The organism is Staphylococcus sp. 231237_7MaSpsaltlick (assembly GCF_043107035.1).
Window position 1 is genome coordinate 459,809 of sequence record NZ_JBICNX010000001.1, and the last position, 57,671, is coordinate 517,479.

Genomic DNA, 57,671 nt, shown 5'->3' on the forward strand with positions numbered 1-57,671 from the left:
GTGTAATAGATTGAAAGTCTGGTGAAACATAGTAAACACCGCCTTTAGTATTTGTAGAATAACCTCTAAAATCCGTAAAATAAAACCCACCTTTACTATCAAATACTAAATCGTCCACACAATATTCTGTTTCAATATCTGATACAATTTCTTGAATCTTATTGCCATTTGCATCAACAGCATAAATACCACCTGAACTATCGAAATCTCCTAAATAACACACAAACAATCGTCCGTCTTTATGTATTTTAACGGCTGCTGGATTTTCTTTATGTGAATTTAATATTCGAGTAATTTTTTTATCAGGCAGGGCTACATGAAAAATAGTTCCCCCAAAAACTTCGCAAAGGATCAAGTCTCCATTTCTATCAAAGCAGAGTCCTTCGAGTTGTAATCCCTTATCAGAAATTTCTAACCATGGTTCTGCCGTAATGGTTTGTATCCCTTGTTCATGAGCAAGGATAGGCACCTCACTTTTAGCGTTTCCCGTATATAATAATGAAGGCACTTTATTATTGTCCATTAATCATTTCCCCTTTCTTTAATTTCTTCATATTTTAATTATATGGTATACAAAGTTTCAAATAAATCAATTACTTTAAAATTCACTATCTAATTTACTTATATGCTAAAAGCCCCTAAATGCATTAGAAAATCATTTAGGGGTTAGTTTATATTATTGTTTTTTGAATCTTAATTCTTCTAACAATTGTTGTGCAACGGCTGTATTTGCACGATCTTGTGTTTTTAAGCGTTCTGCTACTTGAGCAATTTCTTCACCTTGCGCACCTACTACAATTGCTAAAGATTTATATTGTAAACTCATATGACCTTGTTGAATACCTTCAGAAACCAATGCTCGACATGCCGCAAAATTTTGTGCTAATCCCACGGCAGCTACAACATGACCTAATTCTTGCGCAGAATCAACCTTCATTAATTCTAAAGACGCTTTTGCGATTGGCAATACTTTAGTACCACCACCTACAGTAGCCAATGTCATAGGCACTTCAATTGTACCTACAAGCACTTGTTTTTCTTCATTATAATGCCACGTAGCTAGGCCACGATATTGACCATCTTTACTTGCATATGCATGTGCTGTGGCTTCAGCCCCACGAGTATCATTACCTGTCGCCAACACGACAGCGTGAATACCATTCATCACACCTTTATTATGTGTGGCTGCACGGTGAATATCAACTTGAGCCAATACAGATGCACGCTCCATTCTTTTGGCTACATCTTGACCATCACGACCACCTTTTGACAATGCATCAACTGTAATCTCTCCTTGTACTTTAACGACAGATGCAGTTGCATGATTAGATAAAATGCTCATCAATATATCAACATGTTCTAATTCATTTTTTAAATAAGCTGTTATACCTTCTAAGATGGTATTTAACATATTTGCACCCATTGCATCTTTAGTATCTACGTAGACTTTTAATGACAATAAGCCTTCCTCGGGGAATGTATCTATTTCAATTTTACGAAAACCACCGCCACGCTCAATTATTGAAGGATACACTTCATCCGCAATACGTTTCATTTGTGGTTCAAGTTGTTGAAGACGGTGTTCTAAAACTGCAGTATCTAACACACCATCAAATACAATTTGCCCAATCATTAAACTCTCACTAGAAACAACTTTAAAGCCTCCAGTTTGATTTACAAGCTTTGCGCCATAACTTGCTGCTGCAACTACTGAAGGTTCTTCGACCATCATTGGCACAACATATGATTTATCGTCTACTTTGATTTCAGGTAATAAACCTACAGGTAATGTCCCTTGTCCAATGACGTTTTCTATAAGACTATTCGCAATCTCTTCTGAAATTAAAGGGTTATTGAGTAACACATTTTTATTTTCTTCAGATAACCGTCCTTTAATTACTAATTCCTCTAACTTTTCTGTTCTGGACAAATGACGAAATGTCTTACCTAATGGTTCCATTAGTTATTCTCCTTTTCAATTTGAATTGCAATTCCTAAACCGCCACCGATACAAGCAGTTGCTATGCCTGATTGTTTCTCTTCTTGAGCTAAAATATTAACTAAAGTTGTAACTAAGCGCGTACCACTGGCACCAATAGGATGGCCTAACGCAATCGCACCGCCATATAGATTCAACTTATCTTCAGATATACTTAAATTATCTCTCACAGGAATACTTTGCGATGCGAAAGCTTCTGTCATTTCTACTACATCAAAGTCATCAATGACTTTATCTGTCTTATCTAATAATCTTGTCACTGCATGATATGGTGCATAACCCATATACTCAGGATCACAACCAATTTCGGCATGCTCTCCTACTATAGCTAAAATTTCGTAGCCTTCTTGCTTCGCATATTCAGCATCCATTAAAATGATAGTTGATGCACCATCGTTTATACTAGACGCATTACCACCTGTTACTGTGCCATCTTCTTTAAATATTGTTTTTAGTGTGCTTAATTTCTCAACGCTACTATTTCCGCGAATACCTTCATCCGTAGTCATCATTTCCCCATTTATATCTTCTAACGGAACGATTTCATTATTAAATTTACCTGCTTCTGTTGCTTGTTGTGCTTTTTGTTGAGATTCGTTAGCAAAATAGTCCTGTGCTTCACGTGATACGTTGTACTTTTCAGCAATTTTTTCGGCTGTAATGCCCATAGGTACGTTTAAAAATGCGTCAGTAAGACCATCGTGCATAAAACTATCTACAGGGGCTTCATCTTCATTAAGCACTAACTTAGGTGCGTTTGTCATGCTTTCTACGCCACCTACAGCTACTACTTTAGCTTCACCTAATTGGATTAATTGCTTTCCTAAAATAATAGACTTCAAACCAGAGCCACATACTTCATTGATTGTCATAGCTGGAGCTGTATTTGGCACACCAGAATGAATTGCTATTTGACGAGCAGGGTTTTGACCACTGCCGCTTTGTAATACATTACCATAGATAACTTGTTCCACTTTCTGTGGATCTATATGTATTGCCTTCATCGCAGCTTCTAATGTCTTTGTTCCAAGCTCAACTGCTGAGTAATTGCTTAATTTCCCTCTGAATCTTCCTATTGGTGTACGTTTTGCACTTACAATTGCTACTTTATTCATAATTAGTCTCCTTTATAACTCTTTTCAAATAATTGTATTTTATGCGTTTGATTTGGTATGATACAGTTGCTTATTTATATATAGAAAGGTGTCGATACGCTTTATGACAGTTGGTATTGATCAAATTAATTTTTATGTTCCAAGATTTTATGTAGATATGGCTAAACTTGCCGAATCACGTCAAGTGGATCCAAACAAGTTTTTATTAGGCATTGGCCAAACTGAGATGTCAGTAAGTCCGATGAGTCAGGATATTGTGTCGATGGGTGCTAATGCTGCAAAAGCCATCGTTACAGAAGAAGATAAAAAACAAATCAGTATGGTTATTGTTGCAACTGAATCTGCGATAGATTCAGCAAAAGCTTCAGCAGTGCAAATACATAATTTGTTAGGTATTCAACCTTTTGCACGTTGTATTGAAATGAAAGAAGCTTGCTATGCTGCAACACCAGCTATCCAATTAGCTAAAGACTATTTAGCGCAACGCCCAGATGAAAAAGTGCTGGTCATTGCAAGTGATACTGCACGTTATGGTTTGAATTCTGGTGGCGAACCTACACAAGGTGCAGGCGCAGTCGCTATGATGATATCACAAAACCCACGTATTCTTGAACTAAATGACGACGCAGTTGCTTTCACTGAAGACGTATATGATTTTTGGCGTCCAAGCGGCCAACCTTATCCACTTGTAGATGGGGCGTTATCAAAAGATGCGTATATTCGTTCATTCCAAGAAAGTTGGCAAGAATATGCACGTCGTTACAATAAATCACTAGCTGATTTCAGTTCTTTATGCTTCCATGTACCATTTACTAAAATGGGCAAAAAAGCACTTGATTCAATTTTAACAGATGACGTAGATGAAGAAACTAAAACGCGTCTAACTTCTGGTTATGATGCAGCTACTTATTATAATCGTTATGTAGGTAACATCTATACAGGTTCTCTATACTTGAGTTTAATCTCATTATTAGAAACACATGATTTAGCTGCAAATGATACAATTGGTTTATTCAGTTATGGTTCTGGGTCTGTTGGCGAATTCTTTAGTGGTAAAGTTGTTGAAGGTTACCAAGATGCACTTGATATCCAAGGACATAAAGATTTACTAAACAACCGTACAGAAATTTCAGTTGAAACATATGAAACTTTCTTCAACCGTTTTGATAATTTAGAATTTGATCACGAAACTGAGCTAGAAAATGAAGAAAATGCAATTTTCTATCTTGAAAGCATTAACGATCATATCCGTAATTATAATACCTTAAATTAAGTTTTAAATCACTTATTCTTATCTCTTTATAATTTAATGTGAGGCTGGGGCAAAATTTTATTTGTCCTAGCCTTAATCATTTGTTATATCTGTATAAAATAAATACATAAATAATCATAGTGTCGAATTCAACTTTTATTAAAGTAAGGTACATTATGTTGCTCTTAAACTGATATCATTCAAAGTATTAAAAGTGAATCTGCTTTTACATTCACAGGTGGTATAGTAATGGAGTCGCCTATCTCTCATGCGTCAATTTGACGTAGAGAAGAGGCGTATAAAGTGATGATTATTTTCGTTCACATCATAGCGCCAGTCATCAGTGGCTGTGCTTTTGCATATTTTACTTATTGGCTAAATAAATGCAATAAAAATAGGCGACATTAAGCCACACCAACAAAAATCCCCTCACTACTCGCAATAGTGAGGGGATTGGTGTATAAGTGAGTACTTATTTTCGTTACACGTATTATAGCATCATAGTGGGTAGGGATGCAAAATAAGAAGAATTTTGAAATATAATAAAGAGAAATGCCGATGTATACTAATTTTCATAAAATTTTCAAAATGCTAAAAAAACAGAGAACTAATCAGGGCAGAACATAGTTATAATAATTTATTTAATAAAGTTACGAACAATATTTAAACACTGGCAAAAGAGAAACCATTACAATTAACAAACAATTGAATTCAGCAATGAATATCAAATCATATACCAATAGTACGTGGGACATTTTTCGAATTATTCACAAAAACAGATATATATATACTATGGTAATGATGCATTTAGCGTAATGTGCTGAAATAGCTTCGCTTATAACTTAAGAGAGATAAGTATATAAACCTATATTTTTATAAGAAACTTTTGATTTCTTTCAAAAATAAATTGGCTAAATTAAATTCCCATTCTTTCTTTTTTGTTAAAGCAAAAGAATAAAACACAGGTAAATCACTACATGTTTCAATGATTTTCAAATTATTTTCTCTTATTTCCTCTCTAACAGTTTTTAAGGGTAAGACACTGAACCCCATATTATCTAAAATGAAAGTTTTTATAGTGTTTATGCTCCATAACTCTGTTTTTTTCTCTATTTTTAGATTATTTACATCTACAAATTCTTCAAACATCTTACGATAAGTACTATCTTTTTCATTAATAACAAAATGGTTATATCGCTTATTATTTAATAGCTCTTCGAGTGAATTAGGAGCATCTTTATGCGCTACCACGACTATTTCTTCAGGACTTAGTATATGTTTATTTATATATTTATTTTGTATTTCTTTGTTAATAACAAAAGCTATATCTACTTCTCCATTCATTAATAAAGTTTGATTATAATTACAAGAGTTGTTATATAAATCAATATCAGTATCTGGGTACTTTTCTAAAAAGTGCTTTATAGCATCACTTAAACCAGTTGTAACTAAAGATTCAGGAGCAGCAATTTTTAGTTTTTTATTATTATTTTCATTTTTAGAAACGTTCAATATTTGATCATGTGTAGAAATATAGTCATTTACTAAAGGCATAATTTGAAGTAAAAATTTTGTTTGAATCAGTTGCTTATTTGAGTGTAAAAATAATTCGTTCTTTAATTCTATTTCCAATTGGCGAATTTGTTGTGAGATGTTGGACTGTGTATAATTTAATAATTTTGCTGTTTTTGTGTAACTCCCTGTATCTATGAGTGCTTTTAAAATTTTCAATTGCTTAATATTCATTACATCACCTATTAATATTATTAATGTATTAACAATAACATTAATTTTACTTATAGACATTATCACATTAAAATTTTAATGAGGTGATTAATATGACAGGATTTTTGATTTATGTTTTTGTAACTTCAATTACTCCCGGGCCGAGTAACCTATTTATTTTAAATTCTTCTAAAGAATATGGATTATCTGGGGCAAAGAAATTTATATGTGGCGTATTAGCAGGTTTTTTATTTTTAGCCATAATTTCTATAATTTTTTTATTTACACTAGAAGAATTAATTATGAAAATCGAAATGTTTTTAAAGATTTTCGGTTTTTTATACTTGATATATTTAGCATGTAAAACATACGCTTCCACTAAAACCAGTATAAATAATGAAACATATTTATCATTCAAATCAGGGTTTTTACTTCAAATTTTAAATATGAAATCTTTACTATTTTTCGTTACTTTATTAGGAGCTTTTATATTACCAATCTCTAATATGAAAATAACAGTATACATATACATGGCTATAACAGTTATTATAGGTTGGGCTTGTTTACTAATTTGGGGCATTTTAGGGAATTATCTAAAAGAATTTCTTAATAGACACAATTATATATTTAAAGTAATTATGTCATTGTTGCTTTTGTATTCAGCTTTAAACATATTTTTATAAAGAAGATAATAATAACACGGTATAACTTTATTAGGTAAATTAAAAACAACTTACAATACTACATGTAAGTTGTTTTCTATTATATCTATCTATGCATATTAAAAAAGTGTCTAACCATTGGATTAGTTTAAAACGCCCCAATGATTAAAACACCTAATTATTTTTATAATTTATTTCTTATCATTTTCTTCTACTTGTTTTTTATAAAATTCAAATTGCTTTTCGTTTGGTTTTAATGACAAACCTAGTTGTTTTCTTTCCTCGTTACCATCTTTATATAATGAAATCATCATTAATATCACAACAAAACTAAACGGTAACGCGGAGATGATTGCTGCTGATTGCAAAGCATCTAATCCCGTATCTCCACCAGCAAGTAATAATACATAAGCAATCGCAGCTAATGCTAACCCCCATATAATTTTGACGAAACCTGAAGGATTTAATGTACCATAAGCTGTTTGCATTCCTAATACAAATGTTGCTGAATCCGCTGAAGTAATAAAGAATGAAGAAATCAATGCCAATGCTATAATTGATAATATAAAGCCAAATGGTAGTTCATTAAATATACCAAATAGTTGCGTCTCAGGGGGCATTTTGAAAATTTCACTATGTGTTTGCCCTATATCTATACCTGTAGCACCAAAAGCACTAAACCATATAATACTAATCACTACAGGTACACCTAATACTGCGATAACAAATTCACGTATACTACGTCCCTTTGAAATCCTAGCTATGAAAATACCTACAAATGGACTCCAGCTCATCCACCATCCCCAATAGTAGATTGTCCAACTTTGTAGCCATTCAGCTTTTTGTTCGTTCAGCGGCGCTACATCTAAACTATTAAAGATTAATGTATTTAAATAGTCCCCAGTACCACTTGTCATCATATTAACAATTAACATCGTAGGGCCCACTATAAAAATAACGACCAATAATAAACCTGCTAAAATCATATTTAAATTACTTAAATATTGAATCCCTTTACTCAAACCACTCCAGGCACTATATAAAAATAAGACGGTAACCACTGCAATAATTATGCCTTGAATAAGCGCGTTGTTAGGAACACCAAATAAGTAATTCAAACCACCGTTAATTTGAATGGCACCGACACCAAGTGATACTGCCACACCAATAATTGTTGCAAATACACTTAATACATCTACTATGACGCCAACTGGACCGTCTACTCTATCACCTAATACAGGTCTTAATGTTCTAGAAATTAGGCCATTTTCACCTTTACGAAATTGCGAGTATGCCAACCCTAATGCCACTACACCATATACAGCCCATGGATGAAATCCATAGTCAAGAAATGCTGATTTAAATGCTTCTGACATTGCTGCTTTCGTTTCTGCATCAGCAGTGGGTGGAGCTAAATAATGTGATATAGGTTCCGAAGACCCATAGAATACGAGACCAATCCCCATGCCTGCACTAAATAACATTGCTAACCATGATACCGTATGAAACTCTGGTTTATCAGACGGTTTGCCTAATTTTAATTTTCCAATTGGACTGAATACTAAAAATACGCAAAAACCTAAAATCACTGTGTAAAGTAACATGTAATACCAGCCAAATGTTTTTGTTACCCATGTCGATATGTAGCCTGTTATTTCTCCAAATTGCGCTGGGAAAATTGCACCAATTAGTACTAATAAACCCACAATTGTTGCCGAAAAAATAAATACACTCGAAAATTGCTTTTTGCCATCCCCCAAAACTTGCACCACCTAAATAATTTATTTTCATGTTGTATAGAATAACATACTGAAGATAGTTATCAACTTTCCATAAAATTTAGTATATTAATTAATACATATTTTACTTTTCGGAAATGCAAAAAAACAGTACTAAACTCAAGGTTTGGTACTGTTTTTAGGTCTGTAAAACTGGGTCATATCTAATTTTTCTAATTTTAATAATTCAATTTTAGTGTCAATGCCACCACCATAACCTGTTAAACTACCATCTTTACCCACGACTCTATGACATGGGATGATAATAGAAATTGGATTACTTCCAACAGCTCCCCCTACAGCTTGCGAAGACATTTTCGCTTTACCTCTTTCTAGCGCAACTTTCCGAGCAATGTCACTATAAGTTACCGTTTTTCCATACGGTATTTCTAACAGTATTTTCCAAACTGTTTCTCTAAAGGAAGTCCCTCTAGCCTTCAAAGGAAAATCTATTTCCGGTTTATTTCCTGAGAAATAGCTATCTAACCAACATATTGCTTGTTCAAATACTGGTTGCTCTTGCTCAATTAACTTATCATCGTAATGTGCTTCAATGTCTTGATGGTTTGGTAACCATAAACCTGTAATACTTTCTCCGTCAGAGGTTAAGGTAATGCGTCCAATCGGTGATTGATAAGTTGTTTTATAATAAATAATATCCCTCTTTTCCACCCTTTTAATTTTCTATAATCATAAAACTTTATTTGTTTGATGTAAATACTTTGGGGTATGTACAATTCATATACACATTAACTCTAGGAGGTACTATGTGAGTCACTTCAAACAACAAAACAAAAGTATAGATCTAAATTTTCATAAAAACCCACGATCCGAGCGTATTACATTAATTTATAAAGCGCTCTACCAATTAAATGATATTATCTTAGGTTTAGTATTTTTATGTGGCAGCTTTTTATTTTTCAGCAGTTCGACCGTAACAACTGGTACTATTTTATTTGTTATCGGAAGTATTCAAATGACTATTAGACCTTTGATTGCATTTACCCACGATTTACATTTAGCTTTCAAGCATAAATTAAGATAAAGAGGAGCGGAGAAACCAAGTCTTTGACTTTCTACTCCACTCCTCTTAATTATAAATATCTTAATCTAAAAACTCTTTACCATGTTAATTATTAAAATACTGATATGTAGGATTTTCGTCCATACTAATTAATATATTAGTTTGTTTTCAATCTAGTTTTAATCTTTCTAGTTGGAATAATTAGCGCACTCGCTAACACGCCACAAATAACTAAACATGTGCCTACGATAAAACCTATGCTTCCTGCTGTTTCTACGCTACGCCCGCTTTGTATTATACCTGTAAAAATAGATGTCATAATTGCGATGCCAAATGCACCACCTAGTGTAGATCCCATTTTAAAAATACCTGATGCGACGCCTACTTTTTCAGCTGGTGTAGTAGATACTGCCGTACTTAAAGCTGGTGTTGCAAATAGACCAGTGCCTCCACCAAAACATACAGCTCCAATTAACGCTACAATTATATATAAAGGTTTATCAAAGAAAGTAAAACTAAACAGTAATATACCCAGAGCTGTAAATATCGGACCAATAACCATCGCACGTTTTGCTCCAAAACGCTTAATACTTTTTTCACCTAATCGAACGACAAGTAATAATGTAATTAAATAAGGTAAAGTGAGCATACCAGCTTGAAAGGCACTCAACTTCAATCCACCTTGGGCATACATGTTAAACAATGCAATAACACCTACACCAGTATTCAATAAAAAGTTAGCTAATACTGCACCAATATATGGTCTGTTTTTAAACAATTCTAAATCAATAAAAGGTGTGCGTTTAGACTTTTCGAATTTATAAAATACAAAAATACAAATAAAAAATAGTACACTTAATATTAAGGTAGGCGAACTTAACCACCCGATTTTATAGCCTTGTGTAATAACAAAACTAATACTTGCAATCATAATAACAAATATAGTAAGCCCTATATAATCAAATTGATTAGACGCTGATTTAACTAATTTACTTTCGGGTAAATTGTTCAACAAGAATAACGCCAAAAGAGATAAAATAATAGATAATACAAAAATCGATTGCCATGATATAAATGTTGCCATTGCACCTGCAAAAAAAGAAGATAAACCAGTACCGCCAAATGCGCCAATCGACCAATAACTTAACGCTTTTTGTCTTTCATCACCTTCAAAAAATTCATTTACTATTGAAATTGTGGCCGGCATTATAATAGCGGCTGAAAGTCCTTGCACCACTCTCCCCATAAGTAACAAAACAACGTTTCCAGAAATAATCAACATAAGCGAACCTATAATACTAAGTATCAATGCGATTCTAGTCATTTTCACCTTACCAAGTTTATCTGAAAAATTACCAGCTACAACCATAAATACACCAGTAACAAATGATGTTAAACTAATTGAAATATTAACTATATCTGGACTAGTGCTAAATGTTGATTGTATCTTTGGTCCTATATTTAAAAAAGACTGCGCAAACAGCCAATAAGTTAATATAGATAATACAATGGCAGTCAATAATTTACTTCCCGAAAAATTTTTAGTGTTTTCTGTCATAAAAGCATCCCCTATATTCAAATATAAATTCAATTAATATTTATAAAAATTCAAAACATCATACAATACTTTTTCGGTGTTTCATTACACTATTAGTAGACGTTCATCTTTTTTATAAATACTTACACTATGAATGTTATCATTTTTCTAACTTAAAAGTATCGAATTCACATTAATTTAAAGAATTTTCAGATAATATAGGTGAAAAACTTTTTCATTTAGTCAAAATAATTTCTTAATTGCGTGTTTAAAGTATTTTTTAAAGTAATTTTTACGGTGTATACCTTTTCTATTGGTTACAAAGTGAAACACCGATTGTTCAGAGATTAAAAGTTCATTTAAAATATCAACGCCTTGTTCTGTTTGCGAGACCATATTTCTATTTAAATGTTTATTTTGCTTCCCTTCTAATTCACCTACATACCAGTACACATGGCATGGCTGTTTAAGAATTTCATTATTTTTCATAAACTTTAGAAAACCAGGGTACCATATTGATGGTGATATCAATATAAAGGTACCAAAAACGTCTTGCTCTGTTAATAATGCATACAACGATACTAGGCCACCAAATGATGCGCCTGCGATAGCTATATCCTTATATTCTTCAGAAATGCTAAAGCACTTTTTTAAATATGGTAATAATTCACTGGCTATCCAAGTTAAATAATTGTCTGCCTTACCACTATACTCAATATCATTTACATTGGCATACCAAGGTGTGTAGTCTTGCTTTCTGTCTTTAGGAACAATTCCAGCAAATATTACTTCTTTTTCTATATTTTTAAATAAATAGTCGCCATCTTGTACTATAACTAGTGGATAAGACTTCCCTTCAGTCTTAAAATAGTTTTTAGGCAACTTTATTTTTATCTCATGTTGCTGAAAATGAAAACTTAATGTGCTTAAATTCATTTCAAACCACCTCACTTTAAGCATTAAAATCGACAATAATCTATTCTAATTTATAAGAAGTTATATAGTTCAATCTCATTATCCTTTGCGTATTCCATAGCAAGCAGTTCTAGTATGTTAATCATCGCTGGGTTCTCTTTTACTTTAATATATTGAAATTTTAAATTATAAGTTTCTGCTTTAATATTTTGTTGTTCTGTTTCATCTAGATTTTGTTGCGCGCTAAATGCCTTTCTAAATTTCGTTGTGCCTGCATCAGATTTCAAATTAAATTGGCCTAATTTATCGTTCAGATCTTTTTGTGTCAACTTGTATCCCGTCATAAATCCACCAGCTTGCCCAACAAATATAGGCTTCTTATTATTAAATATTACAAAAATGCCTTTTTCATTTTCAACTTTACTTCTACTTTCTTTATCAAATGTTAAAGCTTTTGATTTATCATATTTAAAAAGTTTTTTTAATGGTTTTTTATAACTATCTAGTAATTCGCTTATCTTTTTATCGCCATTCATCATAATCATCCTTCATCTTTTTATTGTCCTTATATATATACACTTAATAGTTAACTTATAAACTTTTATGACAATGTTAGCGGCATGTATTTAAAGGACATTTTAGTCATCATTATAACAACATAATTTAAGACACCTTTACGTTATAAAGTATACGCTCGTCACTTTATAATAAGGTGTCTTAATTATTAGTTTATTTTAGATAATTTAATACAGTAATACCTACCGCTTCTGCAGAAACACGCATTGCTTTTTCACTAATTGTGAATTTAGGATGATGGTGTGGGTGAATCTCACCGTTTTCAGGTGCTGCACCTGCATATATGAACGTACTTGGTAGCACTTTAGCGTAATATGCGAAATCTTCAGACGGTGGTTGTGGTTCACATCTTTCTACTTTTTTAATTGCGTCTGTTTCTGCATTTTCAATTGAATCTACAACAAAACGCGTGAATGCTTGATCATTGTATAGGGCAGGGTAATCGTCATGATATTCTAACTCACAAGTTACACCAAACATAGATTCTAAGCCATCAGATAAGCGTGTAACTTCGTTTTTAATGGTACGTTTTGTATCATCTGTAAGTGCTCGAACATCTCCTTCAATAACGATACTGTCTTTGATGACATTAAATTGGCCCTTACCATCAAATGAACCAATCGTTACGACCCCTGTTTCAAATGGATTTAGTCTTCTTGATACAATTGTTTGAGCAGCATTCACAAAATACGCACCAGCAACAATAGCATCATTTGCTGTATGTGGCGATGAACCATGACCACCTTGTCCTTTTACTGTAAGTTTAAAGAAGTCTCTGCCAGTTTGCACGTTACCTTCACGATAAAAAATCGTTCCAGTAGGCATATGACTCATAACATGAACACCTAACACATGATCTACACCATCTAACACGCCATCTTTAATCATTGCTTGTGCCCCACCTGGTGGTACTTCTTCCGCAGGTTGATGAATAACTACTACTTTGCCATTGAATTTTTCTTTTAATTCTATTAATGTTTCTGCAAGGATTAACATGTAAGCGGTATGAGCATCGTGGCCACATGCATGCATTACCCCTTTATTCTTTGAAGCAAATGATAATCCAGTGTCTTCTTGAATTGGCAACGCATCAAAATCGGCACGTATAGCGATTGTCTTACCTGGTTTCCCACTATCAATTGTCACTTTTAACCCATTAGGTCCTATGTTGGTTTCTACATCACAATCTTTGTTTTTATAAAATTCTTCGATATATTTTGGAGTTTGCTCTTCATGAAACGATAACTCAGGATACTGATGTAGAAATCGACGAATTTCAATCATTCGTTCTTCTTTATCTTTCAATAAATCTATTAATTCTTTCACCATAATAGTTCCCCCTATAACATGATAATTACATTATACACTTTTTCTTTTCAAAATATTTGCCAACCCTATTGAAATTTATTTTCTAACCCGTTTTGTCTTTGGTACCATAATCATAATAATAAATAATGATAACAAAGCCATAATAACGTTTAGCCATAAGCCTGCTAACGCACCAATTTGTACATTAGTCAAATTAGCTACAATACCATATAATGCTCCTGATAAAGCAATACCGAACGCGCCACCTAATGATGATGCCATTTTGTATATACCCGAAGCTACACCAACTTTATCTTCTGGTGAATTAGAAATAGCCATATCCGTTGAAGGCGTAGCATAAAATCCTAACCCTAAACCATATAGTAAATAGCCAAAAATACAGACAACTACATAAATCATACTCGGTAAAAAAGTTAGTGAAATTAAAATAATACCAATCATATTAAAAGAAGTTCCTAAGACCATTGGTTTTTTTGCGCCCACTTTTTGTAATACTTTTTCTCCAACACGTATCATCAATAATACGGTTACTAAATATGTTATTGATAGTAAACCTGTTTGAAACGCACTAAATCCTAACCCTTGTTGTACAAACGTATTAGCAACTAGTAAAGCACCCGCCACACCGTTCAATAAGAAATTAGATAGTGTTGCACCTGTGTATGCCTTATTGTTAAATAGCTTAAAGTCAATTAATGGATTGCCTATTTTATTTTCAACTTTCAAAAAAATTATCGTTGACAGTATAAAAGCGATACTAAGCCCTAAAATTATTGGTGAGAATAATCCCAACGTACCACTTTGCGTAATGACAATATTAATACTTAACATCATAATTACAAATAAAATTAAACCGGTATAATCAAAGTGTTTATTATTAGTTACTGGTGATTTCGTTTCAGGCGTTCCTTTGATTAAATACATTGATAATAAAGCAATAAGTATGGATAAAATAAAAATCCAACGCCAACCAATAAATGTTGAGACCATTCCACCAAACAATGATGCTAAACCTGAACCTCCCCACGAACCGATTGACCAATAACTCAATGCACGTTGTCTATCTTTACCATCAAAGTAGGCTTTCATAATTGCTAATGTCGAAGGCATGATAGCAGCTGCTGAGAGTCCTTGTATAACTCTACCTACAATTAATAATATTGGTAAGTTACTAACTATGATTAATAATGATCCTATAATACTTAACCATAAACCAATATAAGTTATCTTTACACGACCTACTTTATCAGCTAGGCTGCCAGCCCCAACAACAAACATACCAGAAAATAACGCCGTAATGCTCACTGCTATACTGATTGTTCCGATATTACTATGAAATGATTGTTGCAACGTAGGTACAACATTTAATAAAGATTGTGCAAATAACCAAAAAGTTACAACACCTAACACGATTCCTAAAATTAGTTTATTGTCACCTTTATATGTTTGCGCATTTCCCTTTTGAGTCATTTTATGTTCCTCCTATTTTTAAATTTACAAATGACAAACAGGGAAGATAAGCTCAATTGTGAGATGTTTACAAAACATCTTCTATCAATGATACTTGCTATCCTCTCTCAAAAAAGATTTTAGCGCTCTCGTTTTTTTCTTAATATAGGATATTTGTTATTCTTATATTCTTTTTATAATAACTTTGTGTTCCTTTTTAATAATGACAAAAATCGAACACTCTTTTTTGTCATTTTCACAAAACTTTTCAATAACCATATTATGTGTAATCATTATTCACCAAAAAAACTAACCTAGGGGTGTTGAAGTTATCTCACCCTCGGTTAGCTTTTAAGCTTCTTCATTAAAATACTTTCTGAATTCAATAATTTGTATAGCATTGGTTAGTATTTTCAAATGATAGTTAATTGTATTTGTAACTTTAATTTCGCTAATATTTAATTTTGGATAAGTCACGCGATTTACATAATCAATCGTTTCTTTGTCCATGCCGTAGCGTGTATTATATTGTTGCCAAACTTTATATAGCGCACCGTGATTCTGATCTAATGTGTAATGTTTAATTTTATACATACCAGGCAAAGCGTTCGTAATATTAAACTGATATTCTTTATAATTTATATCATTTGAGGGGTCATTTATCGTGAAATAAGGATTATAATGTTCTGCATTCCATACAATAACTTGAAAATGATTAAAATCGCCTGTAACCATACAGTTTTCATTTTTATATAAAATATGTTCAGAAAGTTTCGCAAATAATGCACTTGTAAAAAAGGCTGGACGCTTGCTACCAAATTGGTGATATAAATCGATACCATGCAACTGAGCAACGGTTTCTTTCTGACAGTATTGTTGATGTATCTCAAAATTCAACCAATACCCAATTATACAAATATCTCTGTTCATCTCTATCAACTGTTCAAAAATAATACCTGCACGAAAATAGGCACCATTTGTGTAATTTGTATTCCCTGTCAATGTGTTCCATTTTAACAAAGTAAATGGGGTACTATGGTCTTTTAAACCTAACCACTGCTTAATTTGCTTCAATTTTAATATGATATATTTTTTGGATTGGTTATATTGATTATTATCAATTGATTTAAAATTAATCATGTCATTTTGATTTGCACTAAAAGCGATATTATCAATCTCTTTTCGATGATAGTCTAAAATATACTTAGCTGCTCTCACATGTTTTTCTGAACCGTTGTCTATATTCATCACTATTTTGACATGGGGAAAATAATTTTTAAACAATTTCACAAGAGACTGAAATATCTGTTCATCAATAGTACTAATGTAAACTACTAAATCAAGTGATTTTCTATCAATTAATATGTTATACATATGTTCTAATAAATAAGTCATTTCTTGATAATAACCTTTAAAGTTCACTCTTGTCTTAGGTGGATTTATTTCTATTCCTAAACCTATTTGGTGTTCAATTAGAAAATCCAAGCATTCATCTAACTTCATATATGGATGTATATTGGGTATTTCTTCATCACTTTCAATCCATTTATGCTCTACAAATCCTTCTTTAATTGGATCCCTTATTAATATATGATTTATGCCAATAGTATTTTTAACTTCACGTAATTGTTTTCTAAACCTTTTTATGAGTAATACTTCTAAGTTTCCTATTTGAATGACATGATCGTAAGATGAAAGTATTTGGCTTGTTTCTTGGAGTCTAATATCTATTATCTTTTGAGCTTCAGGTGACTGTAATAACATATCATCTGTTTGGATAATATATAATGATAAATAATGTAAATATTTTTGATAAATAATTTCTTTTTGTTCTCTATTAGTAGTTTCTATTGCTTCTATATTTTTATATTTTTCTCTAAATTGAGACGGCGTTAATTTCACATGTGCTTTAAAATGTTTTAATAAGGTGTTCGAATTACTGAATCCATGTTTCACAGCAATTTGTGTAATTGACTCATCTGTCATAACTAAATCTTTCTTACAATGTTTCAGTCTAATATGAGTTATATATTGGCTAAATCCCAAACCAACTTGTCGTGTGAATACTTTAGATAAATAAGCAGTACTAAGATGTACCTTATCAGCTACTTCATTGAGCGTAAGACTATTACTATAATTATTTTCTATATAATTACATACAAATGCCACACGATTATCCTCTATGCTTTCTCTATAAATCTCATTTCTTTTTGTAGGTAAAAAACGTGCAATTATAAACATTAACTCTATCAATTGTTGTTCAATGTATAAACGATAAAATTCACCTTTTCTGATATAAACAATCCCAATTTTCGCTATAAGATTAACAATTTGTTTGTATATGGCATCTTGTAAATGTGCTTTATCTAACATGTATAGTTTATCGCTAAAATCAGTTAAGTACTGTTTCAAATAATTTTCCGGTAAATGAATAACAATACATAACGCTTCTTTGCCTTTGCTATATCTATATGGTTCTTGATGATTAATAATAAATACATCACCTTCATTGAACTCATAAGATTCATTAAATTTCCAAATTGTCATTTTGTCACTCAGTATCAATCCAAGCCGTAACCCTTGATTAACTTGTGTATAATCGTTATTCTGTTCCATCAACTCTATACTATAAAAAGTTTCCATAATTCACCTCTTTATAGTTTCTTATTTTAAAGAAATATCCCCAATAATCTATAACTTCTAAAATTTGTTCTTTTTTTGACAAAAAGGTAGTAGAACAGAAAACTAATTGATTCAAATTAATTTTGTCATTCCATCCTAGCAATGCTAACTAAGTGTGAAATATATTTAATAGTAGCGCCTTTAAAACCCAATAATACGTATGTATTATTTTTCTCTAAAATTATAAAAAATAGCCATGAAAAATTCTATTGTCATAGATTTCTTCATGGCTAATCTTAGTATTTGCTCATTAACAAGTATTTACTTTTTATCTGTTTTATCTATATTATCTTTTAATCCATGTCCTTCTATATCGACACTTGGTAAAATTTTATTTAACCATGCAGGCATATACCATGATGCTTTACCAAATAGTTTAGTTAATGCTGGTACTAATATTAAACGTACGATGATTGCATCAAAGAGTACGCCAAATGCAAGCGCTAATCCCATTGATTTAATCATTACATCATCTTGAAAGACGAAGGCAATAAATACACTAAACATGATTAATGCAGCAGCAACAATCACTGGCCCACTCTCTTTAATACCTACTTTTATGGCGCGTTCATTATCACGTGTAACCGTATATTCTTCATGAATACGTGACATTAAGAATACTTCATAGTCCATTGCCAAGCCAAACAATAGCCCTATAGTTATAACCGGTAAAAATGCAAGTAATGGTCCAGTAGTATCGACACCAAATAATCCAGACATAACGCCTTCTTGCATAACTACTGTTGTAAATCCAAGTGCTGCCATTAAGGATAATACAAAGCCAAGTACTGCTTTTAAAGGTATAATAATCGAACGGAATACAACCATTAATAAAATGAAGGCTAACGCTACAATTACACCAGCAAACAATGGAATAGCCTCATTTAATTTTTGAGACATATCTATATTGATAACACTTTGTCCAGAAACTTCTGTCTTGAAGTCATATTCATCTTTAGCTTTATCATTATAGTCTCTTAGATCATGAACCAATGTGTTTGTTGATTCTGCGTTCGGTCCTTTTTCAGGTATAACTGCTATCATTGCATAGTCTTTACTCTCACTTAGTTGTGGTTCTGTAACTACATCAACGTTATCCATATCATTAATGTCTTGATGCATCGCTTTCAAATCTTTCTGTAAAGCTTGCGGGTTATCTTTTTGATCTTTAACATTAACTAACATTGCAATTTGACCATTAAATCCTTCGCCAAATTTATCCGAGATAATATCATATGCTTTTTTCTGCGTCGAATCTGCAGTCTTCATACCATCATCGGGGATACCTAAGCGCATGTCTTTAACTGGTATTGCAACTAATATTAAAATAATCAAACCAATCAATATAGCTAATAATGGTTTTCCTACAACAAATTTTGACCATCCAGTATCGACATCGTTTTTAAACTCTGATTTTGTTCTTTTTGGTTTAATTTGTTTACGGAAAATACTAATTAAGGCTGGTAATAAAGTAAGAGCACTCACCACAGCTACAAATACACTAATCGCAGAAGCATATCCCATAACAGCTAAGAAATCGATTCCCACAAGAGATAGACCACATACTGCGATAATTACTGTGACACCAGCAAATATCACTGCGCTACCTGCAGTACCTACTGCTAGTCCAATTGCTTTAATATGGTTCGTTTCTGTCTTCATTATCTGTCTGTATCTAAATAATATAAATAATGCATAATCTATTCCAACTGCTAAGCCAATCATAACCGCTAAAGTCAAAGTGACATTAGGGATATCAAATGCATATGTAAGTAATGAAATAATACCTACACCTGTGCCTAAGCCAAGTAATGCACTGACGATTGGTAACCCTGCAGCAACAACTGAACCGAATGTAATTAATAGTACAACAAATGCTACAACCACACCTATTATCTCAGAAGCGCCACCAATTTCAGTAGATTCCATACCTGTACCCATTAATTCAACCTGTACATTATGGTCGTCTTTAATGTCATCTGCTTTTTCTTTAATATTATCTTTAGAACTTGATTTTAGTGATGTTGTTTTAACATCATAATTTACATCTGCAAATGCAGTCGTTTTATCTTTACTAATCTGTTTACTATCATATGGATCGGAAACATTTTTGATATCTTTATCGTCATCTTTGATATCTTTCAAAGCTTTTTTGATGTCTTTTGTCACATCAGGCTTAACGATACCTTCTTTCGCATCGCTTTTTAATACAACTCTTATTTGAGCTTTTTCACTATCTTGACCAAATTCATCTTCTATTTTTTTGTTAGTATCGAGTGATTGTAAGCCATTCATAGTAATGTCATTATCAAACTTCGGCGCACTTATTGTAAGGGGAATAATAATAGCCGCAAGTAAAACTACCCACGCAACAACACTCCACCATTTATGCTTAGCCACAAACGATCCTACTCTATATAAAAACTTTGCCAAACTATTGCCTCCTAAATTAATCAACGTTATAGTTTAAATATATACTGTAGATTATTTCTATCCACATACTAAATGCTTTACCCTTTTATTAAAAGAATTAATTATTACAATTTGTATATTTAAACTACAAATAAGGAGAAATGTATATTGAACGCAAAAGATTTACGTGTTATTAAAACTAAACGTGCTCTCTCACAAAGTTTCTACGAATTACTTGAAAAACAAACTTTCTCAACAATTACAGTTAATCAAATATGTGAAAAAGCATTAGTTCATCGAACGACATTTTATAAGCATTTTTATGATAAATATGATCTTTTAATTTATTTAATTAAATACGTAACAAAAGATTATTTTTCAATCGATTTAAAAGAACGTATCAATGCACCATTTACAGTGATAGATAGAACTAGTGATGTAATTGAATTACAGCGTATTAAAGACAAACAAGAACATGACAAAGAATTTGAGCGTACGATATCTAATCATTTCATCAGTGTATTACAGAATGATATTAAAGAAAATGAGCACCGTATTTCAGTTGATTCTGATATTCCTGCCGAACTTATATTTTATGTTTATGGTGCAAGTCTATTTGGATTTACAGAGTGGATGAGAGAACATTGTATCGAACTGCCACCTGTCGAACTAGACAAGTATTTCAGAAAATTAATTAATATCCAAGTCATAGACGAATAAAAAAGAGCGGTATATGCAATCAAGATTGATTGCATATACTCACTCTTTTTAATCATTTATTTTAGAACATTTCTGAAACAACTTTTTGCTCTAAGAAATTTAATAAGTAGTCTGGGCTACCTGTTTTAGCATCTGTACCTGACATTTTGAAACCACCAAATGGATGGTAGCCTACAACTGCTGCAGTACAACCACGATTAAGGTATAAGTTACCTACATCATAAGACTCTACAGCTTCAATCCAGTTTTCGCGATTATTTGTAATCACTGCACCAGTTAAACCATAATCAGTATCATTAGCAATTTCTAATAATTCTTCAAAGTCTTTACCTTTAACAAACCCTACAACCGGACCAAAAATCTCTTCTTGCATAATTTGGTCGCTTGATTTAAGGCCAGAAATAATTGTTGGTTCAATGAAGTAACCAGTAGAATCATCTGTGCCGCCACCTTGTTCTAACTTACCTTCTTTACTGCCAATTTCAATATAGTTCTTGATTTTATCAAATTGTTTTTGATTAATAACAGGACCCATGTATGTGTTGTTTTCAGTGTTACCTAACGTTAAGTTCTTAGTTAAAGCTACTGCTTTTTCTAACACTTCATCATATACATCTTTGTGTACAATAGCACGAGAACATGCCGAACATTTTTGACCTGAAAAGCCGAATGCAGAAGTTACAATAGACTCTGCAGCTAAATCTGTATCGATGTTTTTATCAACAACAATCGCATCTTTACCACCCATTTCAGCAATAACGCGTTTTAAGAATTGTTGGCCCTCTTGCACTTTTGCGGCTCTTTCAAAGATTCTTGTACCTGTAGCACGAGAACCTGTAAATGTTACAAAGTGTGTGTGTACGCTATCTACAAGATAATCACCGATTTCTTTCGGATCGCCTGGAACAAAGTTAACAACGCCTTTAGGTAGTCCCGCTTCTTCTAAAATTTCCATTAATTTATAAGCAGTTAATGGCGTATCTTCAGCAGGTTTTAAAAGGACTGTGTTACCAGCAACTACTGGTGCTAATGTTGTTCCAGCCATGATTGCGAATGGGAAGTTCCATGGTGGGATTGTTACACCTGTACCGATAGGTTTGTAGAAATATTTATTATGTTCCCCTTCTCTATCTAATACTGGTTTACCATCTGCAAGCTCCATCATTGATCTTGCATAGTATTCAATGAAGTCAATACCTTCTGCAGCATCACCGACAGCCTCATCCCATGGCTTACCTGCTTCATAAACCATAACAGCTGAGATTTCTTCTTTACGACGTCTAATAATCGCTGCAACTCTGATTAAAAATTCTGCACGGTCTTTGTGAGACCATCTCTTCCAAGATTTATAAGCTTCATTAGCTGCATTAAATGCATCATCTACATCTTTTTGCGTTGCCTTCGAAACTTCTGCAATAACTTCAGTAGTATTAGCAGGATTGATAGACTGATACGTATCTTTTGTGAACTTCTCTTCCCCATTAATAACTAAAGGAATTTTTTGTTTTAATTCACCTTTAACTTTTTCTAAAGCTTTTTTGAATGACTCGACATTTTTACTATCTGTAAAATCAATGCCTGGTTCGTTGTGATAATTGACTACCATTTTTCTACCCCCATGTAAGTTTGTAAATAGAAAACTAAATGGAAATGTTTCCATTCTTATTGCTATTGTATAGATATCAAACAATAATTGCAATCGCTTACAACATTTTTTATTAAAATAAATGGTATTGAACTCATTTCATCCATTACATTGATATTTGAAATTTTATTCAGTTATGTTTATCATTGCTTCTACAAATATATATTATATAAATTTAATAATTTGTAACTTAAACTTTACATTTATACTAATATTAATATGTTAGTATGATGATTCGCAAAATAATCATATATATTTATTTTTAAATTAAACAGAACAATCGAGAGGTAAGCTATAATGAAAACTTATACATCTGTGATATTTTGGATGCGTACGATAGCTTGTTTAAGTATTGTTCTTATTCATTCGATTACAACAACATTCAGCAAAATGGATTTTGTTGGTCATGGTACAACTATTAGAGTATTTCAGTTACTCCTTATGTTTAGTACACCATTATTCGTATTTATTTCAGAATTTTTATTAGCTAAAAACTATCACGTTAAAACAAAACCGGGATTTTTAAAGAATAAGTTAATCTATCTCGGTATTCCTTATATCTTAATTAACCTTGGTATTTCATATTTTTATTTCGAACCAAAAACATTAACTCAATTTATGCATAATGTTGGAGATACTATGTTTCATGGTGGTGCAGTCACCTATTTCATTGTCATTATCTTCCAATTCTACATATTGCATATTCTTTTTGCTAAGTATCTAATTAAATGCAAGCCTATTCCAATGATTATTGGTTCTATAATATTCGCTACGGTTTATTGGGCATTTCGCCAATACGTGCCACAATCGGAGAATGATCTTTTAGGCTTATTTTGGGAAAGAGAAGGTTGGATGCTATTTTTAGGATGGATTAGTTATTTTTTACTTGGTTTTTATACGGGTATTTATTATGAAGCATTCATGAAAAATATTAAACGTTTCACTTGGCCTATTATTATAGGATTCATAATTGCCTTATCTATTTTAATCGGTAATTATCTGCTAGGCATTAGTACCTGGGTGGAATCGAAACGCTTTGATATTCCATTCTATGTCACTATGGTCATCTTAGTCTTTTTCTTATTCTCTTCTTATATAAAATATGTACCTAAATTTGTACTATATATAAGTAACTATTCGTTTTGTATTTATTTAACCCATTATTTCTTTGTACATGATTTAGGATTACTAAGAGTTGATAGTTCAATACGTAATATTGCGTTTAACTTTATTATCACTTTAGTCATTTCTATATGCTTAGCTTATTTATTTAATCTATTCAAATTTGGTAAATTAGTTGTCGGTGGTATTGGAAATATAAAATACGATAGTGTTTATGAAAGTTATAAACACGGCAAAATGAATTGACTTTACTAGTTCTATTCATTGTATATAAAAAAATAGTGAGGCAGAAACTATACGTTACTGCCTCACTATTTTTTATTTTAATTATGTTTAAAAATTTCTTGAGTATACACAATAATTAACCTTAATATTTTTTATATCTCTCACTACGATTAAGCTGTGTCGATTCCTTTTGCTCTTTATTATGTGCATGTTGAGCATCATCTGTTTTAGCTTTTAGTGTCCCATTATAATTACTTTGGTTTCTATTATAATCATTACGTTCTTGCGACACATACAAACTATCTACACGCTTTGGTTTTCTAGCCAATAACATAATTCCAGCAATTAACCATAAGACCGCAGTAATCCAATTCAATGTTAATACGGTAATAATACCAAGAAGAATAAAGAACACACCTACAACTTTTGGAAATTTATTAATGAATAAAGCAAATGCGATGGCCAAAACCGTGCATATAATCACTATAATTAAAGCTAGTAGAAATATCTGACTAGCAACATCTACCAAACTAAATGCGTCCAATTGTGATGTGCCTTGATTATACATATTGCTATTATAAATTGAATCTGCTAATTCGTTTTTTACACTTGCATCATTCAAAAATGGTGTAACAATTGCCATAAAAAATATTAGTATAAACTGCAAGATAATACCAATCCATACAAGCACTTTTTCTCCAGTTCTTTTCATATGTATCCTCCCAAGAAATCATTATGACTCAATACATCTACCACTTTATTATAACGTTACTTTTAGCATTTTAAAACCATATTATATAGTAATTAAAATACGCTCAACATTATATTTTTCTGAATTTTTGGTAAAATAGTATTATTACTTTTATAAGGGGATGATAGATTTGGACCTACAAATACAAAAACCTACTACAATAAGAAAAATGATTAAGCAAGGTGAACTGACTGGACATACTAGTGGCATGGCCAAAGGCTATATTCAAGCGAACGTTGTCATACTTCCTTCTGCTTATGCTTACGATTTTTTGAAATTTTGTTTTAGAAATCCTAAAACATGTCCACTTCTAGATGTGTCTGAAAAAGGATCGAAATCATTTCCAACTTTCGGTCAACAAGCTGACATAACTACCGAAGTTGCCGCCTATCGTGTTTATAAACAAGGTAAACTCGTAGAACAAAGACCTAATATCGATACATTATTTACAGAAGATATGGTCAGTTTTTTAATAGGCTGTAGCTTTACGTTTGAACATGCATTACTAGAAGCTGGTATCCCAATACGCCATTTAGAAGAAGGACATAATGTACCGATGTATATGACCAATATCCCAGCTGAAGATAGTGGTCAGTTTTCTGGTAATATCACCGTAAGCATGCGTCCTATGACTATGCAACAAGCTATTAAAGCAACAGAAATCACTTCTCGTTTTAAAAATGTACATGGTACACCTATGCATATTGGTAATCCTTCAGAAATTGGTATTTCTAATATAAATCAACCTGATTTTGGTGAACCAGTAGTGATTAAAAATAATGAAGTCCCTGTCTTTTGGGGGTGTGGTGTAACACCTCAGTCCGTCGCTTTAGATGCTAAACCAGAAATTATGATTACACATGCACCCGGGCATATGTTCATTACAGATATTCCTGATAGCCAATTAATCGAATAAATAAAAAAGCACTTTGACATATCTAAAAATTGAGCGTCAAAGTGCTTTTGATTTTATCTTGCTTCAATATCTTCTTTTGAAACAATAGGATGATCCTTAAATATAATGGAACATACATAGCCAACAATTAAACCTATCACTCCTACAATAGCACCATAAATAAAGATTTTAACTGGATCATTAAACCCAAACATCACTAAAAAGCCAGCTAACGGGGTAGCAGTACCAGTAGCATCGTTTATCATACCAGAAGATGCAATGACTGCACCTGCTAGTGCTCCTCCAATAAAGTTTGCTGTGTAAATTGGTATGGGGTTCGCAGACACTACGTCAGCTTGAGACAATGGTTCGATACATACCGCAATTCTAGATCTACGGTCGCCTAATTTTAGTTTGTTAAACATTGTACCATTGATAAAAGAAGACGCGAATGACACCATGGCTGCAATCGCCATTGGCATACCAGTAAGACCTAATAAAGCAGTTAAAGCCATAGAACTTAATGGAGCTGTACCCACAACTGTGATAACCCCGCCTAAAATAATCCCCATAATAATCGGGCTTACTTCAGTTGAACTTTGAATAATATCACCTATCTTTAATAGCGAATTATTAACTAAAGGCGTTACGCCCGTTGCAACTAATCTTGCTAAAGGTGCAATGATAATAATACCTACTATTAAATCTATACCGTCTGGGACTTTGCGTTCAGCATATTTCATTAAATAACCAATTACATAACCAGCTACGAAGCCTGGTATCAAATCTAGACCACCACATGAAGCAGCGATTGCTAATGCGTAAACCGGCGAAACACCGATAGCTAAAGATACTAAACCAGCTGCAGCAACACCGCCTAAACCTCCAGCAGCATCACCTAATTCACCTAAAAATTTAATTCCTAATAAATCTCCACCTACATATTTATGAAAAGCTTCAACTAAAAATGTTGCAATTGCAGCATTTGCTAAAGCACCCATCGCGCGCATACCTTTAGGTGCTCGATATGTAAATAATGTAAATAGGGCTAACACTATAATTAAAAATAATGTACCAATTAAAATATCCATATTCAATATTCCTCTTTTCTTGTCTAGTAATCGTTAAGTTAGATATGGAAATAGTCATTTAAAAGTTGGCTTGTTCAAACAATCTGTAAAAACTTTATGTTTTATAAATTTTGCATTCATGTTTATATAGTCACAATTATTGCTTTTACCATTTCACTCACAGTTTTATATTTTAACACAAATACCAATTATATTCCGAACAATTTAATTACTTTTCATTTAAGCTCCGCGGAATATTTTTTAATATAATTTTAATTTATTTTATGATATTACACAATCGAATATAAATATAATTCCAACATTTACAACTTTCTTTTGGAAAATACATATTTCATTACTTAATCAAAACAAATATGCTATAAACAAGTTATAGGCTAAACTAATTCAACTAAGTAATATAAAAGTACCGCCAAAACCACGACATTTTGACGGTGACCTATTAAATATTATGTGAATGTATATAGTAAAATCAGTTGAAGCTTTATTATTGCTCAATTGTACTAACTAGTTTAGCAGGTGTCCCGAATGCAAGCGCATTGGCAGGTACGTCTTTAGCAACCACACTACCCGCGCCGATAACAGCGCCTTCACCAATTGTTACACCAGGTAATACAATCACATTGGCCCCTAGCCAAACATTGTTGCCTATATTTATAGGTAAAGCTTGTTCTAGCCCCTCATTTCTAGTTTTATACTCTAGCGGATGAATTGCTGTATACAAGCCACAATTAGGACCAATAAATACATCATCTCCAATCACTATTTTACTGCAATCCATGAAATAACAATCGTGATTAATAAAGACACGCTGGCCTAAATTAATATTATAGCCATAATCAGCTTGGAATGGACTTAGTAATTCTAATGACCGAGGCTCATAATTTAATAATTCCGTTATTATTTCTTGTCTCTGTGTTTGATTGCTAGGACGGATTTGGTTTAAATCAAAACATAAATCTTTAGCTTTTACTCGCTCTGTCCCTAAATTTTCATCATTATTTGCATCGTACCATTCACCGGCTAACATCTTATCTTTTTCACTCATGCTTATTGCTCCCTTTCCTATAATAGGTATTTAGTTTAATTTCTTAAATTTATATTTAAAAACATTACAGTAGGTTTAATTGTGAACTAAACCATTTGACTTAACAATTGATACATCAGCGTTCCAGCATAATTCCCTACGACATACCCCAATGTTCCTATTATTAGAATAGGGCCCACAAGACCTGTCCATCCTTTACCAATAGCTAATGCAGCTGCGGTTGTTGGTCCTCCTGCTGTTGCATTACTCGCTAATAATATCTCTTCAATTTTAAATTTCAAAGCCTTACCTATCAATAAGCTTAATCCCAAATTAAATATGAGTATAATAATAACAAAAACAAAGAGTAAAGGGGCCGTTGTTATAATTGTGGCAAAAGAAGCAGGCACACCTATAACTACGAAAAAAATATAAATCAAAAAAGTACCTATTTCAGATGCACCAGCCAATTTCTCAAAGAAGTCTCCCCATATTGCAACCACGATTAACGTTAAAGTCGTTAGCAAAAGATAGCTGTCTCCAAAGAAAGAAGTGATAATCGTTAGTAAAATATTGCTTTTAGGTACCCATTGTTGTATCAGCTCAGCTCCTTTAAAACTTACTGCAACAAGTGTGATTGCACTGGCAATCGAAAATGCAATATCTAATAATTGAATTTTTTTAGGTTCCCAATATGATTGTTGTGCTTTTGGTGAACGTTCTGTTTCATAATCTGTTTTAAAATACTTTTTGATTATCGGTAGTGACGGTAATGCAATCAATAACATAAAATATAACGCCATAACACTATTATCTGCCACTACCGTTGCTGATACCATATCACCTGGCGTTTCAAGTTTAGAGCTTAGTGCCGCAAAGTTTACTCCTCCTCCAATATAACTACCTGTCATCATTGCCCCTATATTGTTCAAATAAGGTATCCATTGATTTAACGAAATAAATGCAATAAGCGTTCCAATCATTGTCCCTATGGATGCAATGAAAAATATAATCAATAGTCTTCTACTTTCTTTCCATATTTTCATAATATTTGAACTAAATAAAAGTAACGGTATCGATAAAGGTACAACATAATCCCACACAGTATCATATACTGGTGAACTTGTTGGTATAATTTTAAAGTTTGATAATATCATCGCACCAACAAGTGCAATGATGGCACCAGAAATTGTACTCGCCCATTGATACTTCTGTTCTAAAAATAAACTCACAGTTGCCCACACAATAATGATTGCCCATAAAATCCATGTATCACCTTTGTCTATAAGTGCCCCCACTATCATAAAATCATCTCTTTTCAAATATTTATTTTTAACTATCACCTATATTCTATCAGTATCGACCTAATATTTTTATAATTTTCTGAAAAATAAATTGTCTATATGTTAGGTTATTGATATTCTTACAGTTATAGCACCATAAACAAGGGGGAAATAATTATGAAACAAAAAATCGGCTTAATTTTGGGACCTTTACTTTTTCTTATTTTTTACTTTATTCCTAGTATAACAGGGTTAGATGACGCACCTAGAGCTGTGCTTGCAGTTACACTATTTGTTGCGACATGGTGGATTACAGAAGCTATCCCCATACCAGCAACATCATTAATCCCACTAATTTTACTTCCACTAACAGGAGGGACTGATGAAGTTATCGCATCGAGTGCTTATGCTGATCCTATCGTATTTATGTATATGGGCGGGTTTATCATTGCATTAGCCATTGAAAAATGGAATTTACACAAGCGTATTGCAATGACCATTATTTCAATGATGGGAACAAGTAGTAACCGTATCATCCTAGGTACTATGATTGCGACTGCCTTCATCTCTATGTGGATTTCAAATGCAGCTACGGCACTCATGATGTTACCTATTGCTTTAGCACTCATCAAAGAAATTAAAGATGCACAGTTTCTTAAGCCTGAGTCTGCTAGTAAATTTAGTAAAGCACTCCTCCTAACGGTAGCCTATTCGGCATCTATAGGTGGATTAGCAACACTTATCGGTTCAGTACCAAACGCTGTTTTTGCAGCAATTGCGTCTTCTAGTCTTGATAGAAAAGTTTCCTTTGCTCAGTGGATGATTTTTGCCGTTCCACTTACTGTTATATTATTAGTAATTCTTTATTTCTTACTAACAAAATGGTTATTTAAAATTGAAGATGCGGATCATATATCATCAGATTTTGCGAAGAAAGCATTACATGATTTAGGACCTATGTCCAAGGAAGAGAAACTCACGGCAATTGTTTTTCTATTTGTCAGTCTTTTATGGATATTTGGCGGATTACTCCCAGGTTCATTACATATAACAGATACTAATATTGCAATGTTTGGCGCAGTATTACTGTTTCTCATTCCCGCAAAAACTAAAAAAGGTGGACTACTTATATGGGACGATATGAGCAAACTCCCTTGGGGTATACTACTCTTATTCGGAGGCGGTTTATCTTTAGCTGCAGCCTTTGAAGATTCAGGACTTACAAAATGGTTTGGTAGTATGATGGGAATTGTAAAACCTCTACCATTAATATTAATTATACTTGTACTAACCACAGCTATTTTATTTTTAACAGAGGTCATGTCAAATACAGCTGTTTCTAACATGTTGATGCCAATTAGTATTGGCTTTGCAGCAGCGATTAGCCAAGACCCTTTTATAATCATGGGTATCGTTGCTCTTTCATCTACTTGTGCGTTTATGTTGCCAATTTCAACACCACCCAATGCAGCAGTATTTAGCTCTGATGAAATAGAAATGAAAGATATGGTACGCGCTGGTTTTATTTTAAATATTTTCGCTATCATTGTAATTTCACTGTTTGCTTATTTCTGGTTACCTATCGCATTTGGATTATAAAAAATTAATTAAACACAATCATTTAATATACAACATACAACTTAGGTATGATACACTTTCTATACTATGGACGCATGTTTTACTAGAAAAAACACTGTAAAATAATGTTATAAACTTATAGAAGGAGTCAATAATTATGAAATTCTTATTTAAAGGAGCGATAGCAATTGTCTTAATACTCGGTATAGTAAAAACATTCGAGGAACACGATATTGTTTCAGAAGCGACAAACTACTATAACCAGGTTAAAAGCGGTGAAATTGTACAAACTATTGAAAACATTAATTTTGACGGCTTAAAAAATTTAGATTTCAATGATCTGAAACCTTCAGATTTCTTCTAACGTTTATATACTTTCTTCTAGATAAAATAACCTACAAGTGACATCAATTGTCTAAACTAAAATTTCCAAGACAACCTTCAAACATAAAAGCAGCGAGACAGCCAAAAGACTGTTTCGCTGCTTTTTATTTATACTTTTTAATTTTTATATTATGATGTTATATAATCTCCGCCATTCACATGTATAACTTGACCAGTTATATATGAACTATCTGCATATGATGCTAAGAAAACATATGACGGTGCAAGTTCTGCTGGTTGCCCTCTTCTACCCATTGGTGTATCTCCACCTTGGTTCTCAACTTTGTCTTCTGAAAAAGTAGCTGGAATCAGTGGTGTGTAAATTGGACCTGGCGCAACCGCATTTACTCGAACTCCTTGATTAATTAAAGTTGATGCTAATGAACGCGTAAAGGCAACGATTGCGCCTTTTGTAGCAGAGTAATCAATGAGATGAGCCGATCCTCTATAAGCAGTTACACTTGTAGTATTAATAATTGCATCTCCATCAGTTAAATATGGAACTGCAGCTTGTGATAAGAACATCATACCAAAAATATTTGTTTCAAATGTTTCTTTAACCTGTTCTGGTGAAACAGCTTCGAAACTATCCTGAGGAAATTGTACGCCACCATTGTTCACTAATATATTTAATCCGCCAAAATCTTTAATGACTTTTTCAATTAAATTTTGTGATTCATCGACACTTTTTAAGTCATGAGCATATGCTTTTGTCTTAACACCTAATGAAGTTAATTGCTCTACTACCGCTTCAGCATCTTCCTGTTCGTCGTAATAACCAATAGCTACATCTGCCCCCTCTTTAGCATACAAGACTGCAACAGACCGACCAATTCCTGAATCTCCACCAGTAATCAATGCAATTTTACCTTGGAGTTTGCCACCACTTTTGTAACCTTCCATCTCAGTAATAGGTTGTGGATTCATATCTTTTTGTATACCTGGCTGTCTATCTTGTGTATATCCTTTAATTTCTTTATGAAATTCAGTTAGATTCATATGTTACATACCTCCATTTTACTCTTTTACTGGCAAATACCACTTTAAATAGGAATCAAACATTTTGGCCAATATTCAATAGCTAACAACATAATCACATCGCAAAAACTCTGAGGAATAAACAAATTCCCCAGAGTCTTATATGTTATGAACATTATTTAGTAAATTAAGTGAATACCTTTGCTAATCACTTAATTTAACTTTCTCAAAGTATTTTTTCTCTAGACTTAAACAATTTAGGCAAACTCACTCTCACACGTAACAGTTAAGCCCACATCTTATTTTAACATTTTTATAATTACGGCTAAGACTTTTCTTTAAATCGAATGTTTTACAATCCTACTTGAATGTACAAATGCCATAATTGCAAATATACAATATACAACGGAGTAAGTACCCATTACGATATATACTGGTAACATACTATTACCACCCATAAGTAATATAAATGCTTTTGCTGCAAAATAAGCATGCAACAAGGATACAATAAGTGGTAAACCAAAATTAAACGTCACTTTTAAAGCTAACCCTTTCAACATATCGTGATGTGTATAGCCAATCTTACGTAAAATAACAAAATTAGGTATTTCATCTTCAGTTTCATCCATTTGTTTAATATAAATAATACAACCTGCTGCAACTAAAAAGGCTAATCCTAAGAATGATGTAACAAATAATAGGATACCTACAGAATCATCCATCGATTGACGCACCATTTTTTGCGATTCAATGTTCGGCGATACTGATTTAGCAATTTGATTCGCTTCTTTCCATTCGCTTTGTTTTTTCAAATCATAACCAAATTGTTGACGTGTTTCGCTAGCATTTTGTTTTAAATCATTATATTTATCATCATTAACTAATAATACTGGGCCACCAAAACTTATTACACTCATAAAGCTCACGTCCTTTTCTGAGCCAATGACTTTAAACGTGTGTTGGGATTGACCTTGTAACACGATCTCGCCTTTTTCATTGTGTTGAACGAATCCCCCAGGTGCTACCATGTTAACTACTTTCGCTCGATTACCGGTTATTTCATTATCCTTGAAATTTTTGTTACTAGTAATTAACATCGAATCACTCTTAGACATATTCGGATTTCCAACTTCTTTAAAAAATGTATCTTTCGACATTTTGACTTCAGAGACTTCTTTATACTTTTTATCAAAACCAATATGTGCATCTTTCATTTTATTTTCAAATGATTCTGCTTGTTTATTGTCAATAAAATTAAAATCTTGAGGTGATGTCAAGGCGACATTATCATCAATAGTTGATTTACTAATTGCCCCAAAACACAGCACCGTAACCGTTACTGCTGATATAGTTGCAATTATCGTTAACGATAACGCGTTTTTCTTCATCCTATGCATGATTGAAGACGTAAAGACAACATCAGTGATAGACACTTTACCTCGTTTCGCATTTTTAACCATTTTAAAAATAACAGACACTGAACTTCTGAAAAATAAGTAAGCGCCTACTACTGTTAAAAACAATATAATAAACGGGGTAAACATTAAACTACTTAAAAATTTACTAAACATTTCTGTAGACATATAATAGCCAAATGTAATCATCACAACACCTAAGATGCCTGAACAAATCTCAAGTATTGAGATAGTATTTTTTGATACTTCTGACTTTGTACTATCATTCATCATTGATAAAATACTGCGTCTACGCAAGAAAATATAACTTTGTATAATAATTAACAGCATGGATATAAATATTAGTAAACAAGTTTGAAATACTGCTGAAAATTGGAAGGTTAAGGCTACACTTGTGCTAATATGTAAAACTTTTAACACAACCATGAGTAATAGCTTAGACCCAAAAACCCCTACTATAACACCAATAACACCTGTTACTAAAAACATAGCAATCTGTTCAATTATAAGCATACGTAATATATTAGACTTAGTTAAGCCTATCAATTGAAATAAAGCAAATTCACGTGTACGTCTCTTTATAAATAACTGATTTGCATACATTAGAAATACAATTATGATAAAAAATAAGAAATATGACCCAACGTCTGAACCTTTTCTTATAATTGCCATTGAGTTTTCATTGTTAATACTGTCTGTATATTTTAAAGTTACAAAACTAAAATATAATACGATACTTACAATTAACGAGAAAATATACATTGCATAGTGACGTAAGTTCTGTTTTAAATTCTTAAGTACAATTTGATTAAAACTCATGAGCGACACCGCCTAATGCCGTCTGCATATGAATAATATTTTTATAAAAGGCTTGATTTGAATCATCACCTTGGTACACTTCAGAATGAATATTACCGTCTTTTAGCATGATTACTCTATTAGAATAGCTTGCTGCGACAGGGTCATGTGTAACCATAACAATCGTTGCTTCTAAATTCTTATTTAATTCTTCTAAACGATTTAACAAATCTTGTGCACTTTTAGAGTCTAATGCACCTGTAGGTTCATCCGCAAATATAATGGCTGGTTTATGCACGGATGCGCGTGCTGCTGCAGTACGTTGCTGTTGTCCTCCAGATATTTCATTTGGATATTTATGGCCTAAATCTTGAATCCCTAAAGACTTAGTGACTTCATTGTAATTTTTTTCTTTATCTGCTTTAGACATCTTTTGAATAGAAAGTGGTAACATAATATTTTCTTTAACCGTAAGCGTATTTAATACACTATAATTTTGGAAAATAAATCCCACTTCTTGTTTTCTGAAATCTGCTAATGCTTTATTACTCATTTTATTTATTTTATTGCCATTGATCTCAACTGTGCCGCTTGTAATATAATCAATGGAACTCAAGACGTTTAGCAATGTTGTTTTTCCTGATCCAGATGGACCCATTATTGTAACAAACTCGCCTTTTTCTATAGAAAAATCAAGACCTTTAAGCACTTCTTGTTGTCGATGTCTGTTTCCATAGCTTTTAGTAAGCCCTTCTACTTTTAATATAGACATGCCCTTCACTCCTTAAATAATTTATATCCTTAGTTTAACTAAGTTGCAGTCTATTTTCGTTTGTTTCAACTAACAACCCTACGCTTTAAAATGACAAACTTGTCACACATTTGAAACCATGATTTATTCATCTATTGAACTTCTCATTTTTTAGTTACTTTTACAGCTTAGGGGTAATTGTTTTCACTATATGATATAATAGTCTAGTTCATTTTTAAATAAGGAGTAAGATAAATGTTAAATAAAATTAAGCGGGAGTGGCTAATTGCTCCAGGGACTAATATATTGGCTGGTATAGTCGTAGCATTAGCATTAATTCCAGAAGCCATTTCATTTTCAATTATAGCAGGAGTAGACCCTATGGTTGGTCTATATTCCTCTTTTATTATTGCAGTTGTTATTTCTTTCGTGGGTGGAAGGCCGGCTATGATTTCTGCTGCAACAGGATCTGTGGCTTTAGTTATTGTACCTTTAGTACGGGACCACGGCGTCCAGTATTTATTAGCGGCCACGATTTTAATGGGAATTATTCAAATTATTTTCGGTATATTAAAAATTGGTCGGTTAATGAAGTTTATTCCCAACTCTGTAATGATTGGTTTTGTTAACGCCTTAGCCATTATGATTTTCTTAACACAAATCAAGCATATTTTTGGTATATCTTTTGCCACTTATTTATTTGTTATCATTACTTTACTTATTATCTATCTTTTACCACGTATTTTTAACAAGATACCTGCGCCACTAATTGCGATTATTTTATTAACAATAACTTACTTAGTGACTGGCGCGAATGTAGAAACGGTTGGAGATTTAGGTGAAATTAAACGTTCGTTACCTCAATTTTTCATTCCCGATGTACCTTTTAATATAGAAACGTTAAAAATCATTTTCCCATATGCTTTATCTATGGCGATTGTTGGACTCGTTGAAAGCTTGCTTACGGCTCGTATTGTCGACCAAGCGACAGATACCTATAGTAGTAAAAACCAAGAATCTCGTGGTCAAGGTATTGCCAATGTAATCACAGGTTTCTTTGGTGCTATGGGTGGTTGTGCAATGATCGGTCAATCAGTAATCAATGTACGCTCAGGCGCTACGACGCGCTTATCTACCTTTACTGCTGGTGTGTTCTTAATTATCTTAATCATCGTATTTGGTAATTGGGTCGTTGAAATTCCGATGCCCATTCTAGCAGCTATTATGGTTATGGTTTCTGTGGGAACTTTTAATTGGCGTTCCTTTAAATTTATTAAAAAAGCACCTCGTACAGACGCGCTTGTGATGATTCTCACTGTAGCTATCGTATTAATTACAAGCAATTTAGCACTAGGGGTAATTGTGGGGATAATTGTAAGCGCCTTGTGTTTTGCTACAAAAATTTCAAATGTTTCCGTCCAATATGAAGAGATTAATCATGCTATTCATTATAATATAAAAGGACAAATCTTTTTCGTTTCTATTGATTCATTAATGAACCAACTCGATTTAGAATTACATGACAAAACAATCTATTTAAACTTTAAAGAAGCACATTTATGGGATGATTCAGCTGTTAATGCCATAGACACATTGATTGAAAATTATCATAAAAAGAACAATAAAATTTACGTCAAACATCTAAATAAAGATAGCCGTAAAATTGTTAACGAATTAAGTAAAGTAAACCAAGAACATCTTTTATAAAGTCATTTTCAATCGCATATCTTATAGTGTAAAAACATCAAGCCAATTTTAGTCATTTGCTAAGCTTCGACAAACCTAAGCTATAGTAAAAAATCAAAACAATTATTTTAATCATTTAGATATTCATCACAAGATATAACCAACAGCTATAATACTTAAAATTTAAGTACGACACTAATATGTTATTATTGCCATGTCTTGAAGGGCTAGGAATACGAAATCAATTTTGATTTTGTGTACCTAGCCCTCTTTTTTAAAACAATAACATTGACTTTTATACCTACTAGGGGTATATTTATGTTGTAAAAGGTTCTAATGTTACGATTAATCATTTACAAATCGAAAGGAGGATAACTTAATGAACGAACAGAAAAAAACTACTTTCAATATTACAGGTATGACATGCACAGCTTGCGCTAACCGTATAGAGAAAAATTTAAATAAAATGGATGACGTTGAAGCAAATGTTAACGCAACAACTGAAAAAGCTACAATAACTTATAACCCTAGTTCAACTACACCTACTGACCTTTCCAATACAATTGAAAAAACAGGGTACGGCGTATTAAATGACAAAGTCGACTTAGAAGTTACAGGCATGACATGTGCAGCATGTTCTAACCGTATTGAAAAGGTATTAAATCGCACTGATGGCGTAGATGAAGCCAACGTTAATCTTACAACTGAAAATGCTACAATTATATATAATCCTAATTCAACTTCAGTTGAGACTTTAATTAAAAAAATTCAAAAATTAGGCTATGATGCTCAACTCAAAAAAGAAGCTGATGAAAAACAATCACACAAAGCATTAGAGTTAAAACATAAACTTACAAAATTAGTTATTTCGGCTATATTAGCTTTACCATTACTATTAACTATGTTTGTGCATCTCTTTAACATGCATTTGCCTTCTATATTAATGAACCCATGGTTTCAATTTATCTTAGCAACTCCGATACAATTCATTATTGGTTGGCAATTTTATGTTGGTGCATATAAAAACTTGAGAAATGGTTCAGCAAATATGGATGTATTAGTAGCTTTAGGAACAAGTGCAGCGTATTTTTATAGTTTGTATGAAATGGTCAAATGGCTAAACAATACCAATTATACGCCGCATTTATATTTCGAAACGAGTGCTGTACTCATAACATTGATTTTATTTGGTAAATATTTGGAAGCACGTGCAAAATCACAAACGACAAATGCCTTAAGCGAATTGCTAAACTTACAAGCTAAAGAAGCACGTGTGCTACGTAATAACAAGGAACAAATGGTACCTTTAAGCGAAGTTGTAGAAGGTGATTATTTAATTATTAAACCTGGAGAGAAAATACCTGTAGATGGAAAAATTCTCAAAGGTAAAACTTCTATCGATGAATCTATGTTAACTGGTGAATCTATACCAGTTGAAAAAACACAAAGTGACTATGTGATTGGTTCAACAATGAATAAAAATGGCATTATCACAATCGAAGCTACAAAAGTTGGTAAGGACACTGCGCTCGCCTCTATTATTAAAGTGGTAGAAGAAGCTCAAGGTTCTAAAGCACCTATCCAAAGACTTGCCGATATCATATCTGGTTATTTTGTACCTATTGTAGTTGGTATCGCAATTCTAACATTTATGATATGGATTACTTTAGTTCGCCAAGGTCAATTTGAACCTGCCTTAGTAGCAGCAATTGCTGTACTGGTTATCGCTTGTCCTTGTGCACTTGGTTTAGCTACACCTACTTCTATTATGGTAGGTACAGGAAAAGCAGCAGAGAATGGTATTTTATTCAAAGGTGGCGAACATATCGAGCGTACACATCAAATCGATACTGTTGTCTTAGATAAAACTGGAACAATCACACATGGAACGCCTGTAGTCACAGACTTTGATGGTGATAATGAAACATTACAATTATTAGCTAGCGCTGAAAAAGCTTCTGAACACCCACTCGCCGAAGCTATTGTTAATTATGCAAGATCAGAACAAGTTAATTTATTAGAAGTTGATGATTTTGAAGCAGTACCTGGGCATGGTATCAAAGCCACGATTGCTGGAAAATCATTATTAGTGGGTAACCGTAAATTCTTAGAAGAATATCATGTGGATATTGATTGTTCTGAGCTACAATTATCTCAATTCGAACAGTTAGGTAAGACTGCCATGTTAATAGCGATTAACCAACAATTACGTGGCACTATAGCAGTAGCTGATACAGTCAAAGATTCTACTAACAAAGCAATCCAACAGTTACACGATTTAAATATAGAAGTTGTCATGTTAACTGGTGATAACCAACGTACTGCTGAAGCCATCGCTTCACAAGTTGGTATAGACACAGTAATAGCACAAGTGTTACCAGAAGAAAAAGCATCTAAAGTTGAATCATTACAAGCTAATAATAAGACGGTAGCAATGGTAGGAGATGGCGTAAATGATGCCCCAGCTTTAGTCCAAGCGGATATCGGCATAGCAATCGGTACAGGTACAGAAGTTGCCATCGAAGCTGCTGATGTTACCATCCTTGGTGGTGATTTATTACTAGTACCTAAAGCAATTACAGCTAGTAAATCAACTATACGTAATATTCGCCAAAACTTATTTTGGGCATTTGGTTACAACGTAGCAGGCATTCCAATTGCTGCACTTGGATTACTTGCACCATGGGTTGCTGGTGCCGCGATGGCTTTAAGCTCAGTAAGTGTTGTCACTAATGCACTCAGATTAAAACGCATGAAATTATAATTAAATTTTGAGATGATTCAAATGAAGTTTATTATTTTAAGGAGGTGATTGATATGGCAATCGAAACAATTAAAGTAGAAGGAATGAGTTGTGAACACTGTAAACATGCAGTAGAAAGTGCACTAACAAATCTAGATGGTGTATCAACAGCTGATGTTAATCTTGATCAAGGTAATGTTAAAGTTGATTATGATGATAACAAAGTCGCAGCACCAAACATGTATGAAGCAATAGAAGAGCAAGGTTATGACGTAAAATAATATCTCAAAAACTTATCAAATATAAGTATCTTTGCTGAAATAAAAACGTAAGACACTTAACCCTTGTTCTCAAAGTAAAGTGGCTAGGACATATATAATGTCTCGGTCTCAACTTAGTGTAATAGCAGTAGCTGACTGAGTTGAAAAAACTTTTAAATCGAGCTTTTTCAACTCTAGTCCTCCTTGCCGGGAGTGAGACAGAAATCTTTTCTAAAAAATTAGTTTTCTGTCGCACTCCCTTTTTATATTTAAAATAGCTTACGATTTAAGACATACACACTTGCCTACTTATTAATTTACACGTAATTTAGTATCACCAGTCTTAATAACATCGACTGTCGCATCTAAAGCATCCACAATGAGATTTTCAACGGCTGCATCTGTGTAAAAGGCAATATGAGGTGAAACAATAACATCTTGACGTTCGATAAGTTGCTTTAATACCTCGTCCTCTAATTCAGAATTTCGTTGATCACTTGGAAACAATCCCTTTTCGCCTTCATATGTATCAAGTGCTACACCTTTTAAAATACCGTTATCTAGCGCATGTAATAGCGCACTAGTTTTTACAATGGAACCTCTAGCACAATTGATAAATACTGATCCTCGTTTAAATTCATTAAACAATATATCATCAAATAAATAATCATTATCCTTACTTGCAGGGATATGCACCGTAACAATATCTGCCTCTTTTACAGCTTCTTCTATACTATTTGTATAAGTTAAAAATGACTTATAACTGTCCTGCGGCGCAATATCATAAGCAATAACTTCAGCTTCAAAACCTTGCGCAAATATTTTGGCAACAATTGAACCGATGCGACCAGTTCCTATAACTGCAACTTTCAAGTCTTTAATAGAGCGTGATAAGATAGCTGGTTGCCATCTAAAATCATATGAAGCTGTTTTTTGTTGGATATCATTGTAGTTTCTAACCAGATTAAGTGCTTGTGATACCGTATATTCAGCAATTGAATGTGGCGAATAAGATGGTACGTTAGAAATAATTAAATCATATTTTTGAGCTAACTCGAAATCATATATATCAAAACCAGCACTTCGTTGCGCAATCTGTTTAATACCAAATTCATGTAACTTGCGGTATACATCTTCATCAAAAGGAATTTGCTGTGATATTGAAACACCATCAAACCCTTTTACGCGATCGACAGTTTCTGATGAAAGTAGTGCTTCATCTAAATCAACATTTATATTGTGTTTTGTAGACCATGCTTTAATATAAGGTATATCTTCTTCTCTTACTCCAAAAATTTTAATACTTGTCATAAGTTAATCACTCCAATCAGATTATTCTATTCATAAAGGTGCTTAAGCGATTGTATTCTTTTTGCAGCTTCTAGTAACGATGCATCATCTAACGCTAAAGAAATACGCACATAATGTTCCCCGTGTTCTCCAAATGGTATACCTGGTGCAACAAGGATTGACTGTTCTTGTAATAAATAATCAACAAAACTTTCTCCATTAAAGTTTTTAGGTGTCCGTAACCATAAGAAAATACCACCTTTCATTGGCTCAAAAGGTATATTTGCTTGTTGTAATTTAGCTTCAAACTCATCTCTACGACGTTTAAATGTTAAATTTTGTTCGTCTAAAAAAGCATCGTAGTTATTCAAAGCGTATGTTGCTGCGTCTTGCAATGCACCAAACATACCTGCGTGCGTATGTGATTGATATTTCTTTAATGCTTGTATGATGTCTTTGTTTCCAACAGCAAAGCCAACACGAAATCCTGACATGTTATAACCTTTTGATAGTGAGAATATTTCTATTGCTAGATCTTTTGCTCCTTCTGACTGCAATATGCTAGGATTTTTAGCATCGAAGCCAAATGCACTATATGCAAAATCATGAACAATCTTTGTCTTTGTTCCTTTAAAACGTTCAATCGCTTCATCAAATACTGATTTTGTAGCAACTGAACCTGTCGGGTTATTTGGATAAGTCAAATAAACTAAACGTGTATTGAGTAATGTTTCTTTGCTTATTTTGTCCCACTGAGGTAAATAATAAGGTGGTTCCAAAACGAGTGGTTGTGGTTGTGCATCGGCAAGTAATACTCCAGCTTTATAATCTGTATAGCCTGGATCTGGTAACAACACATTTTCTCCAGGATTCACGATACATGTAGGTAAACCTACAAGACCATTTTTAGTACCATATAAAATGCACACCTCATCTTCTTTATCTAATTCAACTTGAAATTGTCTTTGATAAAAATCTACTATTGCTTGCTTAAATGAGTCTTTACCATGGAAAGCAACATACTTTTGATTATCAGGCTGACGTAGCGCATCAGCAAAACAGTCAATAATTCCTTTGGGAGTTTCACCATCAGGAATACCTACAGCCATATTAATTAATGGTAAAGGACCATGTTCTACTTTCTGTCCCATTGTTTTTGCAAAATAACTATCTGGTATCTGTGCCAATCTATCCGAAATTGCCATAAAACTCCTCCTATTAAAAAAACTATATGCCGACCTGTGTGGCATATAGTTACACATGTCACCTATCTTTCAAGCACAAATGCTTGTTGGAAGTAGCACAGTACTTTTATATCAAAGTCTGTTGCTGAAGCTTCATCAGGCCAAATCCCTCAGCTTCTCTGGATAAGTTTATTTTAAATTATTATTAATTTTATCAGAATATTCACGCTTGTCAATCTAATTTCAAACAAAAAAATGACGTCAAAACCTTCATAAAAAAGAGGATTTCGACGTCACTTATATAAAATCTTAATAAAATAATACAACCCAGGACATAAATGCCTCGGGTTGTTCAATCTAAAATAACTCAATGTTTCTATTGAGTTATTTTAGATCCTACCACCATCCGTTAGCAGCACGGAAATTAATTGCTTCTTCCATTGATCCGTAACGGCTTTCACCGTAGTTAATCATACCTTTAGTTTGGCTAGCTACTGAACCAGTTCCCCATGATTCTTTAGTTTGACCTAAACCTCTGTAACCAGCTGGGTTAACTGCATTTGGGTTACCGCTTGATTCTGGCATTACAATTGAATTCCACATAGCTTCTGTACCACCAGCAGCTAAGAATTGAGCTTTAACTGATCCACCAGTTGATGCTGCTGATGTTTGAGCAGCTTTGTAAGTTCTAGTTGCAGCACTTGTTTGAGTATTAGAAGAAGCTTTAGGCGCTTCAACTGCTGCTACTGGAGTATTGCTTGATTGTTTTTGGACACTTACTTCACTAGCTGAAGTTTCGTTAGTGTTTGTAGTTGCTTGAGTAGTTACGTCTTGTACTGAGCTAGAAGTTGCACTTTGAGCACCTGCAGCTGTGTAATTCCATGACCAAGATTGACCATTTGAAGTGAATGTATATTCATTTCCACCTAAAACAAAGTTATAGTTATACGCGCCAGCGTGTAATGGTTTTTGGTTTAATTCTTCAGGATTGTTTTGAGCTAAATCAGCTAAATGCGCTTTGTCGATATTTTCTTCTGAAGCGTGAGCTTGATTGTGGTCTGCTGTTGTTGCATATCCTGTTACACCTAATGCTACTGCTAATGATGATGCTAAAATTGTTTTCTTCATAATTAAAAAATCCTCCAAATTAAAATCTTTTTAAGTAAAATTATATTTTCGTTAAATTATTTATCGTATGTGCTGAAATCGATTAATTTTTGTGTTTTATTTTTTCGCCACAAATAATATAACACATATTTCGGCTATTTATATTACACTTCCATAACAAAACTTTACAAAAGCAAAGGCGTTTTGTAACATTGAAACATTGCTGTTTTGTTTTGTAATGCATAATTCTCACGTTTTTTTCAAAATATATTGTGTATAGTGTTGTTATATTAAGCTTTATACTTTGTTCGTTGAATGACATCTCATAGTCTGAATTATTACAACCATCCTTTTTGTTACACAAATGTAAAATGACAAAAAGATAAAAAAATTATATTTTGGAGTGAAACTTGCAAATTTTTTTGTCTAAAATTAAAAAGGTCACTGTTATGTGGCCTTTTTATCAAATGTGATTCTTTTATACAATTTTCAAAACATTACATTATATTACAAAATAAACCATGCGTTTTAGCTATTATGTATAATTTTACGCTAAGAATTTGAAGATTTGTCTATCATATAATTTCAATGTCTTCATATAAAATGTATTTATCAAATATCCCATTACAAATGGAACTACAAAAAACGCAATAAATACATAAATTAAGTTCAATAATACTGAATGTTCCATAAATCTAAATGCACTTATTGGTCCAACAAGCCCAATAATTCCAAATCCTGCTGATTCTTTTGTCCCACCAATTCCTATTAGTGCGCCAACAAAACCAGTGACTAATGCATTTGTGAAAATTGGTAGTAAAATAATAGGATGCCTTACCATATTAGGTATCATCATTTTCACACCGCCTAAAAAGATTGTTATAGGTACTCCTGCTCTATTTACTTTTAACGTACCTGCAACTAACGCACCCTCACATGCCACAATTCCAAGTGAAGCAGAACCAGCCGCTAAACCACTAATACCTATAGCTAATGCAGTAGCTACAGTTGATATCGGTGAGATAATTATAAAACTAAATACTAATGCAATAAGCATAGACATCAATATTGGTTGCAATTCTGTAAATGTATTGACTAAATTACCAATACCAGTTGTAATCATTTGAACATATGGCAATATAAGAACGCCAATAAAGCTAGCTATAACACCTACAATAGTTGGCAGAATAATTAATGTTAAACTACCAAACTTTTCTCCAACAACTAGTATTAAAAACACCGCAATTGCTGCAGTAATCATTGTATTAATAAGATCTCCAACACCTACAAGCATCCAAGCACCATCTTTAAATTGCGCTGCGCCGCTACCCACAAAAGCAGAACTTGCGACAACAGCCGTTGCTAAAGGTGATAAGTTGAACCTCATTGCTATTAGCGCACCGACTAATAATGGTACAGTAAATTGAATACTTTCTACTACTTGTAATAATGTTTGGAAAATTTCGTACTTAGGCGCGAAAAGTTTGAATAGTTCTCCTAAAATAGCGTTAGGTATCAATCCTGCTACGATGGCAATGGCTACACCAGATAGTACATTATATAAAAATTGTTTTGGACTTACTTTAATCATAGAAGTTCCTCCTAAGCTGAAATAAATACTAATATATCATATTTTCTCAATTTTCAGAATATTATTTGGTTATTTTTCAAAAACATTTTTATAGCTTTAGGAGGAATTTTATATCTAAATAACAATCAAAATATCAATACCTGTAATCAAAAGACTGTAACAAAAAAGTAGGTATACAAAATCTCAATTTAAAAATTCGATTTCATTTACCTACTTCTATTTAGAATTAACATTTTTTTACAGTCGATAAGGTTGTTCTAGCATGAGTCTATATTTTATTTTAATAATGGTTTCACAAGGCTACGTCATTAAAACAAAATCTCAATTTTACTATTTCATCAAGTTCGCTGTTAGTACAAGGCCTTGAGATGACGTTTCGAAAAATTCTAATTTTTGTAATTGATGCTCGTTAGGTAAGTGTTTAGTAAATTGTTCCCATATCCATATAGCAATATTTTCAGCGGTTGTATTCATTTCAGGCAACGTGTCATTTACCAATTGACCATCTAAATACGGTTCAATTTCTTTTTGGTATAATTTATCGACTTCATTAAAATCTAATGCTAATCCATACTTATCGATATCTGATAAAATTTCAATATTAAATTTGTATTGTTGATCTGCTAAGTCTTTATACACTGTATTTGTAAAATAAATGCGATTATCACAAGTGAATTCAAAAAAATTTTTTATCAAAACTTGGCCCTTACGATATTGAAATTGAGTAGGTGGTTCAATATGATCAAATTTAGTCATTACGGTCACTCCTAACGTCATTTTTATTTATATACCCTTTTATATTATAACTACTTAATTATACATCTATGTTTTTCCTTCAATTTTTAAAGGTAATAGTATAACGAATAGCAAATATTTAAGGAGGTTTATTACATGACCGTATATATTCAAAGAATCTATGAAGACAAGCAACGAGACGGTTTACGAATACTTGTAGATCGCGTATGGCCTAGAGGTATATCTAAAGACGATGCAAATTTAGACCATTGGATAAAAGATGTAGCACCGACTTCTGAACTAAGAAAATGGTTTAACCATGACCCCAAATTATATGCTGCTTTTAAAGAAAAATATGAAAAAGAACTGCGTGATAATGCTGACCAAAAAGAAGCATTCGAAGAACTACAAAGTAAAGTTTCTGAGACAGATAAATACATTATTTTATTATTTGCCGCTAAAGATGAAAAATATAATCAAGCAGTGGTGCTCCAATCATTATTACAATAAATAATCATTATCATAGAAATTGAATATAAAACTACCGCTTATCCTATCAATGTCTTTTAGAATAAGCGGTAATTATTTTATAATGAAATTGTACATACACTATAGTCATTCTAGTTTGTATAAACTTTTCTCACCATCTGGCAAATTTTCAACAAAAGTTTTAGGATTTTCTGCATAATCATTACCTACTCCGCCATTCATTCTCTGAAAATGAAGGTGTGATCCGGTCGTTTGTTCTCCCGTATTACCAGAAAGTGCAATTATATCTCCCGCTTGCACCTCATCTCCTACATTAACTTTAAATTGGTTTAAATGCATATACCATTGATGATACTGTCCATTTGTTTCAGCTATTTGCACTACTTTGCCACCTAAGTCATTCTCAAATGTGCGGGTAACTTTGCCATCTGTTACAGCTTTAACCGGTGTGTCTTCAGGTAAATCATAATCGATCCCATAATGTTTCCCATCAAAACCACTAAACTCATATTCACCGAAATCTTCTGTTTCTCTGCTCCGATCAAAAAAGCCCGTATAAGAAGTCGAGCGTTCATTTTTATTGTTTTGGTTACTAAAGTCTGAAAAACTTTCATTTATACTTTTTTGTATATGATCTATATTCATTGTTAAGAAAATAAGTGGTACAACTATAATAGTTAATAATACAATTGTTTTTATCGTGTTTTTCACTAAATGAATCACCTTTTAATTAGTTTGATTGTTAATTAATAAGTATACTTTTTATATCTTTAAATCTCTAGTAATCCGCTTAAAAATAACCTCATACTTTAGTTTGACATAAAAATAGGAAGCGAAATAAAAAATTTAGCCAATTTCTTCTATTCGCTTCCAAATATAAACCGATACTATTCAATTATTATTTAGATGGCATTGTAACATAACTTAATAGTATACATATACAGTTTTCATCTATATTTTCATTATTTTGGCTGTGCTAATTACAATGTCAATTAAATAGGTTGTAACAAGTATTAGCTTTATGTTAGTTATTAGTCATCACTATAACTTTTGAGTATATCTTCCATTATAACCCATATGCGTTCAACATCTACTGCAGTAGCAAAGTATGCATTCTTCTCACCATTAGTAATATCATTTAAGTCAATCGCCATTGTTCCATAGGTAAGTGCACTATGGTGTTCTATATCAATATGCGTGTGTTGCATTGTAAATAAACTTGGTTCCAACAGATACAAAATCGTACAAGCATCATGTATAGGACCGCCATCCATATTAAAATGTGTTTTATATGTAGATTTAAAAAATTCTAAAAGTTCGACCACAAATTTTGCAATTTGATTATCTATAGTTTTAAATCTGTTGATAATAGCATCAGTCGCTAATACTTGGTGTGTCACATCTAAGCCAAACACGTTGATAGGCACACCACAATCAAATACACGTTTTGCAGCTTCTGCATCGACCCAAATATTAAATTCTGCAGTAGGTGTCCAATTCCCGAAAGTTCCTCCACCCATAATTGTAATAGAGTCTAAATACTGTGTAATACTCGGCTCTTTAATTAAAGCTGTTGCAATATTTGTTAAAGGGCCTGTAGCCACTAGCGTTACAGGTTCCTCACTTTGTTTTAGTGTCTCAATTATAACATCAGCAGCATAGCTTTGTGTCGGTTTTAATGATGGTACTTCTGGCAATTTAGGGCCATCTAATCCGCTCTTACCATGGATTTGTGATGCAAACGAAGCTGGCTTAATCAGTGGTCTTGAAGCACCGACAGATACGCTTATATCTCCTCTACCCATTACTTCCAGCACATTCAAAGCATTTTTGGTATTTTTTTCAACTGATTGATTACCAGCCACTGTTGTTACAGCTAATATATCTAATGAACTATTTTTAGCTCCTGCTAATATTAATGCAATCGCGTCATCATGTCCCGGGTCACAATCCATAATGATTTTTTTACTCATATTCTTCACTCCAATTATAAAAAATATATAATGTGTACATTTCAAAGTTAATAGTTATTGAGCTGCGTGTTTTTTATACTGTCTATACATAAGTGCAAGTACAACTAGCCATAATGGCGCAAAGATAACACCTATTCGTGTTTCTGGATTTACAAATAATACACAAAAAATAAAAGTAAAAAATATGATGATACATAACGCCATTACTTTACCACCAGGCATTTTAAATTTACTTTTCTTATGTAAATCAGGTCGAGCACGTGTATATCTATAATACGCAATCATAATCAATGTCCATATAAATATGTTTAATACTGTAGAAACAGTACTAATATAAACGAATACAGTCGTCGCATTAGGTATAAAGTAATTCAGTAAAACTGCAAAGAGCAACAATGAACATGTTACTAATATTGCTGTAACTGGTACGCCTCTCCGATTTGTTACTTGGAATTTAGGTGGTGCTTGCTTTCTATCTGCTAATCCAAACAACGTTCTACTATTTGCAAATATTCCACTGTTACAAGCTGAAGCCGCTGCAGTTAATACAACAAAATTGATAATTCCTGCAGCAAATGGTATACCTACTAACGCAAATACTTTAACAAACGGACTACTATCTGGGTCTAATTGATTCCAAGGTATGATAGAAATAATGACTGCTATTGCACCAATATAAAATATAAGGATCCTAAAAGGGACATTATTAATAGCTTGTGGAATGGTTTTGTGAGGATTTTTAGTTTCTCCTGCTGTAATACCAATCATTTCAATACCAAGGAAAGAAAAAATAGCCATTTGGAATGACATTAAAAATCCTGACATACCATTTGGGAAAATTCCTCCATTATTATAAATGTTAGAAACACCCGCTTGTCCAAATGGTGTTTGATAAGCCATTACAATCATAATAATACCAATAATAATCAACGAGATGATAGTAACAACCTTAATAATCGCAAACCAAAACTCTAATTCCCCAAATAATCTCGTACTTAGTAAATTGAATGACATTAACAATAAGATACAAGCTAATGCGGATAACCAATTGGGAATTTCTGGATACCAAAATGACACGTATTTAGCAACAGCTGTCACTTCTGCCATACCAGAAATAATCCACGTTAACCAATAGGTCCATCCAGTAATGAAACCTGCTAAAGGTCCAACATATTCATTTGTTATATCCGCAAATGAATTGAATTTTGTATCTGAAAGCAACATTTCCCCCATGGCTCTCATAAACATAAATAACGCAAAACCAACAATAATATATGTAAGTAAAATTGAAGGACCTGCCAAACTAATAGACTGTCCAGCACCTAAGAAAAGACCAGTGCCTATTGCACCGCCAATAGCAATTAATTGTATATGCCTATTGCTCAGCTCTCTCTTTAATCTGTCTGCCATAATTCTTTACCCCTTAACCTAGAAATATTCGCACATTTCTATTTTACTACTTTTTAATTTGAGCAAGTATGTTACAACAAAAATACTTTATCAGCTTATTAACATACTTTTAGCAACTAATTTCTCCTATTATATTTACTATTAACTCAATATTTAAAAAGTCAAATCATTTATGTATGCGCTTACATAATATTACAATCATAAATCAACTATATTCATATTTCAACTTAAAATATTTTTTGAAAAAGTTTTCTATACAATACTTATATTGTCTAAACAAATATTCATCTCTTGCTTATATTAAAAAAACTGTTAAATTAAAAATATTAACTTATATATGTCTGGAGGGATTTAATGCGCGCGATTTTTATAGGTATCCTCGGAGCGTTATTTTTTTCAATCACTTTTATACTGAATCATTCCATGGCCAATAGTGGTGGCAATTGGTTATTCAGCGCTTCATTGCGTTTTATATTTATGTTCCCATTTCTTTTTATTTTTGTTTTCATTAAAAAAAGACACGCATACATACTTGAACATATTAAAACGTATTTCTTACAGTGGTTACTTTGGAGCACTCTTGGTTTCGTCTTTTTCTATATTCCAATTACTTTTGTCTCCAATTATAGTCCAGGTTGGTTAATATCAGCAACATGGCAATTAACAATTATATGTGGTTTATTACTTGCACCTTTATTTTATGAATATGTCCAATTTGATAAACAATTAGTTAAAGTCAGAGAACGTATTTCTTGGCGTTCTGTTAGCACTTCAAGCGTTATGGTGTTTGGGGTCGTGTTAGTTCAAATACCTCAAATTACTTCCATAGAAATGCAAACATTTATTATTTCTGTGATTCCCTTGATCATTGGAGCATTCAGTTATCCGTTAGGTAATCGTAAAATGATGGAACTTGTAAATAATGAATTAACAACAATCGAACGTATTTATGGCATGACTCTAGTTACGTTGCCTATCTGGTTTGTCATCTTTATAGTTGGCGTTGTTCAAAGTGGACTCCCCTCTTCTAATCAAGTATTACAAACGTTTTTAGTCGCTGTATTTTCTGGTATTATCGCGACTACACTCTTTTTCTATGCAACAAATTTAGTAAAGCATAACCAAGCTAAACTTGCTGCTGTTGAAGCAACCCAAGCTACTGAAATTATTTTTACGCTTATTGGTGAAATGTTATTTTTAGGATTACCTTTACCAGATCCTATCAGCATAATTGGTATCATTATTATTACGTTAGGTATCTTTATTTATAGCTTTATGAATGGCAAAATCAGAGAAAACAATAGTGAAATGCAAAAATTTGACTAATGTACAAATTACATCAATGCACGCGCTTTCTTTAAACTTTCAAAATTACATGTAACATATGATGAAAACTTTATATGCATCACAAATAAAACAGTCAAATTGACATTCTCGTTTGAAAGCAAGATAATTTATATCAAATAGCATTGCTAGTGATTTAATTTAAAGGAGGTTCAAGGTCAATGCCGACAACTCATGTTGACCCAAGAATTACCAGGACTAAAAAATTATTGATGGACGCCTTCCGAGCTATAGCAAAAGAAAAGAAACTTCAATCCATAACAGTGAAAGACATTACAGACCGCGCAACCGTTAATCGTGCAACGTTCTATGCTCATTTTTATGATAAATATGACATTATGGATTATACATTATCGGAAACTTTACTAAATAACTTAAATGATTCATTAAATGTATCAACGGAGCTTAATGAAGAAACGTTATGTAAAAGTTTTATTACTATTACAAGCTACATTCAAGAGACACATAATGAATGTAAATTAAATAGTGAAGCCTATGGCCAAGTTGTAGAGAAAAAAGTAAAAGAAGAATTAGAAGATATCTTTTTAACTCTACTTGTAAAACAACACACTAACGAACAACGTGAAACGCTTGCTACAACTGCGAGATTCTTGTCTTGGGGGCTTTACGGAATAGCAAAACATTGGTTCCATACAAGTCAATTACCAGCTCAAATTTATATTAAACAAGCGCTCCCTTTCTTAATGAACCAAAATAATAATTAAAGATATTTAAAATAGCGGAGCTACAAAATCAAATGCCATTATTGATTTTATAGCTCCGCTTTTATTTTATACTTTACTTTATATCGTTAGACATTTTCTAATATATAAAATGTCTAATATTTAATGCTTTATTCTCTATTTTCATTTATAAAATCTAACACTTCACCTGTTATCGCAACTGCACTGTTACTTTCACCCTCAACGCCCCCTTGATGCAATCCAATGACTTCATTATTATCGTTAAAGAGTGGGGAACCGGAATTGCCACCATAAGTACTCGCATTATATGTAAGTATATTGCCTTTATTTGCTAGGATTTCGCCTTTACTTTCCCACATTGTTGCTAATGATTTATCTCCTGGATAACCAGTGACCGTTATAGACATATCTTTACTAACATTAGAAGCGTCTTGTAACGTTGCTGGTTGTACTACATCGCCTACTGATTGACCATTTTTATTTTCGTTAAAATGTATTACTACTAAGTCTTCCGCACCTGGATATGCTTTTATTTCTTTCTCAGTAAATGTACCGTTAGGAAATGTATTAGCATCTTTGGCAGCTGGCGCAAAGGTCAAGTTACCATCTTCCGAAAGATTTGCAACGTGTTTATTTGTTAATACCGTATTCTTGTCTATTACAACCCCTGTAGCAATATTATCTCCGATACTGATATAACCTATTGATTGATAATGTCCACTGGTTGTATTTTCAATTTGAGTTCTATCTTCGTTTGGTAATATAACTCTTGGCATTGCTTTATTTTCAGCAGGACGATCTGCTGTATTTTGCGTCGCTTCAGTACCCTGTGCTGTAGTATTAGTACTCTGAGCACCAACCTTACTATCACTATTAAGCATTGCTAATGACAATATAGCGATAAAAGCACATGAGATACTATTAATTAATATTCTTTTCAACATAAATTAACCCTCCAATAAAATATAAATCTCTTCTTCAATTTAAAGAATTTTCTAAAAATAATCAAATTATATTATATTTTAAATTTCTTTATGAAAAATTATTTCATTATTTCTAGAATAATTTATATTCATTAAGTGGATTTTTTACATTTTTAAGCAACGTTTAACATTATTTGTTGTTTACACGATATAAGCGTAAACATGTTGTTTGCTTTAATTATAAACACGTTATACAATACATCTATACAACACATGTTAGTTAAACAATTCGTGTTGTAAATTTAAAGTTAGGAGGGATAGACGTGACAACAATCCAACACCATCATGGATTCAAACGAACTTTTCAAAAGGATCATTTGACCTTAGGGTTAACTTTACCTTTCGACAGTTCAGAAGACCATGAATTACCATTTGAAAATCAAATTGAGTTAGCTCAATATGCTGAAGAACTCGGGTTTACTAGCCTATTTGTGCGCGACAGTCCGCTTTATAGTCCGCATCTAGGAAATGTAACGACAAACTACGATCCGTTTGTATTTTTATCTTATCTCAGTGCCAAAACATCTAAAATCGCTCTCGGAACCTCTAGCATTGTTGCTACATTACGTCATCCTATTCATATAGCTAAGGCGGCTACTTCTCTTGACTTACTTTCAAATGAGCGATTTTTATTAGGCATAGCGACAGGAGACCGTAAATTTGAATTTCCTGCCTTTAAGGTAAAAGAAGAACAGTTAACGGAAAAATTCCAAGAAACTATTACGGCTATAAATGAATTGTGGCAAGCACATTCACCAAATATATCAAACTCAATATTTGAATTATATGAAGACTCTGGGCTACAAATTTTGCCTAAGCATAAACATATCCCTATGTTTGCTACAGGCTACTCAAGACAACGAATGACTTGGTTAAAATCCAACATGGACGGCTTAATGTTTTACCCACAGCCATTCCAACAACAGAAAACGCTACTACAAGATTGGCACAACAATGACACTTTCAAACCATTTATGCATCCTCTTGTTGTAGATTTATCAAATCAACCGAACGAGTTAGCGAAACCTATTAAAGGTGGTTATCGTTTAGGTAGAAATACTTTAATTAAAATTTTAAAAGCTTATGAAAAAATTGGCACAAACCATATTATGTTACATTTAAAATCGAATGACAGATCATATAAATCATTATTAACAGAAATTGGCGATTATGTAATACCACATTTCCCGCCACACTTATCACAGGAGGAATATAAAAATGACATTATTAGACAGAATTAATGAACTTGCAAATAAAGAAAAAGTACAACCACTAAGTGTTGAAGAAAAACAAGAACAACACACATTAAGACAAGAATATTTACAAATGATTCGCGGACAAGTTATCAATACATTTTCAACAATGAAAGTGGTTGATCCTTTAGGAGAAGACGTAACACCTGATAAAGTTTATAAATTACGTGAAGAAATGGGAACTTTAGACCTTAATTAAAGCATAAAAAAGGGAGTGAGTTAGCAATCTAGTTAAACAGTTAAATTGCTAGCACACTCCTTATTTTATATATTATTGCGCTAATATTTGTTTCATAGAACGTTTAACACTTCCCGCATACATATCACCAAATTTAACTAAATGAACCATTAATAAATATAATCTATAGAATTCGAGACGCTTTGTCGCGCCTTCACTTAGCGGATAGTGTTTATCATATTCGTCATAAAACGCATCTGTAAAACCTCCAAATACTGTAGTAATACCTAAATCAAATTCTCTGTCACCATACAAGGGTGCTGGGTCAAATAACGCTGGCGAACCATCTGTGAGAAACATATAATTTCCACCCCATAAATCTCCATGCAATAAAGAAGGTTTACTTTGATGTTGTTCTAGTGCTTCCATAATCACCGCACGTACAGACTCATATTGTGTTGCATCGTCTTCACTCCATACCCCCTGTTCTACTAACGTATCTTTCAGATGGTCTAAACGTCGCTCTACAAACAATGTACTCCAATCATCTGTCCAACTATTATCAAATGATATATCCCCGCCTTCATAAGGTAAATCAAAGCCAAACTTTCCGTCTGTTTGTTGCTGGCTATGCATTTGGGCTACTAATTTCCCCAATGCCTCCTGACTTCCTGAACGTCCTTCGTCTAAATAAGTTAATATTAAGTAAGCGTCACCTTCAATTTCACCACTATTTATTACCCGTGGTGCGGTAATATCTGCTTCTTCAAAAAGTTCTAGACCTGCAATTTCCGCAGCAAAAAAAGATGATTTACGATTTCGTTGAACTAATAGAAAATAATATTCATCTGTTGTTTCAATTTGAAAAGCTTCATTAACATCGCCGCCACTAACAGGCGAAATAGACTTTATATTATTTAAAGGCAATTGTGTTTGCCATGACTGTTTCATGAGTGATACCTCCAATTGTTATATTTAATACACGTTATTATTATTTCCTTTTTTCAACTTAATTAATCACTCACATACTCAAATAAACTATATGTGAAAGTTTTAATAATTCTTTTATTTACTCTAGGCATATAATTCGTAAAATGCTAGTCTATTAAAGACATCATTTTCAATTTTACTTTTTAAAATTGATTAAGCACTTATCACAATACATAGTTTTATTACAAATAATTTGATAAATGGAGCGATCATGACATGTACAAACTCATCAAACCTATTTTATTCCAAATTGATCCTGAAAAAGCACATGGGATGACGATTAATGCACTTAAATTCGTCCAAAAATATCCAAAACTTTTACCTGTTATTAACCAATTATTTCACTATGAAAACGAGCAACTGCATCAGAATATCAAAGGTATTTATTTCGAGAATCCAATTGGATTAGCAGCAGGTTTTGATAAATCTTGTGAAGTACCTAAAGCCTTAGAACATGCTGGTTTTGGTGCACTTGAGTTAGGCGGCATCACGCCTAAACCTCAACCCGGTAACCCTAAGCCACGCATGTATCGTTTAGTGGAAGATGCTGCATTGATTAACAGAATGGGCTTTAATAATTTAGGCATGAACAAAGCTTTAAGCAATTTACGCAAATATAGTTATCAAATCCCAATAGGATTAAATGTTGGAGTTAACAAGACCACATCCTATGATGCGCGTTATGAAGATTATATTAAAGTTATCGATACATTTAAAAATGATGTGACTTTCTTTACGGTTAACATTAGCTCCCCTAATACGAAAAACTTACAAAGTTTTCATGATAAAGATGAATTTTCACAATTATGTGAAGCTATTCAATCTTATAAAGATAAGCAAAATCTAAGGGTGCCTATTTTTATCAAACTTACTTCTGATCTTACATTAGACGGCCTTGGGCAAATGTTAGAACCAATAACACAAACCTTTGATGGCATTATACTAGCTAATACAACTCAACAACGTGACCATCTAAATTCAACCAATCGTCATGAAACAGGCGGGTTGAGTGGAAAGCCTTTATTCAATCGTAACCTAGAGTTAATTTCATATGCTTATAAACAAACGAATGGCCAATTCTTAATTATTGGTACAGGCGGTATTTTCAATACTACAGATGTAATTACAATGTTACGTAGTGGTGCTTCTTTAGTACAAATTTATAGTTCTTTAGTTTTTGAAGGACCAGGTTTGACTCAAAAATTAAATAAGCAACTGGCACAATACCTCAAATCTAACGGTTATAATAATGTAAGTGAAATTATTGGGTTAGACGTATAATATTTCTATTTGCTTGTCTGCGCGCATTCTTGCACTACCTCTTTTACTTTAAAAATAATAGGGTATAAGTATAATAAAGGAGGTAGTGCTATTATGTATAAAAATATATTATTAGCTTATGATTTTGATAATTCGTTCAACAATGTCCCTGAAGAGTTGAAAAATCTAACCGCTTGCGTAGATAACGCCGAAATTACGGTGTTTAACGTCATCCCAGAAAGTGAGTTAGAAACTTCAGTACGGTATGATAATAAACACTTTGAAGATTTAGCACGTGAAAAAAGCGAATTACTCAAACCTTTTGTTAATAAATTAGAAGACCTAGGTTTAAATGTAAATATTAGATTTAAAACAGGCTACATCAAAAATTCTATTTTGTCAGAAATTAAAGAACATAACTACGATATCATTGTAATGAGTAATACACGTACAAAATCAGATATTAAAAACATACTTGGTAATGTGACACATAAAATTGCAAGTAACGTGGATACCCCTGTACTTATAGTAAATTAACAATAATAAAAAAACTCAATTCCCTTATCATGAATGATAGTGAAATTGAGTTTTTTTATTTTTGTCGTTTCAAATACTGTTCAATTACTTGTAAAACACCAGAATCATCATTTGATGGTGCTTGATGTTGAGCAATCGCTTCAACTTCAGGGCTACAATTAGCCATAGCATAGCTATGTGTTGTTAAATCTAACATTTCTATATCATTATTGGCATCTCCAAATGCTAATAACTCGTCATGCTTAATGCCCCATTGCTTTAAAACATCTTGAATCGCAACGCCTTTATTAACATTTGGTAAAATAAGATCTACACTATCATTACCACTTGTTACTGCACGTAGCTCTCCTGCAAATTTAGTTTCTAATGCATTTATAACTTTTTCCACTAAATCTTTATCTTTGATACGCATAGCAACTTTCACAAAATTATCATTCTCAATTTGCTTAAAGGACTCTACTTTTTCAATATCATAATAGTAATTACTAATAAAATTTAAAAATTCATCGCTACATGTCTGTTTTACATAAGCTGATTGAACACCACTCAATACAATGTCTGTTAGCTTAAAGTCTCTTGTGAGTGTCTCCACAACATCATAAATGAGTTGTTGGTCAAAATAATAAGATGTCATCAATTCATTGTCATAATAAGTAACAGCACCATTTTCAGCAACATACGTGATATGCTGATCTTTCTCAGGGAAAAATGACTGTAATTGAGCATACTGATTACCGCTTGCCACAATAAATTTAATATCTTGACGTTTCAATTCATCAAATATTTTCTCAAAATACACCTTATCATAAGTGTGGTCCGATTTTAAAAATGTACCATCT

Annotated in this window: 50 protein-coding genes, 1 pseudogene and 1 riboswitch (2 of these 52 running past the window's edge); of the genes and pseudogenes, 19 read left to right on the top strand and 32 right to left on the bottom strand. The window is 32.7% G+C overall.

Annotation, left to right across the window (positions count from 1 at the left end; all coding sequences use genetic code 11):
* From ACF91D_RS02305 to ACF91D_RS02315, 3 genes are all read right to left on the bottom strand, one after another.
* On the bottom strand, positions 1-523 hold the 5' portion of the coding sequence (locus tag ACF91D_RS02305; protein WP_327620976.1) for an SMP-30/gluconolactonase/LRE family protein. 452 nt of this gene lie to the left of the window's left edge; only the first 523 of its 975 coding nucleotides appear in the window; its start codon is at positions 521-523; its stop codon lies beyond the left edge, outside the window.
* 153 nt (positions 524-676) lie between these two features.
* The gene (locus ACF91D_RS02310) at positions 677-1,960 is read right to left on the bottom strand and encodes a hydroxymethylglutaryl-CoA reductase, degradative (protein ID WP_327620977.1); all 1,284 of its coding nucleotides are present in this window, start codon (positions 1,958-1,960) and stop codon (positions 677-679) included.
* Positions 1,960-3,114 carry a thiolase family protein gene (locus ACF91D_RS02315; protein ID WP_039069298.1) on the bottom strand — a complete coding sequence of 385 codons (1,155 nt, stop codon included), beginning with the start codon at positions 3,112-3,114 and terminating at the stop codon, positions 1,960-1,962. Before ACF91D_RS02315 ends, ACF91D_RS02310 begins: the two co-directional genes overlap by 1 nt.
* A gap of 103 nt (positions 3,115-3,217) precedes the next feature.
* Here ACF91D_RS02315 and ACF91D_RS02320 point away from each other — a divergent pair, with 103 nt between their 5' ends.
* Together ACF91D_RS02320 and ACF91D_RS02325 are read left to right on the top strand one after the other, a co-directional pair.
* Entirely contained in the window at positions 3,218-4,387 is a 1,170-nt protein-coding gene (locus ACF91D_RS02320) for a hydroxymethylglutaryl-CoA synthase (protein ID WP_039069299.1), read from the top strand.
* A 282-nt stretch (positions 4,388-4,669) separates the two neighbouring features.
* Positions 4,670-4,774: a type I toxin-antitoxin system Fst family toxin gene (locus ACF91D_RS02325; protein ID WP_318759691.1), complete on the top strand. Its 105-nt coding sequence runs from the start codon at positions 4,670-4,672 to the stop codon at positions 4,772-4,774.
* A gap of 465 nt (positions 4,775-5,239) precedes the next feature.
* Here ACF91D_RS02325 and ACF91D_RS02330 read toward each other — a convergent pair whose 3' ends face one another.
* Complete coding sequence (locus tag ACF91D_RS02330) at positions 5,240-6,112, bottom strand: LysR family transcriptional regulator (protein ID WP_069793140.1); 873 nt, start codon at positions 6,110-6,112, stop codon at positions 5,240-5,242.
* Between the two features lie 92 nt (positions 6,113-6,204).
* Between ACF91D_RS02330 and ACF91D_RS02335 the strand changes: the two genes are divergently transcribed.
* Positions 6,205-6,774 (top strand): LysE family translocator, encoded by a 570-nt coding sequence (locus tag ACF91D_RS02335; protein ID WP_081325023.1) that lies wholly within the window; start codon positions 6,205-6,207, stop codon positions 6,772-6,774.
* 170 nt (positions 6,775-6,944) lie between these two features.
* Here ACF91D_RS02335 and ACF91D_RS02340 read toward each other — a convergent pair whose 3' ends face one another.
* Positions 6,945-8,513: a BCCT family transporter gene (locus tag ACF91D_RS02340; protein WP_069793141.1), complete on the bottom strand. Its 1,569-nt coding sequence runs from the start codon at positions 8,511-8,513 to the stop codon at positions 6,945-6,947.
* 138 nt (positions 8,514-8,651) lie between these two features.
* Positions 8,652-9,185 carry a methylated-DNA--[protein]-cysteine S-methyltransferase gene (locus ACF91D_RS02345; protein ID WP_119585999.1) on the bottom strand — a complete coding sequence of 178 codons (534 nt, stop codon included), beginning with the start codon at positions 9,183-9,185 and terminating at the stop codon, positions 8,652-8,654.
* A gap of 115 nt (positions 9,186-9,300) precedes the next feature.
* Between ACF91D_RS02345 and ACF91D_RS02350 the strand changes: the two genes are divergently transcribed.
* A complete protein-coding gene (locus tag ACF91D_RS02350; protein WP_039069307.1) occupies positions 9,301-9,576 on the top strand; it encodes a YrhK family protein in 276 nt (91 codons plus the stop codon).
* Positions 9,577-9,712: 136 nt separating this feature from the next.
* Here the strand turns inward: ACF91D_RS02350 and ACF91D_RS02355 are convergent, their stop codons facing one another.
* From ACF91D_RS02355 to ACF91D_RS02385, 7 genes and pseudogenes are all read right to left on the bottom strand, one after another.
* Positions 9,713-11,113 (bottom strand): MFS transporter, encoded by a 1,401-nt coding sequence (locus tag ACF91D_RS02355; protein ID WP_039069308.1) that lies wholly within the window; start codon positions 11,111-11,113, stop codon positions 9,713-9,715.
* A 222-nt stretch (positions 11,114-11,335) separates the two neighbouring features.
* Positions 11,336-12,028 (bottom strand): alpha/beta hydrolase, encoded by a 693-nt coding sequence (locus ACF91D_RS02360; RefSeq protein ID WP_069793142.1) that lies wholly within the window; start codon positions 12,026-12,028, stop codon positions 11,336-11,338.
* Between the two features lie 50 nt (positions 12,029-12,078).
* A complete protein-coding gene (locus ACF91D_RS02365; protein ID WP_039069310.1) occupies positions 12,079-12,543 on the bottom strand; it encodes a hypothetical protein in 465 nt (154 codons plus the stop codon).
* Between the two features lie 193 nt (positions 12,544-12,736).
* A complete protein-coding gene (locus ACF91D_RS02370) occupies positions 12,737-13,912 on the bottom strand; it encodes a M20 family metallopeptidase (RefSeq protein WP_039069311.1) in 1,176 nt (391 codons plus the stop codon).
* Positions 13,913-13,987: 75 nt separating this feature from the next.
* A complete protein-coding gene (locus tag ACF91D_RS02375) occupies positions 13,988-15,382 on the bottom strand; it encodes an MFS transporter (RefSeq protein ID WP_107548928.1) in 1,395 nt (464 codons plus the stop codon).
* A gap of 330 nt (positions 15,383-15,712) precedes the next feature.
* Positions 15,713-18,004, bottom strand: a complete 2,292-nt coding sequence (gene aryK, locus ACF91D_RS02380) for a transcriptional regulator AryK (protein WP_327620979.1) — start codon at positions 18,002-18,004, stop codon at positions 15,713-15,715.
* Between the two features lie 330 nt (positions 18,005-18,334).
* Positions 18,335-20,476: pseudogene (locus tag ACF91D_RS02385) on the bottom strand (MMPL family transporter); the annotation flags it as partial.
* 147 nt (positions 20,477-20,623) lie between these two features.
* Here ACF91D_RS02385 and ACF91D_RS02390 point away from each other — a divergent pair.
* Positions 20,624-21,175 (top strand): TetR/AcrR family transcriptional regulator, encoded by a 552-nt coding sequence (locus ACF91D_RS02390; protein ID WP_392436413.1) that lies wholly within the window; start codon positions 20,624-20,626, stop codon positions 21,173-21,175.
* Between the two features lie 61 nt (positions 21,176-21,236).
* Here ACF91D_RS02390 and pruA read toward each other — a convergent pair whose 3' ends face one another.
* The gene (gene pruA / locus ACF91D_RS02395; protein WP_039069205.1) at positions 21,237-22,781 is read right to left on the bottom strand and encodes an L-glutamate gamma-semialdehyde dehydrogenase; all 1,545 of its coding nucleotides are present in this window, start codon (positions 22,779-22,781) and stop codon (positions 21,237-21,239) included.
* Between the two features lie 336 nt (positions 22,782-23,117).
* Between pruA and ACF91D_RS02400 the strand changes: the two genes are divergently transcribed.
* Positions 23,118-24,188: an acyltransferase family protein gene (locus ACF91D_RS02400; RefSeq protein ID WP_039069204.1), complete on the top strand. Its 1,071-nt coding sequence runs from the start codon at positions 23,118-23,120 to the stop codon at positions 24,186-24,188.
* Between the two features lie 121 nt (positions 24,189-24,309).
* Here the strand turns inward: ACF91D_RS02400 and ACF91D_RS02405 are convergent, their stop codons facing one another.
* The gene (locus tag ACF91D_RS02405; protein ID WP_039069202.1) at positions 24,310-24,879 is read right to left on the bottom strand and encodes a DUF4064 domain-containing protein; all 570 of its coding nucleotides are present in this window, start codon (positions 24,877-24,879) and stop codon (positions 24,310-24,312) included.
* Between the two features lie 160 nt (positions 24,880-25,039).
* Between ACF91D_RS02405 and ACF91D_RS02410 the strand changes: the two genes are divergently transcribed.
* Positions 25,040-25,834: a putative hydro-lyase gene (locus ACF91D_RS02410; RefSeq protein WP_101050046.1), complete on the top strand. Its 795-nt coding sequence runs from the start codon at positions 25,040-25,042 to the stop codon at positions 25,832-25,834.
* A 53-nt stretch (positions 25,835-25,887) separates the two neighbouring features.
* On the opposite strand, the gene ACF91D_RS02415 is transcribed toward ACF91D_RS02410, so the two are convergent.
* The 3 genes from ACF91D_RS02415 to ACF91D_RS02425 form a co-directional block, all read right to left on the bottom strand.
* Positions 25,888-26,904, bottom strand: a complete 1,017-nt coding sequence (locus ACF91D_RS02415) for a PTS sugar transporter subunit IIC (RefSeq protein ID WP_039069198.1) — start codon at positions 26,902-26,904, stop codon at positions 25,888-25,890.
* Positions 26,905-27,388: 484 nt separating this feature from the next.
* On the bottom strand, positions 27,389-27,949 hold the full coding sequence (locus ACF91D_RS02420; protein WP_107548857.1) for a sugar O-acetyltransferase: 561 nt from the start codon (positions 27,947-27,949) through the stop codon (positions 27,389-27,391).
* Positions 27,950-28,035: 86 nt separating this feature from the next.
* On the bottom strand, positions 28,036-29,232 hold the full coding sequence (locus tag ACF91D_RS02425) for a DUF819 family protein (protein ID WP_039069194.1): 1,197 nt from the start codon (positions 29,230-29,232) through the stop codon (positions 28,036-28,038).
* Between the two features lie 156 nt (positions 29,233-29,388).
* Here ACF91D_RS02425 and ACF91D_RS02430 point away from each other — a divergent pair, with 156 nt between their 5' ends.
* On the top strand, positions 29,389-30,810 hold the full coding sequence (locus tag ACF91D_RS02430; RefSeq protein WP_107548856.1) for an SLC13 family permease: 1,422 nt from the start codon (positions 29,389-29,391) through the stop codon (positions 30,808-30,810).
* Between the two features lie 136 nt (positions 30,811-30,946).
* Positions 30,947-31,153 carry a hypothetical protein gene (locus ACF91D_RS02435; RefSeq protein ID WP_039069191.1) on the top strand — a complete coding sequence of 69 codons (207 nt, stop codon included), beginning with the start codon at positions 30,947-30,949 and terminating at the stop codon, positions 31,151-31,153.
* Between the two features lie 149 nt (positions 31,154-31,302).
* On the opposite strand, the gene ACF91D_RS02440 is transcribed toward ACF91D_RS02435, so the two are convergent.
* The 3 genes from ACF91D_RS02440 to ACF91D_RS02450 all read right to left on the bottom strand — a co-directional run bounded on the left by ACF91D_RS02440 (position 31,303) and on the right by ACF91D_RS02450 (position 35,136).
* A complete protein-coding gene (locus tag ACF91D_RS02440; RefSeq protein ID WP_208181961.1) occupies positions 31,303-32,172 on the bottom strand; it encodes an SDR family oxidoreductase in 870 nt (289 codons plus the stop codon).
* Positions 32,173-32,489: 317 nt separating this feature from the next.
* Positions 32,490-34,385: an FtsX-like permease family protein gene (locus ACF91D_RS02445; protein WP_101094028.1), complete on the bottom strand. Its 1,896-nt coding sequence runs from the start codon at positions 34,383-34,385 to the stop codon at positions 32,490-32,492.
* The gene (locus ACF91D_RS02450; RefSeq protein WP_039069186.1) at positions 34,375-35,136 is read right to left on the bottom strand and encodes an ABC transporter ATP-binding protein; all 762 of its coding nucleotides are present in this window, start codon (positions 35,134-35,136) and stop codon (positions 34,375-34,377) included. Before ACF91D_RS02450 ends, ACF91D_RS02445 begins: the two co-directional genes overlap by 11 nt.
* Positions 35,137-35,370: 234 nt before the next feature.
* On the opposite strand from ACF91D_RS02450, the gene ACF91D_RS02455 reads away from it, so the two are divergent.
* The 3 genes from ACF91D_RS02455 (at position 35,371) to copZ (ending at position 39,825) form a co-directional block, all read left to right on the top strand.
* Positions 35,371-36,822, top strand: a complete 1,452-nt coding sequence (locus ACF91D_RS02455; RefSeq protein ID WP_208181960.1) for a SulP family inorganic anion transporter — start codon at positions 35,371-35,373, stop codon at positions 36,820-36,822.
* A gap of 358 nt (positions 36,823-37,180) precedes the next feature.
* Positions 37,181-39,565, top strand: coding sequence for a heavy metal translocating P-type ATPase (locus tag ACF91D_RS02460; RefSeq protein ID WP_327620980.1), 2,385 nt, complete (start codon positions 37,181-37,183; stop codon positions 39,563-39,565).
* A 53-nt stretch (positions 39,566-39,618) separates the two neighbouring features.
* Positions 39,619-39,825: a copper chaperone CopZ gene (copZ, locus tag ACF91D_RS02465; protein WP_327620981.1), complete on the top strand. Its 207-nt coding sequence runs from the start codon at positions 39,619-39,621 to the stop codon at positions 39,823-39,825.
* Between the two features lie 291 nt (positions 39,826-40,116).
* Here copZ and ACF91D_RS02470 read toward each other — a convergent pair whose 3' ends face one another.
* From ACF91D_RS02470 to ACF91D_RS02490, 5 genes are all read right to left on the bottom strand, one after another.
* Positions 40,117-41,115 (bottom strand): D-lactate dehydrogenase, encoded by a 999-nt coding sequence (locus ACF91D_RS02470; protein WP_327620983.1) that lies wholly within the window; start codon positions 41,113-41,115, stop codon positions 40,117-40,119.
* A gap of 26 nt (positions 41,116-41,141) precedes the next feature.
* Positions 41,142-42,299, bottom strand: a complete 1,158-nt coding sequence (locus tag ACF91D_RS02475; RefSeq protein ID WP_039069181.1) for an aminotransferase class I/II-fold pyridoxal phosphate-dependent enzyme — start codon at positions 42,297-42,299, stop codon at positions 41,142-41,144.
* Positions 42,300-42,358: 59 nt separating this feature from the next.
* Positions 42,359-42,468: riboswitch (SAM riboswitch) on the bottom strand.
* A 206-nt stretch (positions 42,469-42,674) separates the two neighbouring features.
* On the bottom strand, positions 42,675-43,406 hold the full coding sequence (locus ACF91D_RS02480; RefSeq protein WP_327620984.1) for an aggregation-promoting factor C-terminal-like domain-containing protein: 732 nt from the start codon (positions 43,404-43,406) through the stop codon (positions 42,675-42,677).
* A 526-nt stretch (positions 43,407-43,932) separates the two neighbouring features.
* The gene (locus ACF91D_RS02485; RefSeq protein ID WP_039069178.1) at positions 43,933-44,976 is read right to left on the bottom strand and encodes a PTS sugar transporter subunit IIC; all 1,044 of its coding nucleotides are present in this window, start codon (positions 44,974-44,976) and stop codon (positions 43,933-43,935) included.
* 330 nt (positions 44,977-45,306) lie between these two features.
* Complete coding sequence (locus ACF91D_RS02490; RefSeq protein WP_327620985.1) at positions 45,307-45,732, bottom strand: 6-pyruvoyl trahydropterin synthase family protein; 426 nt, start codon at positions 45,730-45,732, stop codon at positions 45,307-45,309.
* A 135-nt stretch (positions 45,733-45,867) separates the two neighbouring features.
* Here ACF91D_RS02490 and ACF91D_RS02495 point away from each other — a divergent pair, with 135 nt between their 5' ends.
* Positions 45,868-46,221, top strand: a complete 354-nt coding sequence (locus ACF91D_RS02495; protein WP_327620986.1) for a DUF488 domain-containing protein — start codon at positions 45,868-45,870, stop codon at positions 46,219-46,221.
* Between the two features lie 105 nt (positions 46,222-46,326).
* On the opposite strand, the gene ACF91D_RS02500 is transcribed toward ACF91D_RS02495, so the two are convergent.
* The 3 genes from ACF91D_RS02500 to ACF91D_RS02510 form a co-directional block, all read right to left on the bottom strand.
* Complete coding sequence (locus tag ACF91D_RS02500; RefSeq protein WP_107549731.1) at positions 46,327-46,911, bottom strand: M23 family metallopeptidase; 585 nt, start codon at positions 46,909-46,911, stop codon at positions 46,327-46,329.
* Between the two features lie 320 nt (positions 46,912-47,231).
* Entirely contained in the window at positions 47,232-48,173 is a 942-nt protein-coding gene (locus ACF91D_RS02505; RefSeq protein ID WP_039069173.1) for a nucleoside hydrolase, read from the bottom strand.
* Positions 48,174-48,227: 54 nt separating this feature from the next.
* Positions 48,228-49,583 carry an amino acid permease gene (locus tag ACF91D_RS02510; RefSeq protein ID WP_039069171.1) on the bottom strand — a complete coding sequence of 452 codons (1,356 nt, stop codon included), beginning with the start codon at positions 49,581-49,583 and terminating at the stop codon, positions 48,228-48,230.
* A 354-nt stretch (positions 49,584-49,937) separates the two neighbouring features.
* Here ACF91D_RS02510 and ACF91D_RS02515 point away from each other — a divergent pair, with 354 nt between their 5' ends.
* Entirely contained in the window at positions 49,938-50,909 is a 972-nt protein-coding gene (locus ACF91D_RS02515) for a DMT family transporter (RefSeq protein ID WP_069793159.1), read from the top strand.
* Between the two features lie 179 nt (positions 50,910-51,088).
* Complete coding sequence (locus ACF91D_RS02520) at positions 51,089-51,652, top strand: TetR/AcrR family transcriptional regulator (protein ID WP_039069168.1); 564 nt, start codon at positions 51,089-51,091, stop codon at positions 51,650-51,652.
* 128 nt (positions 51,653-51,780) lie between these two features.
* On the opposite strand, the gene ACF91D_RS02525 is transcribed toward ACF91D_RS02520, so the two are convergent.
* Positions 51,781-52,575 (bottom strand): trypsin-like serine peptidase, encoded by a 795-nt coding sequence (locus ACF91D_RS02525; RefSeq protein ID WP_107548524.1) that lies wholly within the window; start codon positions 52,573-52,575, stop codon positions 51,781-51,783.
* A 302-nt stretch (positions 52,576-52,877) separates the two neighbouring features.
* Here ACF91D_RS02525 and ACF91D_RS02530 point away from each other — a divergent pair, with 302 nt between their 5' ends.
* Both ACF91D_RS02530 and ACF91D_RS02535 read left to right on the top strand, forming a co-directional pair.
* Positions 52,878-53,855: an LLM class oxidoreductase gene (locus ACF91D_RS02530; RefSeq protein ID WP_107548523.1), complete on the top strand. Its 978-nt coding sequence runs from the start codon at positions 52,878-52,880 to the stop codon at positions 53,853-53,855.
* Positions 53,833-54,066, top strand: a complete 234-nt coding sequence (locus tag ACF91D_RS02535; RefSeq protein WP_039069163.1) for a DUF896 domain-containing protein — start codon at positions 53,833-53,835, stop codon at positions 54,064-54,066. Before ACF91D_RS02530 ends, ACF91D_RS02535 begins: the two co-directional genes overlap by 23 nt.
* Positions 54,067-54,138: 72 nt before the next feature.
* Here the strand turns inward: ACF91D_RS02535 and ACF91D_RS02540 are convergent, their stop codons facing one another.
* On the bottom strand, positions 54,139-54,996 hold the full coding sequence (locus tag ACF91D_RS02540) for a fructosamine kinase family protein (RefSeq protein WP_039069161.1): 858 nt from the start codon (positions 54,994-54,996) through the stop codon (positions 54,139-54,141).
* Positions 54,997-55,251: 255 nt separating this feature from the next.
* On the opposite strand from ACF91D_RS02540, the gene ACF91D_RS02545 reads away from it, so the two are divergent.
* Positions 55,252-56,316, top strand: coding sequence for a quinone-dependent dihydroorotate dehydrogenase (locus ACF91D_RS02545; RefSeq protein ID WP_039069160.1), 1,065 nt, complete (start codon positions 55,252-55,254; stop codon positions 56,314-56,316).
* Positions 56,317-56,409: 93 nt separating this feature from the next.
* Positions 56,410-56,832, top strand: coding sequence for a universal stress protein (locus ACF91D_RS02550; RefSeq protein ID WP_039069159.1), 423 nt, complete (start codon positions 56,410-56,412; stop codon positions 56,830-56,832).
* Positions 56,833-56,887: 55 nt separating this feature from the next.
* Here the strand turns inward: ACF91D_RS02550 and ACF91D_RS02555 are convergent, their stop codons facing one another.
* Positions 56,888-57,671: the 3' portion of a Cof-type HAD-IIB family hydrolase gene (locus ACF91D_RS02555; RefSeq protein WP_327620987.1), read on the bottom strand. 26 nt of this gene lie beyond the right edge of the window; 784 of the gene's 810 nt are visible here — the last part of the coding sequence; its start codon lies off the right edge, out of view; the stop codon is at positions 56,888-56,890.

Coding starts and splice junctions, on each gene's coding strand:
- ACF91D_RS02535 (WP_039069163.1), top strand. CDS start 53,833: ATGACATTATTAGACAGAATTAATGAACTTGCAAATAAAGAAAAAGTA.
- ACF91D_RS02485 (WP_039069178.1), bottom strand. CDS start 44,976: ATGATTAAAGTAAGTCCAAAACAATTTTTATATAATGTACTATCTGGT.
- ACF91D_RS02550 (WP_039069159.1), top strand. CDS start 56,410: ATGTATAAAAATATATTATTAGCTTATGATTTTGATAATTCGTTCAAC.
- ACF91D_RS02515 (WP_069793159.1), top strand. CDS start 49,938: ATGCGCGCGATTTTTATAGGTATCCTCGGAGCGTTATTTTTTTCAATC.
- ACF91D_RS02410 (WP_101050046.1), top strand. CDS start 25,040: ATGATAGATTTGGACCTACAAATACAAAAACCTACTACAATAAGAAAA.
- ACF91D_RS02460 (WP_327620980.1), top strand. CDS start 37,181: ATGAACGAACAGAAAAAAACTACTTTCAATATTACAGGTATGACATGC.
- ACF91D_RS02405 (WP_039069202.1), bottom strand. CDS start 24,879: ATGAAAAGAACTGGAGAAAAAGTGCTTGTATGGATTGGTATTATCTTG.
- ACF91D_RS02310 (WP_327620977.1), bottom strand. CDS start 1,960: ATGGAACCATTAGGTAAGACATTTCGTCATTTGTCCAGAACAGAAAAG.
- ACF91D_RS02440 (WP_208181961.1), bottom strand. CDS start 32,172: ATGAATCTAACTGAATTTCATAAAGAAATTAAAGGATATACACAAGAT.
- ACF91D_RS02375 (WP_107548928.1), bottom strand. CDS start 15,382: ATGACTCAAAAGGGAAATGCGCAAACATATAAAGGTGACAATAAACTA.
- ACF91D_RS02435 (WP_039069191.1), top strand. CDS start 30,947: ATGAAATTCTTATTTAAAGGAGCGATAGCAATTGTCTTAATACTCGGT.
- ACF91D_RS02450 (WP_039069186.1), bottom strand. CDS start 35,136: ATGTCTATATTAAAAGTAGAAGGGCTTACTAAAAGCTATGGAAACAGA.
- ACF91D_RS02495 (WP_327620986.1), top strand. CDS start 45,868: ATGACCGTATATATTCAAAGAATCTATGAAGACAAGCAACGAGACGGT.
- ACF91D_RS02330 (WP_069793140.1), bottom strand. CDS start 6,112: ATGAATATTAAGCAATTGAAAATTTTAAAAGCACTCATAGATACAGGG.
- ACF91D_RS02415 (WP_039069198.1), bottom strand. CDS start 26,904: ATGGATATTTTAATTGGTACATTATTTTTAATTATAGTGTTAGCCCTA.
- ACF91D_RS02510 (WP_039069171.1), bottom strand. CDS start 49,583: ATGGCAGACAGATTAAAGAGAGAGCTGAGCAATAGGCATATACAATTA.
- ACF91D_RS02400 (WP_039069204.1), top strand. CDS start 23,118: ATGAAAACTTATACATCTGTGATATTTTGGATGCGTACGATAGCTTGT.
- ACF91D_RS02425 (WP_039069194.1), bottom strand. CDS start 29,232: ATGATAGTGGGGGCACTTATAGACAAAGGTGATACATGGATTTTATGG.
- copZ (WP_327620981.1), top strand. CDS start 39,619: ATGGCAATCGAAACAATTAAAGTAGAAGGAATGAGTTGTGAACACTGT.
- ACF91D_RS02315 (WP_039069298.1), bottom strand. CDS start 3,114: ATGAATAAAGTAGCAATTGTAAGTGCAAAACGTACACCAATAGGAAGA.
- ACF91D_RS02365 (WP_039069310.1), bottom strand. CDS start 12,543: ATGAATGGCGATAAAAAGATAAGCGAATTACTAGATAGTTATAAAAAA.
- ACF91D_RS02540 (WP_039069161.1), bottom strand. CDS start 54,996: ATGAAACAGTCATGGCAAACACAATTGCCTTTAAATAATATAAAGTCT.
- ACF91D_RS02445 (WP_101094028.1), bottom strand. CDS start 34,385: ATGAGTTTTAATCAAATTGTACTTAAGAATTTAAAACAGAACTTACGT.
- aryK (WP_327620979.1), bottom strand. CDS start 18,004: ATGGAAACTTTTTATAGTATAGAGTTGATGGAACAGAATAACGATTAT.
- pruA (WP_039069205.1), bottom strand. CDS start 22,781: ATGGTAGTCAATTATCACAACGAACCAGGCATTGATTTTACAGATAGT.
- ACF91D_RS02475 (WP_039069181.1), bottom strand. CDS start 42,299: ATGGCAATTTCGGATAGATTGGCACAGATACCAGATAGTTATTTTGCA.
- ACF91D_RS02430 (WP_107548856.1), top strand. CDS start 29,389: ATGAAACAAAAAATCGGCTTAATTTTGGGACCTTTACTTTTTCTTATT.
- ACF91D_RS02420 (WP_107548857.1), bottom strand. CDS start 27,949: ATGAGTGAAAAAGATAAGATGTTAGCCGGTGAATGGTACGATGCAAAT.
- ACF91D_RS02320 (WP_039069299.1), top strand. CDS start 3,218: ATGACAGTTGGTATTGATCAAATTAATTTTTATGTTCCAAGATTTTAT.
- ACF91D_RS02490 (WP_327620985.1), bottom strand. CDS start 45,732: ATGACTAAATTTGATCATATTGAACCACCTACTCAATTTCAATATCGT.
- ACF91D_RS02355 (WP_039069308.1), bottom strand. CDS start 11,113: ATGACAGAAAACACTAAAAATTTTTCGGGAAGTAAATTATTGACTGCC.
- ACF91D_RS02520 (WP_039069168.1), top strand. CDS start 51,089: ATGCCGACAACTCATGTTGACCCAAGAATTACCAGGACTAAAAAATTA.
- ACF91D_RS02470 (WP_327620983.1), bottom strand. CDS start 41,115: ATGACAAGTATTAAAATTTTTGGAGTAAGAGAAGAAGATATACCTTAT.
- ACF91D_RS02360 (WP_069793142.1), bottom strand. CDS start 12,028: ATGAATTTAAGCACATTAAGTTTTCATTTTCAGCAACATGAGATAAAA.
- ACF91D_RS02525 (WP_107548524.1), bottom strand. CDS start 52,575: ATGTTGAAAAGAATATTAATTAATAGTATCTCATGTGCTTTTATCGCT.
- ACF91D_RS02480 (WP_327620984.1), bottom strand. CDS start 43,406: ATGAAGAAAACAATTTTAGCATCATCATTAGCAGTAGCATTAGGTGTA.
- ACF91D_RS02335 (WP_081325023.1), top strand. CDS start 6,205: ATGACAGGATTTTTGATTTATGTTTTTGTAACTTCAATTACTCCCGGG.
- ACF91D_RS02545 (WP_039069160.1), top strand. CDS start 55,252: ATGTACAAACTCATCAAACCTATTTTATTCCAAATTGATCCTGAAAAA.
- ACF91D_RS02455 (WP_208181960.1), top strand. CDS start 35,371: ATGTTAAATAAAATTAAGCGGGAGTGGCTAATTGCTCCAGGGACTAAT.
- ACF91D_RS02505 (WP_039069173.1), bottom strand. CDS start 48,173: ATGAGTAAAAAAATCATTATGGATTGTGACCCGGGACATGATGACGCG.
- ACF91D_RS02370 (WP_039069311.1), bottom strand. CDS start 13,912: ATGGTGAAAGAATTAATAGATTTATTGAAAGATAAAGAAGAACGAATG.